Origin of the sequence: Streptomyces sp. NPDC056479, from assembly GCF_042795335.1 — a bacterium.
GTDB lineage: Bacteria > Actinomycetota > Actinomycetes > Streptomycetales > Streptomycetaceae > Streptomyces.
In genome coordinates this window covers 375,630-429,764 of the sequence record NZ_JBHTRZ010000001.1, presented here as the reverse complement: position 1 = coordinate 429,764, position 54,135 = coordinate 375,630, and the positions used below count along the sequence as shown (strand labels likewise).

At 70.7% G+C, this 54,135-nt stretch carries 56 protein-coding genes and 1 tRNA gene (2 of these 57 running past the window's edge); 25 read left to right on the top strand and 32 right to left on the bottom strand.

All coding sequences use genetic code 11. From position 1 onward, the window contains the following. The 3 genes in view from ACFQ6S_RS01910 to ACFQ6S_RS01900 are tightly spaced (at most 48 nt apart) and all read left to right on the top strand, a layout consistent with a single transcriptional unit that may run on beyond the window. A protein-coding gene (locus tag ACFQ6S_RS01910; protein ID WP_383404264.1) for a glutamine synthetase family protein crosses the window boundary here: on the top strand, positions 1-226 show its 3' portion. 1,094 nt of this gene lie to the left of the window's left edge; 226 of the gene's 1,320 nt are visible here — the last part of the coding sequence; its start codon lies beyond the left edge, outside the window; its stop codon occupies positions 224-226. Between the two features lie 16 nt (positions 227-242). Then, complete coding sequence (locus tag ACFQ6S_RS01905) at positions 243-1,511, top strand: cytochrome P450 (protein WP_383401983.1); 1,269 nt, start codon at positions 243-245, stop codon at positions 1,509-1,511. Between the two features lie 48 nt (positions 1,512-1,559). Beyond that, positions 1,560-2,303, top strand: a complete 744-nt coding sequence (locus tag ACFQ6S_RS01900; protein ID WP_383401981.1) for a class I SAM-dependent DNA methyltransferase — start codon at positions 1,560-1,562, stop codon at positions 2,301-2,303. Between the two features lie 51 nt (positions 2,304-2,354). On the opposite strand, the gene ACFQ6S_RS01895 is transcribed toward ACFQ6S_RS01900, so the two are convergent. From ACFQ6S_RS01895 to ACFQ6S_RS01865, 7 genes are all read right to left on the bottom strand, one after another. After that, positions 2,355-2,813: an RrF2 family transcriptional regulator gene (locus ACFQ6S_RS01895; RefSeq protein WP_383401978.1), complete on the bottom strand. Its 459-nt coding sequence runs from the start codon at positions 2,811-2,813 to the stop codon at positions 2,355-2,357. Between the two features lie 50 nt (positions 2,814-2,863). Next, complete coding sequence (locus tag ACFQ6S_RS01890) at positions 2,864-4,147, bottom strand: acyl-CoA dehydrogenase family protein (protein WP_383401976.1); 1,284 nt, start codon at positions 4,145-4,147, stop codon at positions 2,864-2,866. 148 nt (positions 4,148-4,295) lie between these two features. Further along, positions 4,296-5,459 carry an LLM class flavin-dependent oxidoreductase gene (locus ACFQ6S_RS01885; RefSeq protein ID WP_383401973.1) on the bottom strand — a complete coding sequence of 388 codons (1,164 nt, stop codon included), beginning with the start codon at positions 5,457-5,459 and terminating at the stop codon, positions 4,296-4,298. 25 nt (positions 5,460-5,484) lie between these two features. After that, a complete protein-coding gene (locus ACFQ6S_RS01880) occupies positions 5,485-6,681 on the bottom strand; it encodes an SfnB family sulfur acquisition oxidoreductase (RefSeq protein ID WP_383401970.1) in 1,197 nt (398 codons plus the stop codon). After that, positions 6,678-7,235: an NADPH-dependent FMN reductase gene (gene ssuE, locus ACFQ6S_RS01875; protein WP_383401967.1), complete on the bottom strand. Its 558-nt coding sequence runs from the start codon at positions 7,233-7,235 to the stop codon at positions 6,678-6,680. The genes ACFQ6S_RS01880 and ssuE overlap by 4 nt, the downstream gene beginning before the upstream one ends. Positions 7,236-7,282: 47 nt before the next feature. Continuing rightward, complete coding sequence (gene sfnG / locus ACFQ6S_RS01870; protein WP_383401964.1) at positions 7,283-8,410, bottom strand: dimethylsulfone monooxygenase SfnG; 1,128 nt, start codon at positions 8,408-8,410, stop codon at positions 7,283-7,285. 188 nt (positions 8,411-8,598) lie between these two features. Beyond that, positions 8,599-8,679, bottom strand: a complete 81-nt coding sequence (locus tag ACFQ6S_RS01865) for a putative leader peptide (protein ID WP_365765822.1) — start codon at positions 8,677-8,679, stop codon at positions 8,599-8,601. A gap of 137 nt (positions 8,680-8,816) precedes the next feature. Here ACFQ6S_RS01865 and ACFQ6S_RS01860 point away from each other — a divergent pair, with 137 nt between their 5' ends. Then, positions 8,817-9,740: a LysR family transcriptional regulator gene (locus ACFQ6S_RS01860; RefSeq protein WP_383401962.1), complete on the top strand. Its 924-nt coding sequence runs from the start codon at positions 8,817-8,819 to the stop codon at positions 9,738-9,740. On the opposite strand, the gene ACFQ6S_RS01855 is transcribed toward ACFQ6S_RS01860, so the two are convergent. The 5 genes from ACFQ6S_RS01855 to ACFQ6S_RS01835 all read right to left on the bottom strand — a co-directional run bounded on the left by ACFQ6S_RS01855 (position 9,741) and on the right by ACFQ6S_RS01835 (position 14,532). After that, the gene (locus tag ACFQ6S_RS01855) at positions 9,741-11,027 is read right to left on the bottom strand and encodes a sulfite oxidase (protein WP_383401959.1); all 1,287 of its coding nucleotides are present in this window, start codon (positions 11,025-11,027) and stop codon (positions 9,741-9,743) included. Positions 11,028-11,154: 127 nt separating this feature from the next. Then, on the bottom strand, positions 11,155-11,919 hold the full coding sequence (locus ACFQ6S_RS01850) for an amino acid ABC transporter ATP-binding protein (protein WP_383401956.1): 765 nt from the start codon (positions 11,917-11,919) through the stop codon (positions 11,155-11,157). Continuing rightward, entirely contained in the window at positions 11,916-12,866 is a 951-nt protein-coding gene (locus tag ACFQ6S_RS01845) for an ABC transporter substrate-binding protein (protein ID WP_383404261.1), read from the bottom strand. Before ACFQ6S_RS01845 ends, ACFQ6S_RS01850 begins: the two co-directional genes overlap by 4 nt. Positions 12,867-12,868: 2 nt before the next feature. Next, complete coding sequence (locus ACFQ6S_RS01840) at positions 12,869-13,384, bottom strand: GNAT family N-acetyltransferase (RefSeq protein ID WP_383401953.1); 516 nt, start codon at positions 13,382-13,384, stop codon at positions 12,869-12,871. Then, complete coding sequence (locus ACFQ6S_RS01835; RefSeq protein WP_383401951.1) at positions 13,381-14,532, bottom strand: LLM class flavin-dependent oxidoreductase; 1,152 nt, start codon at positions 14,530-14,532, stop codon at positions 13,381-13,383. Before ACFQ6S_RS01835 ends, ACFQ6S_RS01840 begins: the two co-directional genes overlap by 4 nt. Before the next feature lie 538 nt (positions 14,533-15,070). Between ACFQ6S_RS01835 and ACFQ6S_RS01830 the strand changes: the two genes are divergently transcribed. The 6 genes from ACFQ6S_RS01830 to ACFQ6S_RS01805 all read left to right on the top strand — a co-directional run bounded on the left by ACFQ6S_RS01830 (position 15,071) and on the right by ACFQ6S_RS01805 (position 21,218). After that, positions 15,071-16,069, top strand: coding sequence for an amino acid ABC transporter permease (locus ACFQ6S_RS01830; protein ID WP_383401948.1), 999 nt, complete (start codon positions 15,071-15,073; stop codon positions 16,067-16,069). Next, the gene (locus tag ACFQ6S_RS01825) at positions 16,066-18,027 is read left to right on the top strand and encodes an FAD/NAD(P)-binding protein (RefSeq protein WP_383401945.1); all 1,962 of its coding nucleotides are present in this window, start codon (positions 16,066-16,068) and stop codon (positions 18,025-18,027) included. Before ACFQ6S_RS01830 ends, ACFQ6S_RS01825 begins: the two co-directional genes overlap by 4 nt. Positions 18,028-18,112: 85 nt before the next feature. Continuing rightward, on the top strand, positions 18,113-18,214 hold the full coding sequence (locus ACFQ6S_RS01820; RefSeq protein WP_351187250.1) for a putative leader peptide: 102 nt from the start codon (positions 18,113-18,115) through the stop codon (positions 18,212-18,214). 155 nt (positions 18,215-18,369) lie between these two features. Next, positions 18,370-19,476, top strand: coding sequence for an aliphatic sulfonate ABC transporter substrate-binding protein (locus tag ACFQ6S_RS01815; protein ID WP_383401943.1), 1,107 nt, complete (start codon positions 18,370-18,372; stop codon positions 19,474-19,476). 34 nt (positions 19,477-19,510) lie between these two features. Next, positions 19,511-20,308 (top strand): ABC transporter ATP-binding protein, encoded by a 798-nt coding sequence (locus tag ACFQ6S_RS01810; RefSeq protein WP_383401940.1) that lies wholly within the window; start codon positions 19,511-19,513, stop codon positions 20,306-20,308. Beyond that, positions 20,295-21,218, top strand: a complete 924-nt coding sequence (locus tag ACFQ6S_RS01805; RefSeq protein WP_383401937.1) for an ABC transporter permease — start codon at positions 20,295-20,297, stop codon at positions 21,216-21,218. Before ACFQ6S_RS01810 ends, ACFQ6S_RS01805 begins: the two co-directional genes overlap by 14 nt. A gap of 111 nt (positions 21,219-21,329) precedes the next feature. Here the strand turns inward: ACFQ6S_RS01805 and glpK are convergent, their stop codons facing one another. Next, the gene (glpK, locus tag ACFQ6S_RS01800) at positions 21,330-22,844 is read right to left on the bottom strand and encodes a glycerol kinase GlpK (protein ID WP_383401934.1); all 1,515 of its coding nucleotides are present in this window, start codon (positions 22,842-22,844) and stop codon (positions 21,330-21,332) included. 42 nt (positions 22,845-22,886) lie between these two features. Then, positions 22,887-23,654, bottom strand: a complete 768-nt coding sequence (locus ACFQ6S_RS01795) for an IclR family transcriptional regulator (RefSeq protein ID WP_383401931.1) — start codon at positions 23,652-23,654, stop codon at positions 22,887-22,889. A gap of 145 nt (positions 23,655-23,799) precedes the next feature. Between ACFQ6S_RS01795 and ACFQ6S_RS01790 the strand changes: the two genes are divergently transcribed. After that, on the top strand, positions 23,800-24,234 hold the full coding sequence (locus ACFQ6S_RS01790) for an ATP-binding protein (RefSeq protein WP_383401928.1): 435 nt from the start codon (positions 23,800-23,802) through the stop codon (positions 24,232-24,234). Positions 24,235-24,501: 267 nt separating this feature from the next. On the opposite strand, the gene ACFQ6S_RS01785 is transcribed toward ACFQ6S_RS01790, so the two are convergent. Further along, positions 24,502-25,188 carry a DUF2848 domain-containing protein gene (locus ACFQ6S_RS01785; RefSeq protein ID WP_383401925.1) on the bottom strand — a complete coding sequence of 229 codons (687 nt, stop codon included), beginning with the start codon at positions 25,186-25,188 and terminating at the stop codon, positions 24,502-24,504. A 152-nt stretch (positions 25,189-25,340) separates the two neighbouring features. Between ACFQ6S_RS01785 and ACFQ6S_RS01780 the strand changes: the two genes are divergently transcribed. The 3 genes from ACFQ6S_RS01780 to ACFQ6S_RS01770 are packed head-to-tail and all read left to right on the top strand — an operon-like array spanning position 25,341 to position 27,884. Continuing rightward, positions 25,341-26,729: an MFS transporter gene (locus ACFQ6S_RS01780; protein WP_383401922.1), complete on the top strand. Its 1,389-nt coding sequence runs from the start codon at positions 25,341-25,343 to the stop codon at positions 26,727-26,729. A gap of 13 nt (positions 26,730-26,742) precedes the next feature. Then, positions 26,743-27,540 (top strand): carbon-nitrogen hydrolase family protein, encoded by a 798-nt coding sequence (locus tag ACFQ6S_RS01775; protein WP_383401919.1) that lies wholly within the window; start codon positions 26,743-26,745, stop codon positions 27,538-27,540. After that, positions 27,537-27,884 carry a cupin domain-containing protein gene (locus ACFQ6S_RS01770; protein ID WP_383401916.1) on the top strand — a complete coding sequence of 116 codons (348 nt, stop codon included), beginning with the start codon at positions 27,537-27,539 and terminating at the stop codon, positions 27,882-27,884. The genes ACFQ6S_RS01775 and ACFQ6S_RS01770 overlap by 4 nt, the downstream gene beginning before the upstream one ends. A 218-nt stretch (positions 27,885-28,102) precedes the next feature. Here ACFQ6S_RS01770 and ACFQ6S_RS01765 read toward each other — a convergent pair whose 3' ends face one another. After that, complete coding sequence (locus ACFQ6S_RS01765; protein WP_383401914.1) at positions 28,103-28,750, bottom strand: GntR family transcriptional regulator; 648 nt, start codon at positions 28,748-28,750, stop codon at positions 28,103-28,105. A gap of 171 nt (positions 28,751-28,921) precedes the next feature. Further along, positions 28,922-28,995 (bottom strand) — tRNA-Pro (locus ACFQ6S_RS01760). 173 nt (positions 28,996-29,168) lie between these two features. On the opposite strand from ACFQ6S_RS01760, the gene ACFQ6S_RS01755 reads away from it, so the two are divergent. Beyond that, a complete protein-coding gene (locus ACFQ6S_RS01755) occupies positions 29,169-30,110 on the top strand; it encodes an alpha/beta hydrolase fold domain-containing protein (RefSeq protein ID WP_383401910.1) in 942 nt (313 codons plus the stop codon). On the opposite strand, the gene ACFQ6S_RS01750 is transcribed toward ACFQ6S_RS01755, so the two are convergent. From ACFQ6S_RS01750 to ACFQ6S_RS01720, 7 genes are all read right to left on the bottom strand, one after another. After that, positions 30,103-30,417 carry a hypothetical protein gene (locus ACFQ6S_RS01750; protein ID WP_383401908.1) on the bottom strand — a complete coding sequence of 105 codons (315 nt, stop codon included), beginning with the start codon at positions 30,415-30,417 and terminating at the stop codon, positions 30,103-30,105. The two genes, ACFQ6S_RS01755 and ACFQ6S_RS01750, sit on opposite strands and share 8 nt — an antisense overlap. 221 nt (positions 30,418-30,638) lie before the next feature. Continuing rightward, complete coding sequence (locus ACFQ6S_RS01745; RefSeq protein ID WP_383401905.1) at positions 30,639-31,967, bottom strand: MFS transporter; 1,329 nt, start codon at positions 31,965-31,967, stop codon at positions 30,639-30,641. A 129-nt stretch (positions 31,968-32,096) separates the two neighbouring features. After that, on the bottom strand, positions 32,097-33,047 hold the full coding sequence (locus ACFQ6S_RS01740; RefSeq protein ID WP_383401902.1) for a catechol 2,3-dioxygenase: 951 nt from the start codon (positions 33,045-33,047) through the stop codon (positions 32,097-32,099). Then, positions 33,044-34,144: a 4-oxalomesaconate tautomerase gene (locus ACFQ6S_RS01735; RefSeq protein ID WP_383401899.1), complete on the bottom strand. Its 1,101-nt coding sequence runs from the start codon at positions 34,142-34,144 to the stop codon at positions 33,044-33,046. The genes ACFQ6S_RS01740 and ACFQ6S_RS01735 overlap by 4 nt, the downstream gene beginning before the upstream one ends. After that, positions 34,141-34,845 carry a 4-carboxy-4-hydroxy-2-oxoadipate aldolase/oxaloacetate decarboxylase gene (locus ACFQ6S_RS01730; protein ID WP_383401896.1) on the bottom strand — a complete coding sequence of 235 codons (705 nt, stop codon included), beginning with the start codon at positions 34,843-34,845 and terminating at the stop codon, positions 34,141-34,143. Before ACFQ6S_RS01730 ends, ACFQ6S_RS01735 begins: the two co-directional genes overlap by 4 nt. Continuing rightward, positions 34,842-35,591: a PIG-L deacetylase family protein gene (locus ACFQ6S_RS01725; protein WP_383401893.1), complete on the bottom strand. Its 750-nt coding sequence runs from the start codon at positions 35,589-35,591 to the stop codon at positions 34,842-34,844. The genes ACFQ6S_RS01730 and ACFQ6S_RS01725 overlap by 4 nt, the downstream gene beginning before the upstream one ends. A 49-nt stretch (positions 35,592-35,640) precedes the next feature. Then, positions 35,641-36,291 (bottom strand): GntR family transcriptional regulator, encoded by a 651-nt coding sequence (locus ACFQ6S_RS01720; protein WP_383401889.1) that lies wholly within the window; start codon positions 36,289-36,291, stop codon positions 35,641-35,643. A 167-nt stretch (positions 36,292-36,458) separates the two neighbouring features. On the opposite strand from ACFQ6S_RS01720, the gene ACFQ6S_RS01715 reads away from it, so the two are divergent. After that, positions 36,459-36,803, top strand: a complete 345-nt coding sequence (locus tag ACFQ6S_RS01715; RefSeq protein ID WP_383401886.1) for a cupin domain-containing protein — start codon at positions 36,459-36,461, stop codon at positions 36,801-36,803. Between the two features lie 12 nt (positions 36,804-36,815). Here ACFQ6S_RS01715 and ACFQ6S_RS01710 read toward each other — a convergent pair whose 3' ends face one another. Further along, a complete protein-coding gene (locus ACFQ6S_RS01710; RefSeq protein ID WP_383401884.1) occupies positions 36,816-37,820 on the bottom strand; it encodes a LacI family DNA-binding transcriptional regulator in 1,005 nt (334 codons plus the stop codon). 154 nt (positions 37,821-37,974) lie between these two features. Here ACFQ6S_RS01710 and ACFQ6S_RS01705 point away from each other — a divergent pair, with 154 nt between their 5' ends. Next, entirely contained in the window at positions 37,975-39,135 is a 1,161-nt protein-coding gene (locus tag ACFQ6S_RS01705) for a Gfo/Idh/MocA family protein (protein ID WP_383401881.1), read from the top strand. An 8-nt stretch (positions 39,136-39,143) separates the two neighbouring features. Here ACFQ6S_RS01705 and ACFQ6S_RS01700 read toward each other — a convergent pair whose 3' ends face one another. Both ACFQ6S_RS01700 and ACFQ6S_RS01695 read right to left on the bottom strand, forming a co-directional pair. Further along, positions 39,144-39,755: a TMEM175 family protein gene (locus ACFQ6S_RS01700; RefSeq protein WP_383401878.1), complete on the bottom strand. Its 612-nt coding sequence runs from the start codon at positions 39,753-39,755 to the stop codon at positions 39,144-39,146. A gap of 66 nt (positions 39,756-39,821) precedes the next feature. Continuing rightward, positions 39,822-40,850, bottom strand: coding sequence for a LacI family DNA-binding transcriptional regulator (locus tag ACFQ6S_RS01695; protein ID WP_383401875.1), 1,029 nt, complete (start codon positions 40,848-40,850; stop codon positions 39,822-39,824). Between the two features lie 106 nt (positions 40,851-40,956). On the opposite strand from ACFQ6S_RS01695, the gene ACFQ6S_RS01690 reads away from it, so the two are divergent. From ACFQ6S_RS01690 to ACFQ6S_RS01675, 4 genes are read left to right on the top strand one after another with little or no spacing between them, the layout of a single operon-like run. After that, positions 40,957-42,123, top strand: coding sequence for a phytanoyl-CoA dioxygenase family protein (locus ACFQ6S_RS01690; protein ID WP_383401873.1), 1,167 nt, complete (start codon positions 40,957-40,959; stop codon positions 42,121-42,123). Positions 42,124-42,149: 26 nt separating this feature from the next. Then, the gene (locus ACFQ6S_RS01685; RefSeq protein ID WP_383401870.1) at positions 42,150-42,926 is read left to right on the top strand and encodes an SDR family oxidoreductase; all 777 of its coding nucleotides are present in this window, start codon (positions 42,150-42,152) and stop codon (positions 42,924-42,926) included. Between the two features lie 45 nt (positions 42,927-42,971). Then, positions 42,972-43,976: a Gfo/Idh/MocA family oxidoreductase gene (locus ACFQ6S_RS01680; protein WP_383401867.1), complete on the top strand. Its 1,005-nt coding sequence runs from the start codon at positions 42,972-42,974 to the stop codon at positions 43,974-43,976. Continuing rightward, the gene (locus tag ACFQ6S_RS01675; RefSeq protein WP_383401864.1) at positions 43,973-44,995 is read left to right on the top strand and encodes a Gfo/Idh/MocA family protein; all 1,023 of its coding nucleotides are present in this window, start codon (positions 43,973-43,975) and stop codon (positions 44,993-44,995) included. Before ACFQ6S_RS01680 ends, ACFQ6S_RS01675 begins: the two co-directional genes overlap by 4 nt. Before the next feature lie 72 nt (positions 44,996-45,067). On the opposite strand, the gene ACFQ6S_RS01670 is transcribed toward ACFQ6S_RS01675, so the two are convergent. From ACFQ6S_RS01670 to ACFQ6S_RS01650, 5 genes are read right to left on the bottom strand one after another with little or no spacing between them, the layout of a single operon-like run. Continuing rightward, the gene (locus tag ACFQ6S_RS01670; protein ID WP_383401861.1) at positions 45,068-46,090 is read right to left on the bottom strand and encodes a Gfo/Idh/MocA family protein; all 1,023 of its coding nucleotides are present in this window, start codon (positions 46,088-46,090) and stop codon (positions 45,068-45,070) included. 25 nt (positions 46,091-46,115) lie between these two features. Further along, complete coding sequence (locus ACFQ6S_RS01665; RefSeq protein ID WP_383401858.1) at positions 46,116-47,018, bottom strand: sugar phosphate isomerase/epimerase family protein; 903 nt, start codon at positions 47,016-47,018, stop codon at positions 46,116-46,118. Position 47,019: 1 nt separating this feature from the next. Continuing rightward, on the bottom strand, positions 47,020-47,928 hold the full coding sequence (locus tag ACFQ6S_RS01660) for an ATP-binding cassette domain-containing protein (protein WP_383401855.1): 909 nt from the start codon (positions 47,926-47,928) through the stop codon (positions 47,020-47,022). Between the two features lie 5 nt (positions 47,929-47,933). Further along, a complete protein-coding gene (locus tag ACFQ6S_RS01655; protein WP_383401852.1) occupies positions 47,934-49,013 on the bottom strand; it encodes an ABC transporter permease in 1,080 nt (359 codons plus the stop codon). Further along, entirely contained in the window at positions 49,013-50,029 is a 1,017-nt protein-coding gene (locus ACFQ6S_RS01650) for a sugar ABC transporter substrate-binding protein (protein WP_383401849.1), read from the bottom strand. The genes ACFQ6S_RS01655 and ACFQ6S_RS01650 overlap by 1 nt, the downstream gene beginning before the upstream one ends. 304 nt (positions 50,030-50,333) lie before the next feature. Between ACFQ6S_RS01650 and iolC the strand changes: the two genes are divergently transcribed. The 4 genes in view from iolC to iolD are tightly spaced (at most 34 nt apart) and all read left to right on the top strand, a layout consistent with a single transcriptional unit that may run on beyond the window. Beyond that, complete coding sequence (iolC, locus tag ACFQ6S_RS01645; protein ID WP_383401846.1) at positions 50,334-51,293, top strand: 5-dehydro-2-deoxygluconokinase; 960 nt, start codon at positions 50,334-50,336, stop codon at positions 51,291-51,293. A 34-nt stretch (positions 51,294-51,327) separates the two neighbouring features. Then, on the top strand, positions 51,328-52,215 hold the full coding sequence (locus tag ACFQ6S_RS01640) for a deoxyribose-phosphate aldolase (protein ID WP_383401843.1): 888 nt from the start codon (positions 51,328-51,330) through the stop codon (positions 52,213-52,215). A gap of 14 nt (positions 52,216-52,229) precedes the next feature. After that, positions 52,230-53,117 carry a 5-deoxy-glucuronate isomerase gene (gene iolB, locus ACFQ6S_RS01635; protein WP_383401840.1) on the top strand — a complete coding sequence of 296 codons (888 nt, stop codon included), beginning with the start codon at positions 52,230-52,232 and terminating at the stop codon, positions 53,115-53,117. Positions 53,118-53,125: 8 nt separating this feature from the next. Further along, positions 53,126-54,135 carry the 5' portion of a 3D-(3,5/4)-trihydroxycyclohexane-1,2-dione acylhydrolase (decyclizing) gene (gene iolD / locus ACFQ6S_RS01630; RefSeq protein ID WP_383401837.1) on the top strand. The gene runs 868 nt beyond the window's last position, so 1,010 of the gene's 1,878 nt are visible here — the first part of the coding sequence; its start codon is at positions 53,126-53,128; the stop codon falls past the right edge of the window.

Below are 54,135 nucleotides of genomic sequence, written 5' to 3'. Positions count from 1 at the left end.
GCCCCCGCCCCCGCTGGAGGGCTACGGCTACGACACCTCCCGGGCCGCGCTGCTGCCCACCGATCTGTCCGCCGCGCTGAACGCGCTGGAGGCGGACACCGACCTCGCCGAACTGCTCGGCAAGGACTTCACCGATTCCTACCTCTCCTACAAGCGCAACGAGGTCGAACGCTTCCAACGGCATGTCACCGACTGGGAGTTCACCGAGTACGCCTACCACCTGTGATCCCCAGGAGCCCTTGATGACTTCCGCATCCGAGCCGATGCCGCTCGCCGACGTGAACCTCGCCGACCTCGACAACTTCACGGACGGTGTGACGCCCTGGCGCATGTTCCACACCCTGCGCCACGAGGACCCGGTGCACTGGCAGCCGGAGGAGGCGCCCAACTCCGGTTTCTGGGCGGTGACCCGGCACGCGGACATCGCCCGCGTCGACCGCGACCCGGAGACCTTCACCTCGACGAGGTTCGTCAACCTGGAGGAGGTCGACGACGACCAGATCAAGAAGCGCGCCTCGATCCTGGAGATGGACGGCGTACGCCACCGCGCGCTGCGCAGCGTGATCCAGCGGCAGTTCGGCGCGAGCGTGATCAACAGCTACGCCGACTTCCTGCGCGGTCTGACCGCGACGACCCTGGACGCGGCCCTCGCCAAGGGCACGTTCGACTTCGTCGCCGATGTCTCCGCGGACTTCCCGATCAATGTGCTGGCCCGGCTGCTCGACGTGCCGCCGGAGGACAACCAGCAGCTCATCGACTGGGGCAACCGCATCATCGGCAACACCGACCCCGACTACGCGGACGTGCTGCTGCACAGCGCGGAGAGCGAGAAGTACCGCGATCTGCCGTTCCGCTCCCCCGCGTCCGTCGAGGTCTTCGAGTACGGCCGGGAACTGGCCCGGCAGCGGCGCGGCGGCGACGGCACGGACCTGGTCTCACGGCTGGTCAACACGACCCCGCGCGACGGAGTCCCGCTCTCCGCGCAGGACTTCGACAACTACTTCCTGCTCCTGGTGGTGGCCGGCAACGAGACCACCCGGCACACCATCTCCCACTCCATGCTGGCCCTGCTCCAGCACCCCGAGCAGCTCGCCCGCCTCCAGGAGGACCCGTCCCTGATCCCCACGGCGGTCGAGGAGTTCCTGCGCTGGGCCTCCCCCGTCTACCACTTCCGCCGTACCGCGACGCATGACGTCGAACTCGGCGGCAAGCGGGTCAAGGAGGGCGACAAGGTCGTCATGTGGTTCGCCTCCGGCAACCGTGACGAGGAGGTCTTCGGCAATCCGTACGACTTCGACGTCGCCCGCGCCGACAACGACCACGTCACCTTCGGCAAGGGCAGCCCGCATCTGTGCCTGGGCAATCTGCTGGCCCGTACCGAGATCCGCATCATGTTCGAGGAGCTCATCCCGCGTATCGCCGACATCGGGCTGGCCGGCGACGTGCCGCGCGTGCGCTCCAACTTCGTCAACGGCATCAAGAAGCTGCCGGTCGAGGTCAAGCTCGCCTGATCTCGAAATTCACGTGCCTCGGCGCGGCGGCCGCAGTACGGTCCCGGCGTGATCGATGACGACGGCTATTTCGGAGAGAAGATCGCTGCCGGCTACGACGATTCGGCCGCGGACATGTTCAGCCCTGACGTGGTGGACCCGGCGGTCGGCCTGCTGGCCGAACTCGCCGGCGACGGCGCGGCGCTCGAACTCGGCATCGGCACCGGCCGGATCGCGCTGCCGCTGTCCGGCCGCGGGGTCCCGGTGCACGGCATCGACATGTCCCGCGCCATGGTGGACCGGCTGCGCGCGAAGCCCGGCGGTGACGCCGTGGAGGTGACGATCGGAGACTTCGCGACCACGCGGGTGGCGGGCGAATTCTCGCTCGCCTACCTCGTGTTCAACACGATCGGCAATCTCACAGCCCAGGACGCCCAGGTCGACTGCTTCCGCAACGCCGCCGCCCATCTGCGGCCCGGTGGCTGCTTCGTGGTCGAGGTGGGCGTGCCCGATCTGCGCCGGCTGCCTCCCGGGCAGAGCGCCGTACCGTTCCGTATCAGCGACACCCAGTGGGCGTTCGACACCTATGACGTCGCCACCCAGGCCATGAGCTCGAACTACGTCACCATCGTCGACGGCCGCGCCGAGCACTGGTCCATCCCGTTCCGGTACGTCTGGCCGGCCGAGCTGGATCTGATGGCCCGGCTCGCCGGTCTGCGGCTGCGCGAGCGGTGGGAGAGCTGGACGCGCGAGCCGTTCACGAGCGAGAGCGGCAAGCATGTGTCGGTGTGGGAGAAGCCGGCCGGCCGATAGAGGGGCAGCGCGGTCGGAGCGTCCCGCATCGGCGGGCGTGCGCCCACGGCGTCAGGGGTTCGTCCACGCGTCGGGGTCGTCCGCGAGGCTCAGCACGTCGTCGGGCAGCTTCGCCGCGGCGACGTGGGCCAGGGTGACCTCGCCGAGGATCTTGCGGACGTTGGCGCGTACGGCGATCCACAGCGGCAGCAGCGACTCGGCGGGGCCGATGTAGGAGAGGTCGGGTGGGCGTACGCCGCGCACCGAGACTAGGGGGCCGTCCGCCACCCGGATCACCTCGGCGATGGCGATGCTGTCCGCCGGGCGGGCGAGCCGGTAGCCGCCCTTGCCGCCGCGCTGGCTGACGACGAGGCCGCCCCGGCGCAGATCGCCGAGGATGCCCTCCAGGAACTTGTGCGGGATGCCCTGTGCCTCGGCGATGGCCTCAGCCTTCAGCGAGGTGTCTTCGCCTGCCACGGCCAGCTCCAAAGCCGCCCGCACCGCATAGTCCGCTCTGGCCGAGATCCGCATGCCGAGATTATCCCTCACGGCGGTCCCGGTCCTCACGGACGACCCCTCGGTCAGGCGGGGATGCTGAACGGAGGGTGCGCGCCGTTGAGGAAGTAGTCCCCGACCTCGCGCAGCCGGTGGGCGACGGGCTCCCGCAGGGTGTGCGTGCGCGTGTCGCGCCAGAAGCGGTCGAGGCCGTGCCGGGCGAAGGCGGCGGTCGCGCCGACGGCCTCCAGGGCGCGAGTGGTGATCTCCTGCGCGGCCCGCGCGGCGGCGGCCTCGGCCGCGCTCGCGAGGACGGCGATCTCCGCGCCCTCCTCGTCGTCGAGGTCCTCTCCCCGCTCGAGACCACGGGTGAGGGCGTCCCCCGCCTGGTCGGCGAGGGCGGACGCGGCACGGGCGGCGACGGCGAGTTCGCCGTAGGCGGTGAGCACGTACGGATCCTGCGGCGCGCCGCCCTGCCAGGGCTGGGACGAGAAGGGGTGCCAGGGTGATGCCGCCGTCCGTCCGTGCTCGCGGACTTCACCGAGCAGCCCCTCGGCGACGCCGAGACAGAACTGTGCGGAGACCAGCCGAGCGGTCGGCGCGGCGAGGCCGGCGAAGGGGGACAGGGCGCCGTCGTCGGAGGAGAGGGAGCCGAGTACGTCTTCGCGTGCGACCGGCACGGAGTCGAACGACACGCCGCCCGCGGCGGCCAGCCGCTGTCCGAAGGTGTCGCCACCACCACCGCCGCTCACCAGGCCCGGCGCGGTGGTGTCGACGAGGACGGCGACGGGTTCGCCGGTGCCGGGCACGGCGGCGCGGACCAGCAGCCGGTCGGCGACGCCGACTCCGGAGCCGTACCGCTGATGACCGTCCAGCAGATAGCCGTTCGCCGTGGGGGTCAGCAGGAGCGGCGGTTCCTGGGAGGCGATGCCGCCGCCCCAGTACCAGTGCCCCGCCGCGAACGTGCGCTCGATGCGCGCGGCACGGTCGGGGCCGGCGAAGAACCGGGCGCAGTAGGACAGGAAGTAGTGGCTGCCCAGCAGATGGCCGACGGCTCCGTCGGCCGCGGCGACGGTCCGTACGACGGTGTGGGCGGTACGCCAGTCGGCTCCCCCGCCGCCTCGTTCGGCCGGGACGAGCAGGGTCAGCAGCCCCGATTCCCGCAGCCGCGCGACCTCGTCGAGCGGAAGCTTGCCCGCCTGCTCGCGCTCGACCGCGTCCGTGGCGAGGTCGTCCGCGAGCTCACGGGCGATGTGTGGCCAGTCCTCCCGTGGAGTGCCCCATTCGGTCGCCCCGTCCGCCGACGTCACGGGTGCGCCCCGGTCGGAGTCACCGAACGGAGCGGCCGGGGCCGGTGGGGCGATCGTCATGGCGTCATCCTCACTCGCTCCACCGACGGGGGTCAACACTTCCCTAGTAATTCGATAGGAAATCTAGGGAATGCGTGTGCGGTGTGGCCGATTCCCGCTCCCGACCGGCCGGTTCACGAGGGCGGACACGGCCGGGGCGCAGGTGAAGTCAGCTCCGGCTGCCCGCCCCCGCGAAGGGAATCTGGGCCACGGTCGGGTCGCCCGCCGCCCCACGGAACGGATGCGTCCACAGTCCGCGCGCCTCCAGCCGCGGCAGCACGCCCTCGCCGAACCAGTACGCCTCCTCCAGGTGCGGGTATCCGGAGAGCACGAACTCGTCGATCCCCAGACGGTGGTACTCGGCGATCCGCTCGGCGACCTCGTCGTGACTGCCGACCAGCGCCGTGCCCGCGCCGCCCCGCACCAGCCCGATGCCGGCCCACAGGTTCGGGTGGATCTCCAGGTCGTCGGAGCTGCCGCCGTGCAGCGCGAGCATGCGCTGCTGCCCCTCGGACTCGCTGCGGGCGAGCCCTTCCTGTACGGCCCGTACGGTCGCCGTGTCGAAGCCGGCCAGGAGCCGGCGGGCCTCCGCCCAGGCCTGCTCGGCCGTGTCCCGCGTGATGACGTGCAGACGGATGCCGAAGCGGACGCTCCGGCCCTGCTTCTCGGCCAGCGCCCGGATCCAGGCGATCTTCTCGGCGACGGCGGCCGGCGGCTCGCCCCAGGTGAGGTAGACGTCGACATGGCGGGCGGCGATCTCCCCCGCGATGGGCGAGGAGCCGCCGAAGTACACCTCGGGGACCGGGTCGGGCACCCGGGCCAGCTTCGCGTCCTCGACCTGGAGGTGCTCACCGACCAGGTCGACGGTCCTGCCCTCCCACAGTCCCCGCACGATCTGGAGGAATTCACCGGTACGGCGGTAGCGGTCGTCCTTGCCCAGGAAGTCGCCGTAGGCCCGCTGCTCGTGCCCCTCCCCGCCCGTCACCACGTTCAGCAGCAGCCGTCCGCCGGTCTGCCGCTGGAAGGTGGACGCCATCTGCGCGGCGAGCGTCGGCGAGACGAAGCCGGGCCGGAAGGCGACCAGGAACTTCAGCCGCTCGGTGTGCTGGGCGACCATCGCCGTGGTCAGCCACGCGTCCTCGCACCAGGCGCCCGTCGGAGTGAGCGCGCCGACGAAGCCCAGATCCTCGGCCGCACGGGCGATCTGGCCGAGGTAGGCGACCGTCGGCGGCCGGTCGCGGCCCGACACCGTGGCGGGTGTGCCGTGGCCGCCGCCGACGACATGGCGGCTGTCGCCGTTGGTGGGCAGGAACCAGTGGAAGGTGAGGGACATGGGGGTCTCCGTTCGGGGTCGTCGGTCACAGCAGTCCGTGCCGGGGCGGCTTGACGCCGCGCAGCACGTGGCGGCCGATGTGCTGGACCTTCCAGCGCGCCGGGTCGTGCAGGGTGTGGGTGCGGGCGTCCCGCCAGTGGCGGTGCAGGCCCAGGGAGGCGAGGGCAGCCCGGGTGCCAGCGACCTCGAAGAGCGCGCTGCCGACCTCCACGGCCGCCTCCGCCGCCGTCACCTTGGCGGCGGCGACCGCGATCGAGGCCTCGGCCGCCGAGTCGTCGGTCAGGTCGGCACGGGCGGCCGCCACGGACCGGGCCGCGGCGGCGAGCAGCGCGTCGGCGGCCCGCACCCGGATCGCCAGCTCGCCGAACCGCTGGACCAGCAGGGGATCCTCGGCGGCGGTCGCGTGTCCCTCGCCGACGCTCTCGAACCAAGGGCGGCTCTTCGTGCGGACGAACTCCACGGCCTCGGCGAGCGCACCGGCGGCGATCCCGGCATCGATGGCGGCATGCAGCAACTGAGCGACGGCGCCGTGGAGTTGGGGCCCCTGGAAGGTGAGATGGTGCGGCACCACCCGGTCGACGGGCACGGACACCGACTCCAGGCGGACGGTACCGCTGGCGGTGGTGCGCTGCCCCATGCCGTCCCAGTCGTCCACGACCGTGACGCCGGACGCGTCCCTCGGTACATACGCCACGTGCAGGTTGTCGTCGTCGGCGCGCGCGAGGACGGGGATCCAGTCGGCGAACAGGGCCCCGGTCGAGTAGTGCTTGACGCCGTTCAGGACGTACGACCCGTCCGGGCGCCGCGTCAGCCGGGTACGGATGTCCTGGACGTGGCTGGTCCCGGCCTCCGACTGGGCGTTGCCGAACCGCTTGCCGGCGAGTACCTCGCCGAAGAAGAACTCCCGCTGCTCCCGCGTCCCCTGCCGGCGCAGCACGTTCACGTACACGAAGTGGCTCTGCGGAATCTGGGCGAGGCTGGCGTCGGCCGAGGCCAGCAGCCGGAAGATCTCGGCGAGTGTCTCCGTACGGACGTCCGCGCCGCCGAACTCAGCCGGCACCGTCACCCCGAGCAGCCCGGAGGCGGACAGCCGCTGGAGTTCCGCGTGCGGCAGCCGGCGTTGCGCGTCCCGCTCGGCGGCGCCCTTGCGGAAGTCGGCGGCCAGTGAGGCGGCGACGGCGAGGGCCTCGGCGTCGTCGGCGATCACCGTCGCGGCGCTCATCCGGTGGCCGCCAGCAGGGTCGGGCGACCACCGAGGGCGATCGAGAACTGGTCGGTGACATGGGCCAGGGCCTCGGCGGCGGCCGGAGCGACGGTCAGGGTGCCGTCCTCGCCCACGCTGATGTCCTTGTCGAGGGTGAACCAGCCCGGCGTGATGTGGGCGGGGCCCATGGAGTTCAGCACCGGGCGCAGGGCGTAGTCGATGGCCAGGACGTGGGCATTGGTGCCGCCGGTGGCCAGCGGAAGGACGGTCTTGCCCGCGAGCGCGTACTGCGGGAGCAGGTCCAGCAGCGACTTCAGCAGACCGGAGTAGGCGGCCTTGTAGACGGGCGTGCCGATCACGATTCCGTCGGCGCGCTCGACCAGGGCGGTGGCCTCGACGATCGCCGGGTGGCCGAAGTCCGCGTGGAGCAGGGCCTCGGACGGGAGTGTGCGGACGTCGAACGGGATCACGTCGTGGCCCTGGGCGGCGAGCCGGTCGTCCAGGTGGCGCAGCAGCCGGGCGGTGCGGGAGGTGGCGGAGGGACTTCCGGAGACGGAGAGGACGGTGGCCATGGTGAGGACCTTTCGGGGCGTGTCGGATGCGGGTGGCTGGGCCTGGGTCAGGCTCGGGCGGCGATCGGCTCGAACTCGGTTGCCTGGGCCTCCAGTTCGCGGACGAGCGGCAGCACCCGCTTGCCGAAGTACTCGACCTCCTCCAGGTAGTGCAGGAAGCCGAGGAGGAAGAGGTCGACGCCGAGGCGCTTGTAGGCGACGATCCGCTCGGCGATCCGCTCGGGGGTGCCGATCAGCCCGGTGCGGAAGCCGTCGTTGTACTGGACCAGGTCGTCGAAGCCGGAGTCCTGCCACATGCCCTTGCCGTCGCCGGTGGACCGGCCGGCCTGCTGGACGGCGTCGCGGAAGCCGTGGACAGCCTCGGTGTCGGCCTTGGCGACGATCTCGCGGAGCGTCTCACGGGCCTCGGCCTCGGTGTCCCGGGCGATGAGGAAGCCGTTGAGGCCGAACTTCGGTGCGGTGCGGCCCACTTGGGCGGCGGACGCGCGGACGTCGGCGATCTGTTCGGTGACGCCGTCGAAGTCCTTGCCGTTGCTGAAGTACCAGTCGGAGACACGTCCCGCCATCGCGCGGGCGGCGGTGGAGTTGCCGCCCTGGAAGATCTCCGGGTGCGGCCGCTCGGGGCTGTTCAGGGGCTTGGGCTTGAGAGAGAAGTCGCGCAACCGGTAGAAGTCACCGGCGAGTTCGGTGTGGTCCTCGGTCCAGATCTGGCGCAGGGCGCGGATGAACTCCTCGGAGCGCCGGTAGCGTTCGTCGTGCTCCAGCCAGGGCTCGCCGAGGGCCGTGAACTCGCCCTTGAACCAGCCGCTGACGACGTTGACGGCGAAGCGGCCGTTCGACAGGTGGTCGGCGGTGGCGCCGAGTTTGGCGAGGACGCCCGGGTGCCACAGGCCGGGGTGGACGGCGGCGATGACCTTCAGCCGCTGGGTGGCCAGGAGCAGGGCGAGGCTGAAGCTGGTCGACTCGTGCTGGAACTCGGCGCCGTAGCTGGCCATGTAGCGGACCTGGCTGAGGGCGTAGTCGAAGCCGTTGTTCTCGGCGAGGACGGCCAGTTCGCGGTTGTAGTCGTAGCCCCAGTCGGTGCGCTGCTCGATGGTGCTGGTGACGAGGCCGCCGCTGACGTTCGGCACCCAGTAGGCGAAGCGGGCGGGGTCGGTTCCGGGTGGGACGGGCATGGCGGGCTCCTGGCGGGAATGCGCACGCGGAAAGGCGCGTGCGGTGTCAGGGAAAGGTGTTCGGTGATCGGGATTCGGGCGTGCGGGCACACCGTTCCCGGGAAAGCCGAAATCGCCGAGGAAAACGGCCGGCAGTGGAATTCACACAGGGAGATCAGCGCGAGTGCGAGGGTTTCCCTCGGGTGCGCTCAGACCCGACGGCGACAGCAGGAGCTGGAGACACGCGCAAGGTCGACATGGCGTCGCCGCGTGAGGTCCTGTCGCTTCATGCCTTCGATCAAAGCAGCGGGGAGTCCGACCGGTCAAGAATGCCCGGAGGGGATTCCACATGCTGAGAGTCGGTATTCACGAGGTTGTGACAGGGATTCCCTTGAACCCGGCGCCCGGCGGGCAGCAGTCTCCTGTCGTGCGTATGGAACAGCTCGAATACATCGCCGCCGTCACCCGGTTGGGATCGCTGCGGCGGGCCGCCGAGGAACTGCATCTGTCCCAGCCCGCGCTCAGCGAGACCGTGCGCAACCTGGAGCGCGAACTCGGTGTGGACCTGCTGGAGCGTAAGCGGTCCGGAGCGACGATCAGCGACGAGGGCCGGGAGCTGCTGCCGCACATCATGAGCGTGCTGGACGCGGTCGACCGGCTGCGGGGTGCGGCCGGTGACCAGCACCGCATCAGCCGAATGGTCCGGCTCGGCACGGTCAACACGGCCACCGTGCCGCTGGTCATCCCGACCGTGCGGGAGTTCCGGGCCTCGCACCCGGTGACCCAGGTCGAGCTCGTCGGCGCCCAGCAGTCCGAGATCCATCGTGGGCTGCTGGAGGGCGCGTTCGATCTGGGGCTGGTGAACTACCTCGGGGGCGACGACCTGCCGCCCGGCTTCGAGACGACCGAGCTGCTGCGCGGCCGGCCGGTGGTGTGCGTGCGCCCGGACAGTCCGCTTGCGGCGCTGGACACGGTGGACGCGGACAGCCTGCTGGCCGAACCGCTGGTCGTGATGCGGTCCGGCTATGTCATGCACCGTTTCCTGCACCGGCTGCTGGGCGGCCGTACGCCCTCCTTCTCGTACTCCACCGACGGCGCCGAGATGGGCAAGCTGATGGTCGCCGAGGGACTGGGGGCGACGGTGCTGCCCGACTTCAGTGTCCTCGGCGACCCGCTGGAGCGGCGCGGCGCGATCACCGTGCGGCCGCTCGCGGGGGACGCGACCGAGGTGCTGCTGGTCCTTCAGCGGCGCGACTCCGGCTCCGTCCCCCGGGCGGTACGCGATCTGCACGAGCTGTTCGTGCGCAACGCCCGTGCGTACGAAGCTCCTTCGTGCAGCGAGGATGCCTGATCAGACCACGGTCACCGGATGCCGCACCACCGCGCCGAAGAGATAGCCCTGTGTGTTGGGCACGGAGACGTCCGGCTGACGGCGGCCGGCGGTGTCGGTGGCGCGGGCGAGCAGATGGGTCGAGCCGGGTGTCGCGGGCTTCCAGGGGACGGACCAGCGCGTCCAGGTGTCTGCGCGGGGCCGGTCGTGCAGGCGGGCCGGGCGCCAGGTCGTTCCGCCGTCGGTGCTGACGTCGACCCGGGCGATCCCTCCCGTGCCCGACCAGGACCGGCCGTGCAGCACCTGGCCCTCCCCCACCGGGAACGTGGCACCGCTCGCCAGCTCGAAGGCGCTCTTGATCGTCTGCCGGGTCAGCGGGGCGCTGCCCTCCTGCGGGTAGGAGGGGCCGTACAGCCGGTAGAAGGTGGTGTTCCAGGGTGAGAACAGCGGCTGCGCGGACACCTCGATGTCGCCGACCCACTTGATCGACGAGATCCCCACCCACGAGGGCACCAGCACCCGCACCGGATATCCGTGGTCGTACGGCAGCGGCTCGCCGTTCATCTCGTACGCGAGCAGCACGTCGTCCAGCGCCTTGGCCAGCGGCAGCGGACGCCGCACCCGACCGAGGCTCTCCCCGCCGCTGACGTAATCGGCGTCCAGGCCACGCGGCTGCACGTCCACGGCGTAGGGGGACAGCCCCGCCCTGCGCAGGACGTCGGCCAGGCGCACCCCGCGCCAGCGGGCGACGCCGATCGCGCCCAGCGTCCAGGCGGTGCCGGTGACCGTCTCGCCCTGCTGGGTCGTGTAGTGGCTGCGGCCGTTTCCGGCGCACTCGACGAACGCGGTCCGGGTGACGGCGGGCAGGGCGCGCAGATCGTCGTATCCGAACTCGACCGGTTTGTCCTCGCCGGGTGTGCCCCGCAGCCCGCTGCCCCAGAGCCGCAGTCGCCAGTCGGCGGCGTCCAGGACGGGAGTGGTGGTGTGGTTGCGGACGAAGAACAGCTCGTTCGGGGTGTGGTGGCCGGTGCCGCGCAGGGCCTCCCAGCGGGTCTCGGCGTTGGTGCCGCGCTGGATGAACCACTCGGGCGGCAGCGGCTTGACGATCGGGGTGTCCGCGGCACGGGCGGGGCTGGGTGCGAGCGCGGTCGCGGCCCCCGTGGCCGCGAGCAGGGTCAGCAGCCGGCGGCGGCTGACCCCGTCGGCTCTGGCGTCCCCGGCGAGCCACTGACGCAGCCGGCGGCGGTCGTAGGCGGTCTCGTCGAGGCGGCTCGTGGGACGGGGGGAAGGCGCTGCGGATGCGGTCATGACGGGTCCTCGTCGTCGGGGTGGGGCCGGGCCTGGGCAGAGAGGTCAACAGTGTGAGCCGGACTGTGGTCACAACGGCGCGAGGAGGTGCGGCTGTTGACCGAAAATCCACTGCCGGCTCGCTCGGTCAGAGAACCTTCGACAGGAAGGCGCGGGTTCGCTCCTGGCGCGGGTTGTCCAGGACGGCGGCCGGTGGCCCCTGTTCCACGACGACACCGTCGTCCATGAACACCACCGTGTCGGCGACCTCGCGCGCGAAACCGATCTCATGGGTCACGACGATCATGGTGGTGCCGGTGCCGGCCAAGTCCTTGATGACATCGAGGACTTCACCGACCAGTTCCGGGTCCAGCGCCGAGGTGGGCTCGTCGAAGAGCAGCACCTTCGGTGCCAGGGCGAGCGCGCGGGCGATGGCCACGCGCTGCTGCTGGCCGCCGGAGAGCTGGCGTGGGTAGGCGTCGGCCTTGTCGGCGAGGCCGACCCGGTCGAGGAGCCGCCGGGCCGTCTCCTCCGCCTCCCCGCGCGGTCGGCGCAGCGCGGAGACGGGGGCCTCGACGAGGTTGTCCAGCACGGTCAGATGCGGGAAGAGGTTGAAGTTCTGGAAGACGAACCCGATGTGGGTGCGCTGCCGCAGAACCTCCTTCTCCTTCAGCTCGTGCAGCTTGTTCCCCACGCGGCGGTAGCCGATGAGTTCGCCGTCGATGCTGATCCAGCCGCGGTTGACCTTCTCCAGGTGGTTGATGGTGCGCAGCAGCGTGGACTTCCCGGAGCCGGAGGGGCCGAGGATCACGGTGACCTCGCCGGCCCGGACCGACAGGTCGACGCCGCGCAGCACTTCCAGCGGGCCGAAGCTCTTGTGGACGCCGTGGACGTCGACCATGACGTCGCTCATGTGTGCTCGGGCGGGTTGATCCGCGACGCGTCGATCGCGGAGGGGTCGGTGCCCCACTTCTTCAGGATGCGGGCGTAGGTGCCGTCCTTGATCAGCTCGTCGACGGCCGCCTGGAACGCCTTGGTGAGCGGGGAGCCCTTCTTGAAGGCGAAGCCGACGTCGAGGCGGTGGAACTCGCCGAGGAAGGCGGTCTGGGAGGCGGGCTGTGCCGCCTGGTAGCGCAGGCCGTTGATGGTCGACATGATCACGTCGATACGGCCCTGCTGGAGCGCGGTGAGGGTGGCCGCGTTCTCCGAGTAGACCTTCACGTCGTACGGCTTCTTGCCCGCTTTCGCGCACACGCCCTTCTGCGCGCTGAGGGTCGCCTCGAAGGTGGTGCCGGCGCCGGTGCCGATGGTCAGCCCGCACAGCTGGGTGAGGTCGGTGATCTTCGCCTTGAGGGCGGTGTTGCCCTTCTTCACCGCGAAGCCCTGGCCGTCGTTGATGTAGGTGACGAAGTCGATGGTCTTGAGGCGCTCGCTCGTGACCCCGAAGTTGCCGGTGCCGAAGTCGTACTTGCCGCTGCCGAGGGCGGGCAGGATCGTCTCGAAGGAGGCGTCCTGGCGCTCCAGCTTCACGCCGAGCACCCTGGCCACGGCGTCGGCGAGGTCGATGTCCTGACCGGCGGGTGCCTTGTCCGTGCCGCCCGGGTAGTACGCCCCGGGCGGGAACCCGATCGAGCTGCCGACGCGCAGGGTGCCCGCCTTGCGTACGTCGGCAGGGAGCAGGGCGGCGGCGGAGTCGACCTTGCGTACGGAGGCGACCGGGTCGTCGGTCGGCGCGGGAGATGCCTGGGCACCCACCGCGGCCGTGCCGTCGGTGTCGCCGGAGCCGCAGGCGGTCAGGGCCAGCAGCGGGAGCAGCGCGAAGGCGGCGGTGGCGCGCAGACGGGTTCTGATCGTGCGGATGTTCACTGGTCGTGGGCCTTTCCCGTGTGTCCCCGCGCTGCGAGGTGCTTCTCGAAGGGCAGCGGGCCGATGGTCTCCGGGTCGGCGTCCGTGTCGAACAGCGCCGTGTAGCCGGTGGCGAGATACAGGCCGCGGGCCTCGGGCTGGCGCGGCCCGGTGGTCAGGTAGACGCGCCGGTATCCGCGTGTGCCCGCCTCGCGCTCCAACTCGGCGACGACACGGCGGGCGAGGCCACGCCGGCGGTGGGCGGAGTGGGTCCAGATCCGCTTCAGTTCGGCCGTGTCGGCGTCGTAGCGACGGAAGGCTCCGCCCGCGACGGGCTCACCGCGCTCCAGCAGCAACAGGAGCAGGCCGCCGTGCGGTTCGGTGAACTCCTCGTCGGGGTAGCGGGAGATCTCGCCGTGCGCGTCGATGCCGTAGCGCGTGGAGTACTCGTGACCGAGCTCGCGCAGGAGGGGTCTGACGCGCGGGTCGGAGACAGGGACGTGAATGACCGTCAACTCGGGTGCGGAGGTCATCCGTTCACCGCCGCGAGCGTCTGCGTCCCGCGTGCGGCCCGCTCGGCGTCGCGCTTGGCGACCTCCTCGCGGACGATCGGGATCACGTACCGGCCGAAGTCGACGGCGTCGTCCAGCAGGTCGTAGCCGCGCGCGGAGAGGATGTCGACGCCGAGGTCGTAGTAGTCGAGGAGTGCCTGGGCGACCGTCTCGGGGGTGCCGACCAGGGCGTTGGAGTTGCCCGCGCCACCGGTCGCGGCGGCGGTCGGGGTCCACAGGGCGCGGTCGTAGCGCTCGCCGGCCTCGGCGATGGCGATGAGCCGCTGCGAGCCGACGTTTTGAGGTGTTGCAGCCTGGGGCTGCGCCTGACCGTTGTGGCGCTTGGTGATGGCCTCGCCCCGTTCCCTGCGGGCCTTGATCGCGCCGACCGTGCGGTGGGCCTTCTCCCAGGCCAGTTCCTCGGTCGGGGCGATGATCGGGCGGAAGGCGACCTGGATTCGGGGCACGTCGGTGCGGCCCGCGGCCTTCGCGGCGGCCTTCACGTGCTCGATCTGTTCGGCGGTCTTCGCGAGCGGCTCGCCCCACAGGCAGTAGATGTCGGCCTCGGCGCCTCCAGCGACGTACGCCGCGGGCGAGGAACCACCGAACGACACGCCGGGGCGGGGCTGTTGGACGGGGAAGACGTCGCTGACGAAGTCGTGGAAGCGGTAGTGCTCGCCCTCGTGGTCGAAGGGCTCGTGGGTGGTCCAGATCTTCTTGACGATCCGGATGTATTCGAGGGTACGGGCGTAGCGCTCGTCCTTGGTGAGGGTGTCGCCCTCGCGGCCCTGCTCGTGGTCGTTGCCGCCGGTGATGAAGTGCACCGTCAGCCGGCCCTCGCTGATCCGGTCGAGGGTGGCGAAGGTCTTGGCGGCGAAGGTCGGGTAGGAGACGTTGGGCCGGTGGGCGAGCAGGATCTGGAGACGGTCCAGCCTGCTCGCGATGTACGCGGCGGCCGGTGCGGGGTCCGGCGATCCGGAGCCGTAGGCGAACAGCACCCGGTCCCAGCCGTGGTCCTCGTGCGCCCGGGCGAGCCGGAGCGTGTAGTCCTTGTCGAAGGCGGCGCCGGAACGCGGCGTGGTTTCGGAGCCGTCGTTGGTGGCGGCGATGCCGAGGAACTCCACGGGCATGGAGATGACCTTTCGGGCAGTGCGGCGCGTGGGCGGGCATGGCTCAACCGCCCAACACGCAGGCAGAAATGATGGACCATCAGATGCGTGATGACGCCAGGCGTCGGAAGACGGTGCTACGGCAGCGCACGAAGGGAGAACTCGGCCCGCGACGGGGTCACCGAGGGAGGGAAGGGCCGGTCACAGGGCCCGCTGCCGAGTCAGGCGCAACACGCGGCGGAGCACACGCGACAGAAGTCGATGTGATCGCGCGTGACCAAGCGCTGCTGGGCATTCATGGGACCAATTGAGCAGGACTTCACGCGTCCCGTCAAGCAGCGCCCGGATCCCGGACCGGCTCGAACAGGGCCGCGCGGCGCGCTGTTGACACGTGGATGCCATGGGCACATACGATCGACGGCGGATCGGCTCCGCGTTGTGCGGCTGCCTCTCCGGCCGCGTTGAGGGACGCGGCGAGCGTGACGACGCCGAACCCCGGCCGCACCGAGTGCCGCCGGGGTCACCCACGCCTGCGTTCCCTCCCCCGGAGAGCCTCCCCATGGTCACGTCGCCCGATCTCACGTCCGGTCCTGCAACGAAGAGTCCCCCCGTACGCGCCACCGACCCACCGCGGATCGTGCCGCGCCGGCACACCGGACGGTGGCTGACCGCCGCCGTCGCCCTGCTGGTCTTCGCGATGGTGCTCAACTCGGTGATCCGCAACGACGCGTTCCAGTGGGACGTGGTGGGCCGGTACTTCACCACCACCGCCGTGCTCGACGGTCTGCTGCTCTCCCTGTGGCTGACCGCCGTGGTGATGGTGCTCGGCTTTCTGCTCGGCACCCTGCTCGCGGTCATGCGGCTGTCCGCCAACCCGGTGCTGCGCACGCTGAGTTGGGGCTATGTGTGGATCTTCCGGTCCACTCCGCTGCTGGTGCAGCTGCTGTTCTGGTTCAACATCGGCGCCCTGTATCCGACGCTCGGCCTCGGTATCCCCTTCGGCCCGCAGTTCCTCACCGTCAAGACGGTCAACCTGCTCGGGCCGACGCTCACCGCCGTCATCGGCCTGACCCTGCACGAGTCCGCCTACGCCGCCGAGGTGGTGCGCGGCGGCATCCTCTCCGTGGACTCCGGGCAGACCGAGGCCGCCCAGGCACTCGGACTGAGCAGACGCCGCACCCTGCGCCGGATCGTGGTCCCCCAGGCGATGCGCTCCATCGTGCCGACGGCCGGGAACATGCTGATCGGCACCCTCAAGGGCACCAGCATCGTGAGCGTGCTGGCCGTGCACGACCTGCTGTACTCGGTGCAGCTGATCTACAACCAGACCTACCAGATCATCCCGCTGCTGATGGTCGCCACCCTGTGGTACATCGCGGTCACCACGGTACTGAGCTCCGGCCAGTTCTACGTCGAGCGGTACTACGCGCGCGGCAACTCCCGTGCCCTGCCACCCACTCCGCTCCAGCGGCTGCGCGGTCACCTCACCGCCGTACGCCTCCGGCTGAGCGCGGCGACGGCGTCCGACGCCCGCCCGGCGATCGGCGGTGACCGGTGAGCGGCACCCCTGACCCGGCCGTCCTGGTCGTCGTCGGCGCGGGCCCGCGTGCCACGGGCCTGCTGGAGCGCATCGCCGCCAACGCACCCGAACTGTGGGACGGGGACCGGGAGTTGCGCATCCACCTGGTCGACCCGCATCCGCCCGGACCGGGACGGATCTGGCGCCAGGAACAGTCGGCGCTGCTGCGGATGAACTCCATGGCCGAGGACGTCACCATGTTCACCGACGAGTCGTCCACCATCGAGGGCCCGATACGGCCGGGACCCTCGCTCGCCGAGTGGGCCGCGCAGTTCTCCGGCACGGGCCCGCGTCACGCCCCGTACGCCGAACCCGCCGACCCGGACGTGCTCGCCGAGCTGCGCTCGCTGGCGGGGAGCGACTTCCCCACCCGCCGTGCCCAGAGCGCCTATCTGGACTGGGTGTTCCGCCGGGCGCTGGCCGAGCTGCCGCCCACCGTCACGGTCGAGTGGCACCGCACCACCGCGACCGCGGTCACCGGTCCGCCGGACGGCCCGCAAGAGGTGCACCTCGCCGACCGCGCCACCCCGCTCGCCGCGGACCTGGTGGTGCTCGCCCAGGGTCACCTTGGCTCCACCTCCACCGCCGAGCACCGTGAGCACGCCGCCTTCGCCCGCCGGCACGGCCGCTTCCACCTCGCGCCGGAGTTCTCGGCGGACGCGGACCTGTCGGCACTGCGCCCCGGCGAGCCGGTCGTCCTGCGCGGCTTCGGGCTCGCCTTCATCGACCTGATGGCGATGCTCACCGAGGGCCGCGGCGGCGCCTTCCGCACGGAGGCCTACGGCACCCTGACCTACCTGCCGTCCGGCCGCGAGCCCGTCCTGCACGTCGGATCGCGGCGGGGGGTGCCGTACCACTCCAAGACCCGCTACCAACTCCAGGGCCCCCGGCCACCGTTGCCGCGCCACTTCGGCCCCGAGGCGGTCGACGCACTGCTCACCGAGGGCCGCGCGCTGGATCTGCGGCGCGATGTGTGGCCGCTGATGGCGAAGGAGATCGGGTTCGGGCACTACCACGAGCTCTTCCACGCCCATCCCGAGCGCACCGCCCTCCCCTGGCCGGACTTCGTCGCCGCGTACGACCGTCTCGACTGGTACGCCGAGGACATGGCCGCGCTTCTCGCCGCGGCCGTACCGGATCCGGCGGACCGTCTGGACTTCGAGGCCCTGGACCATCCGCTGGACGGCCTCTCCTTCCCGACGCCGGAGGCGTTCCAGGATCACCTGCGTGAGTACATCGCCCAGGATGTCGCCCGCCGTGAGGACCCGGAGTTCAGCGCCGACCTCGGGGCGTTCCTCGCCCTGCTCTCCGTCTACGGGCAGCTGCCCCGGCTGGTCGCGGCGGGGCGGCTGACCGCGCGGTCCGTCGCCGAGCAGCTGGACGGCTGGTGGCACGGGTTCTTCAGCTTCCTGGCCTCCGGCCCGCCCGGCTTCCGGCTCCGCCAGCTGCTGGCGCTGTCCCGGGCCGGGATCGTCCGCTTCCTGGGCGCCGGCGTCCGGATCGGCACCGACGAGGACACCGGCACCTTCACCGCCAGCGGCCCCACGGTGCCCGGGCACACCGTCCACGCCACCGCCCTGATCGAGGCGTATCTGCCCGGCGCCTCCCTCGACCGCACGGAGGATCCGCTCCTGCGTGCTCTGCACCGGGCCGGCGCCCTCAGCGAGGAGGTCATCGCCGACCCCACCCACACGCACCGCTCCGGTCTGCTCGCCGTCTCCCCCGCCGACGGCCACGTCCTCGACCCGTCCCTCGGCGGCACCCATCCCCGCCGTATCGCCCTCGGCGCCCCGACCAACAGCCGGGCCGTCGCGGCTTTCGCGCGCCCGCGGACCAACGCGCCCGCCTTCCGTCAGAACGACGCGGTGGCGCGGGCGCTGCTGCACACCCTGACCTCGCGCGTCCCAAATAATAAGATGACAGTGTCCACTATGTGATCAACCCCTTGGGGTGGACGCATCCTTCTGCCACGATCCCCATCAACCAGGTAGGAAAACTAGGAATCTGCGGGGTGGGGTGGCCATGAGAACGCGCGACCACGCAGATCTGTCGCTGCCTCTTCTGACGTCACGTCGCCACATCGACCTCGGCCGTACGTCCAGCGCCATCTGTCGCCTTGTCTGAGACTCCGCGCGCAAGCCCCCCACGCGTCCCCCCACACCGCTGCGCTCCCTGCCGCCCCTTGCGGACGGCGGGCGAGTGGTGTGCCGGTGCACACCGACGGGCTCCACGCTCCGTTGCCGCATCTCCCTGATCACCTTCCCTGAGAGGACACCTCCGTGTCTGCCGCAAGACCGCTCACCGCCCTGCGTACCTTCGCCGTCGTAGCGGCGCTCCCCCTGCTGCTGACCGCCTGCGGCTACGGCGCCGAGTCCACCGACGACGGCAAGCAGGCCGAGGTCGCGGCGGACGCCAAGAAGCTGTCCGCCGACGAGGTGAAGATCGGCTACTTCCCCAACCTCACGCACGCCACCGCGCTGGTGGGCGTTCAGGAAGGCCTGCTCCAGAAGGAGCTCGGCGGCACCAAGATCAAGCCCTCGACGTTCAACGCGGGCCCGTCGGAGATCGAGGCGCTGAACTCCGGGTCCATCGACATCGGCTGGATCGGCCCCTCCCCCTCCATCAACGGCTACACCAAGGCGGCCGGCAAGAACCTGCGCATCATCTCCGGCTCGGCCTCGGGCGGCGTGAAGCTCGTCGTCAATCCGGAGAAGATCAAGTCCGTCAAGGACGTCAAGGGCAAGAAGATCGCCACGCCGCAGCTCGGCAACACCCAGGACGTGGCGCTGCTCAACTGGATCTCCGAGCAGGGCTGGAAGGTCGACGCCGAGAGCGGCAAGGGTGACGTGTCCGTCGTCCGCACCGACAACAAGGTGACGCCGGACGCCTACAAGTCCGGTTCGATCGACGGCGCCTGGGTGCCCGAGCCGACCGCCTCCAAGCTGGTCGCCGAGGGCGGCAAGGTACTGCTCGACGAGGCCGACCTGTGGCCGGACAAGAAGTTCGTGATCACGAACATCATCGTGTCGCAGAGCTTCCTCAAGGATCACCCGGACATCGTCGAGGCCGTGCTGCGCGGTTCGGTGAAGACCAACGCGTGGATCAACGCCAACCCGGACAAGGCCAAGGCCTCGGCCAACGAGGCGCTGAAGGAAGAGTCCGGCAAGGCCCTGCCCGCCGAGGTCCTCGACCCGGCCTGGAAGTCGATCACCTTCCTGGACGACCCGCTGGCCGCCACCCTCGACACCGAGGCGGAGCACGCGGTGAAGGCCGGGCTGCTGGAGGAGCCCGACCTGAAGGGCATCTACGACCTCGCGCCGCTGAACAAGGTTCTCAAGGCCGAGGGCAAGGACGAGGTCGACGACGCCGGTCTCGGCATCAAGTAAGCACCGTTCCGAGAGTTCCCAGGAGGTGACGACCATGGCCACCACGACGGCCACGACCGCCAAGGTCGCCGAGGACGCCACGGCGGTGCCCTACGCCGCCCGCATCGAGCACGTCTCGAAGTCCTTCGCCGGCCCCGCCGGGCAGCAGCTCGTCCTCGACGACATCACACTCGATGTCGCACCGGGCGAGTTCGTCACCCTCCTGGGGGCCTCGGGCTGCGGCAAGTCCACCCTGCTCAACCTGGTCGCGGGGTTGGACCTGCCGTCCGCCGGCTCGATCGGCACGGACGGCCGGCCCGCCCTGATGTTCCAGGAGCACGCCCTGTTCCCGTGGCTGACCGCGGGCAAGAACATCGAACTCGCCCTGAAACTGCGCGGGGTCGCGAAGGCGGAGCGCCGCCAGGAGGCGGAGCGGCTGCTCGAACTCGTCCGGCTGAAGGGCTCGTACGGCAAGCGGGTGCACGAACTGTCGGGCGGTATGCGCCAGCGGGTGGCGCTGGCGCGGGCACTCGCCCAGGACAGCCGGCTGCTGCTGATGGACGAGCCGTTCGCCGCGCTGGACGCGATCACCCGTGACGTGCTGCACGACGAACTCACCCGTATCTGGCGGGAGACGGGCGTGTCGGTGCTGTTCGTGACGCACAACGTGCGCGAGGCGGTGCGCCTCGCCCAGCGGGTCGTCCTGCTGTCCTCGCGACCGGGCCGTATCGCCCGGGAGTGGACGGTCGGCATTCCGCAGCCTCGTCGTATCGAGGACGCCGCGGTCGCCGAGCTGTCCGCCGAGATCACCGAAGAACTGCGTGGGGAGATCCGCCGCCATGGCCGGCACTGACAACGGCGTCGACGTCGAGAACGACGTCAAGGTCGCCATCAAGAAGAACGGCGCCGAGGACCTGGCCGGACTGGAGGCCGGGCTCGACGCTCTGGACTCGGTACAGGTCCGCCGTACGTCACTGCGCGAGACCCTGGCACGCAAGGTGCTGCCGCCCGTCACGGCCGTCGCGCTGGTGCTGGTGGTGTGGCAGGTGCTGGTGTGGGCCGAGGTGGTCCCGGCGTACAAGCTGCCCTCGCCGTCCGACGTCTGGGGCGAGGTGCGTGAGGCCTGGCTCCAGGGCACGCTGCTCGACTACATCTGGACATCCGTCTCACGGGGCCTGCTCGGCTTCCTGCTGGCGCTGGCGATCGGCACCCCGCTGGGCCTGCTGGTGGCGCGCGTGAAGTTCGTGCGCGCGGCCATCGGACCGATCCTGTCCGGTCTCCAGTCGCTGCCGTCGGTGGCCTGGGTGCCGCCCGCCGTGCTCTGGCTGGGCCTGAACAACTCGATGATGTACGCCGTGATCCTGCTCGGCGCGGTCCCGTCCATCGCCAACGGTCTCGTCGCCGGCATCGACCAGATCCCGCCGCTGTTCCTGCGTGCCGGGCGCACCCTGGGCGCGACCGGTCTTCGCGAGGCGCGGCACGTGGTGATGCCGGCGGCGCTCCCCGGCTATCTGGCGGGACTGAAGCAGGGCTGGGCCTTCTCCTGGCGTTCGCTGATGGCCGCCGAGATCATCGCCTCCTCGCCGGATCTCGGGGTCGGCCTGGGCCAGTTGCTGGAGAACGGGCGCAACAACAGCAGCATGGCCCAGGTGTTCCTGGCGATCTTCCTGATCCTGCTCGTCGGCATCGCCATCGACCTGCTGATCTTCAGCCCGCTGGAGCGCAGGGTGCTGCGGAGCCGAGGGCTGCTGGTCACTCACTGAGGGACGGCACCTCGACCGGTCGGGGGTCGGGCACCCAGCGGGTCTGCGGACGGTGGCAGACCCGCTGGGCAAAACCGTGAAACCGACCGGACGTGAGACCGGACCGGCCCGTCACGAACCCCGCGGCGGTCGGATCCACCCCAGCGACCGCTCGACGGCCCGCTTCCAGGAGTCGTACTCCCACTCCCGTCGCTCGGGGTCCATGTCCGGCAGCCACTGGGCGGCCATGTGCCAGTTGCGGCGCAGGACCTGCAGATCGGGCCAATACCCGGCCGCGAGCCCCGCCGCGTAGGCCGCGCCCAGCGACACCGTCTCGTGGACGAGCGGCCGTACGACGGGAACGTCGAGCACATCGGCCAGGATCTGCATGAGCAGATGGTCGGACGTCATGCCCCCGTCCACCTTGAGCTGCTTCATGGCGAGTGCGGAGTCGGCGTTCATGGCGTCGACGACCTCGCGCGTCTGCCAGCCGGTGGCCTCCAGGACGGCGCGGGCCAGGTGGCCCTTCGTGATGTACGACGTGAGGCCGACGATGACGCCTCGGGCGTCGCTGCGCCAGTGGGGTGCGAACAGACCGGAGAACGCGGGGACGATGTAGCAGCCGCCGTTGTCCTCGACGGTGCGCGCCAGCGTCTCGATCTCGGGGGCGCTGTGGATCAGACCCAGCCGGTCCCGGAACCACTGCACGAGCGAGCCGGTGACGGCGATCGGGCCCTCCAGGGCGTAGACCGTGGGCTGGTCCGCGATCTTGTACGCCACCGTGGTGAGCAGCCCGTGCTGGGACCGTACGAGGTCGGTGCCGGTGTTCATCACCAGGAAGCTGCCGGTGCCGTAGGTGCACTTCGCCTCGCCCGGCGAGAAGCAGGTCTGGCCGAAGAGTGCCGCCTGCTGGTCGCCGAGGGCCGCCGTGATGGGCACACCGGGGAGCAGGGCGCGGGCCTCGCCGTAGCGCTCGGCGGAGGAACGGATCTCCGGCAGCATCGCGCGCGGCACCCCGAAGAAGTCCATGAGGGCTTCGTCCCAGGTCAGCGTGCGGATGTCCATGAGCATGGTGCGGCTGGCGTTGGTGGCGTCCGTGATGTGCAGACCGCCGTCCGGGCCGCCCGTGAGGTTCCAGATGAGCCAGCTCTCGATGGTGCCGAACAGCACCTCTGCGTCGCGGGCGCGCTGCTCCAGCCCTTCGACGTTGTCGAACAGCCAGCGGATACGGGGCGCGGAGAAGTAGGTCGACGGAGGGAGACCGCAGTGTTCGAGGAAGAACTCCTCCCCCGGATCCTGTCGCAGTTCGTCGACGAGCGGGGCGGTGCGTGTGTCCTGCCAGACGATCGCAGGGCGGAGGGGGACGCCCGTGCGCGGGTCCCAGAGCACGGACGTCTCGCGCTGGTTGGCGATGCCGATGGCGGAGATCTGCCCGGCGTCGATACCGGCGTTGGAGAGCGCCTCGGGGACGACGCGCTGGAGGTTGCGCCAGATCTCCACGGCGTCGTGCTCGACCCAGCCGGGCCGCGGGAAGAACTGCTGGTGCTCGCGCTGGGCGACTGCGGCCAGTCGCCCGCCGTGGTCGAACAGGATGCAGCGGGTGGACGTGGTGCCCTGGTCGATGGACATCACATACCGTTCAACCATGATCGGCCCTGCCTTCCGATGTGTCGCGAAGGTGCTGGGGACCTACCAGCGGGTCGCGCCCAGGTCTCTGGAGATCGCGCGTGCCGCCTCCCGCAGCACGGTGATCAGGGCCGGCAGCGGCCGGCCTTTGGTGTCGCAGATCCGCTCGACGGCACCGGACACTCCGATCGCGCCCACCACGAGGCCGCCCTGTCCCCGGATCGGCGCGGCGATTCCCGCTTCGCCCATGCTCATCTCCTGCACCTCGGCGCCCCAGCCCAGCTCCCGTATCTCGCCGAGGGCCCGGTTGAGCTGCTCGGGGTGGACCAGGGTGTGCCGGGTGTACGCCTCCGGTTCGTCCTCCAGCAGAGCGTCGACGGGCGCCGTGCCGTAGGCCAGCAGGACCTTGCCGAGGGAGGAGGCGTGCAGCGGCAGCAGTGCGCCGACGTCCAGGGTCTGGAGGGTGTCGTCCGGCCGGAAGACATGGTGGATGACGAGCACCCTGCCTTCCAGGGGCGTACCCAGACGGACGGCCTCCCCGCTGCGGGCGGCCAGGGCGTCGGACCAGTTGATGGAACGCGAGCGGAGTTCGTTGACGTCGAGGTAGCTGGTGCCGAGGTGCAGCAGAGCCGCCCCGAGCTGGTACTTTCCGGTCGCCGGGTCCTGCTCCACGAAGTCGACGTGCTGCAGGGTGCGCAGGAGTCCATGAGCGGTGCCCTTGGCGAGCCCCAGCGACGATGCCACCTCCCCGAGGCCCAGCCGACGGGAGCCGCTTGCGAGCAGGCGCAGGATCGCCGCCGCCCGCTCTATCGACTGGACTGGGCCGGCCATGAAGCGATGGTAGTCCCGGTTCATCCGATTTGGGGCTGTCGTTCGGTAATGCCGACCGATGTTCGTTGACGGCTCACTTTTCCGTCTTTAGCGTTCTCAAGTCCGGTCGGCAGCCGGCAGGGCTTCCCCCCGAGAAGGAGGACACATGATCACAGCGCAGCTCGACGCCGCGCCTCGCGGGGAAGTCGAACACGTCTTTTCGCTGCCGCACACCCCAGGGGCCGTGTCGAGCATACGTCGACGCATACGTACGGTCCTCGCCGACTGGAACCTGGACGCGGACGCCGCCCAGGACGCGCTGCTGATCGTCTCGGAACTCGTCACCAACGCGATCGTGCACGCACTGCCCCCCGCGACGCTGCGACTTTCCCGCAGGCAAGCAGGCGGCCACCGGGCCGTCCGCGTCGAAGTGACCGACATGGGCCCCGCGACCCCGAGGGAGCCGTCCCTCTGCCCCATCGACCCCGACGAACACGGCCGCGGCCTCGACATCGTGACCACACTGGCGACCCGATGCGGGGTGGACGTGCACGCCGGAGGGACCAGCCGGTGGGCCGAACTGGGGATCACGGCGAGCTGAGGGGACTCGCCGCGCGCTTCGTGGGCCATCCGGACCGGACCTGCCGACAGCTGGGAGTCCGCGGCCGGCGCCTGGCGCCGCTCCCTCGGCTCTCCGAAGGCCACGCCCTGCCCGAGCCGGCGGCCGGCGCGGGGCGCCTCATTCTGCGGCCGACCCCCGCCCTGCACGGCGCCGGCTGAGTACAGCGCGCCCCCGTGACCATCGCGGGCGGGCCGGCCGGCGGGCACTGCGTCCGCGCCCTGCCGGCCTCGCCGCCGCACGGTCGCGTCAGCCGATGGGTGCCGGCATGGGCTGGACGTCGTAGTGGAGGCGGATCGTGTCTCCGGTGGCGGGGTCGGACAGTTCCACGCTCCAGCCGTCGGCGAACTGGTCGACGCCGGGGGTCATGGGGATGGTGCCGGAGATCAGGACGGTGCCGGGCGTCAGCGCGCCGCGTGAGCGCAGGACGTCGATCCAGTAGGCCGGGGCGAGAAGTTCGGCGAGCGTGCCGTGCTGGATCTCCGTCGAGGTGCCGTCGTGGGTGACCCAGGCGCTCAGGGTGAGTTCGTCGAGGCGGGACTCCACGTCGGCCAGGCGCCAGGCGCGGCGGGCGAGGACGTCGGGGCCGGCGTTCTTGCTCCACGCCACGCCATGCACCTCCAGGTCGCGGTCGGTGTGGTCGCAGGCGGCGGTCAGCAGCAGCTCCCCGCCGTCCGCCACGACGAGCGCCCACTCCGCCTCGCCGGAGGTGTGCCCGTGCTGCGCGTGGACCCGGTCGGTCTGCTGGGCGAGGTAGGGGGCGACGGGGTAGAGGGCGGGCGTGACGGACGGGCCGGGCACGCCCAGCTCGGCGAGCTCCGCGACGTGCGCGGCGACGTCCTCCTGGCTGCGTCCGGCATACCCGGCGTTGAGGACCTGGACGACGTCGACCTCGCGCGTCGATCCGTCGGGCAGGTCGAAGGTCAGCACGGCCATGAGGGCACTCCCAGAGATCGGGTCCGCAGATCGGGTCCGCAGATCGGGTCCGCGGTGAAGTTCTCGCGCAGGGGGTTGCGCATACGACCTGTATACAAGAAGTATGCCGGAAGGTCGATGTCCCCCGACGTCCCCGAGCAAGGATGGGAACCATGCCCGACACCCCGAAGGACGACACGAAGGACGACGCCAAGGCGTCCGATCGGCACTCCGGCGTCCGCCGGGCCTTCGTCGCGAGCCTGACCGGCACGGCGCTGGAGTGGTACGACTTCGCCGTCTACTCCGCCGCGGCCGCCCTGGTCTTCGGCGACCTGTTCTTCCCCTCGGAGGACCCGCTCACCGGCACGCTCCTGGCGTTCTCCACCTACGCGGTCGGCTATGTGTCACGCCCGCTGGGCGGGTTCGTCTTCGGCCGCCTCGGTGATGTGATCGGCCGCAAGAAGGTGCTGATCGCCACGCTGGTCCTCATCGGCGCGGCGACGTTCCTGATCGGCGTCCTGCCCGCGTACTCGACGGCCGGCGTGGCCGCCCCGATCGCCCTGGTCGTGCTGCGCTTCGCGCAAGGCGTCGGCGTCGGCGGCGAGTGGGGCGGTGCCGTACTGCTGTCCAGCGAGTTCGGGGACCCGCGCCGCCGCGGCTTCTACGCCTCCGCCGCCCAGGTCGGCCCGCCCGCCGGAAACCTGCTGGCCAACGGCGTCCTGGCGGCCCTCGGCGCGCTGCTGACCGAGGCGCAGTTCGAGTCGTGGGGCTGGCGTGTGGCGTTCCTGTTCTCCGGCGTCCTCGTCGGGTTCGGGCTGTGGATCCGGGCGAAGCTCGAGGAGACCCCGGTCTTCAAGGCGATGGAGGCCGAGCACTCCCGCCCGGAGGCACCGATCCGTGAGGTGTTCACCACCCAGCCCCGCGCCCTGCTCGCCGCGATCCTGTGCCGCGTGGGCCCCGACGTGCTGTACGCCATGTTCACCGTGTTCGTCCTCACGTACGCCACCACGGAACTCGGCATGTCACGGGGCTCCGCCCTCGCGGCCGTGCTCATCGGCTCCTCGATCCAGGTCTTCCTCATGCCGCTGGCCGGCGCCCTCTCCGACCGGATCAACCGCCGTCTGCTGTACGGCGGTGCCGCGGTGGCCGCCGGTGTGTGGCCGTTCGTGTTCTTCCCGATGATCGACGGCGGCACCTGGCTGCCACTCGCCACGGGGGTCGTCGTGGGCCTGGTGATCCACTGTTGCCTGTACGGCCCGCAGGCCGCCTTCATCACCGAGCAGTTCGAGCCCCGGCTGCGCTCCACCGGCTCGTCCCTGGCCTACACCCTGGCCGGGATCATCGGCGGCGCCGTCGCCCCGCTGCTGTTCACCACCCTGCTGAGCGCCTACGGCACCTGGGCGCCGCTGGCCGTGTACATCGCGCTGGCCTCGGCCGTCTCCCTCGTCGGCGTCTGGCTGGGGCGCGACCCCGAAGCCGCCCTCGACGAGGACGCCACCCTCGCCGCGCCGAAGACGCCGAAGACGCCGGACACGGCGGACGCCACCCCCACCCGCTTCTAAGGAGGACCGCACCGTGCGGATCGCCCTGAGCCAGCTCACCACAGGCCCCGACCCCGAGAAGAACCTCCTGCTCATCGAGGAACGGACCCGGCGCGCGGCGGACGCCGGGGCCCGCGTCGTCGTCTTCCCCGAGGCGTCGATGGCCTGCTTCGGCACCCCACTGGCACCGCTCGCCGAGCCCCTGGACGGACCGTGGGCCGACGGCGTGCGGCGGATCGCCCGCGCCACCGGCACGGTCGTCGTGGCCGGCATGTTCACCCCGGCCACGGGGGGCCGGGTGGCCAACACCCTGCTCGCCACCGGGCCCGGGGTCGAGGCGTCGTACGACAAGATCCATCTCTACGACGCCTTCGGCTTCCGTGAGTTCGACACCGTCGCCGCGGGCTCGGCCACGGCGGTCATCGACGTGGACGGCGTACGGCTGGGCCTGGCCACCTGCTACGACGTCCGGTTCCCGGAGCTGTTCCGGGCGCACGCCGACGCCGGAGCCGTCGCCACGCTGCTGGCCGCCTCCTGGGGCGCCGGACCCGGCAAGCGCGAGCAGTGGGAGCTGCTGGTGCGGGCCCGTGCGCTCGACGCCACCGTGTGGCTCGCCGCCGTGGACCAGGCCGACCCCGGCGCTGGCGCCGGCCCGGGTTCCGCCCCGACGGGGATCGGGCACAGTCTCGTCGTCGGACCCGACGGGACCGTACGGCACGCGCTGGGCGCCGAGCCCGAGCTGCTGGTCGCCGACCTGGACCTCGACGAGGTCGCCGCGGTCCGGCAGCGGACCTCCGTGCTGGCCAACAGGCGCCCGGAGATGTGGCGATGAGCAAGCCCGAGCTGGAATTCCATCTCCCCGAGGGACCGTGGCGGACCCCGGCCGGCGCCGGCCCGGACGTCCAGGAGCGCGTGCTGGCCGACGACCCCGGGCGCGGATCCCGTACGGCGCTCGTCCGCTGGGCGCCGGGCACCGACACCTCGGCGGACGGCGTGACCCGTCACGACTTCTGGGAGGAGGTCTACCTCGTCGAGGGAGCCCTGCACGACCTGACGCTCGACCGGACCTTCACCGCCGGCATGTACGCCTGCCGCCCGCCCGGGATGCCGCACGGGCCGTGGACGTCCCCGGACGGAGTCACGATGCTGGTGATCACCTACCCGGACACCCCCTAAGCGGCGCCGGGGAAGTGCGGGTGCGTTCCCGCGCCCGCCGCGGCAGCGGCTGGTGTCGCAGCCGGTGCGTGCTCTCGGTGTGCCGGACGAAGGTCCTCGTAGCGGAGCTACTTGGTCCTTTGGCCGGTGCGGCGAGTGGGGGCAGCTCCCGCGCCCTTGAGGCAGCGGCGGAGCGTGCCGGGCGGCGTGGGGGCGTGCCTGAACTTCTCCGGGGTCGCTTAGCCCGCGAGCAGCACCTTGAGTGTCGACTCCAGGTGGTGGTCGATGGCGGCACACGCGGCCTGGGCGTCACCGGCCTCCAGGGCGTCCAGGATGGCCTCGTGCTCCTCCAGCACCGCCTCCTGGCGGCCCTGCTGGTTGAAGAGGGCGACCACTCCGGTACGGACCTGGCGGCTGCGCAGGCCGTCGTAGTGCCGGTCGAGGAGGGCGTTGCCGACGGCGGACACCAGGGCCGAGTGGAAGCGGTGGTCCACGGCGATGAACTCCCGGGCCTGGTCGGCGCCGGTGAGCTCGCGCTGCCGTTCCAGCAGGGACCGGAGCTCGGCCACCGGCGCTCCGCCACCGGAGACGAGCTGCTGGGCGGCGTACCGCTCGACGATGCCCCGCAACTCCATGAGCTCGCGGATCTCCCGTCCCGTCAGTGGGGACACGCGGGCGCCCCGCTTGGGCACCAGCTCGACCAGGTCCTCGGCCGCGAGTTGCAGCAGCGCTTCCCGGATGGGCGTGCGGGAGACGCCGATACGGTCGGCGAGCTCCTGCTCCGACAGGAAGGCGCCCTGCATTCCGGGATCCGTCAGCACCGTGTCCTTGAGATACGCGTACGCCTTCTCCCGACCGGACGTCACGGCAACCCCCAGCTCTCGCATACACCTTGTATACGGACGCTACCACGCACTCTCCGTGGGGGAGCGTGGACTACGTCGGCACGGCCAAGGGCCAGGCGCCCCAGCCTCTTTGCACATGAGAAAAGAACAGGGACCTCGAATCACTTGCGGTGATTCGAGGTCCCTGACCTGCGACAACCAGTCACATAGCTGTCGGGACGACAGGATTTGAACCTGCGACCCCTTGACCCCCAGTCAAGTGCGCTACCAAGCTGCGCCACGTCCCGATGCGTGCCACGCGGCGGAGCGCGTGATCATGCAGGTCAACCCTACCGCATGCGCGTCCCGCGCCGGCCGGCCGGAAGGCTTGCCTTGACCCATCATTGCCATCACCTATGATTGCTTGACTCAATAGATTCGTGACGGGCAGGTCCACCGGACCGCGACCGAACGGAGCCGCATGTCCCTCCTGGCCCGGCCCGCGGTGGCCGCATTCGTCGCCAAGGCGATGCAACGGGTGACCGTCACGGCGGATCGCCGATCCGGCGGCCGGGGTTCCGCCGCGGCCTCGCATGCCCGGTTCCCCGAATACCCGCGCAGGACGAAAGAGTTGACGATCCCCACATCCGTCGCACCCGCGCGGGCGACGGTGTATCTCCCCGAGAAGGGCGACCTCGCACCGCCCGTGCACGTCAACTTCCACGGCGGCGGCTACGTCATGACGCTGACCGAGCCTGACGACCCGTTGTGCCGGTTCCTCGCCGTCGAGGCGGGGGTGGTCGTGATCAACGTGGACTACGTCGTCGCCCCGCAGCACCCCTTCCCGGCGCCGACCCGGCAGGCGTACGAGATCGTCCGGTGGGTCGCGGAGCACGGCGCCGAGGAGGGGTGGGACGGTGAGCGGCTCACCGTGGGCGGCCAGAGCGCCGGTGGCGGGCTCGCGGCGGCCGTCGCGCGGCAGGCATTCGAAGGCGGCGGACCCTCGATCGCGCTCCAGGTGCTGCACTATCCCCCGCTCGACCTGGCGACGAGCGCCCGCGACAAGCGCGCCGCCATTCCCAGGCCGATGCTGCGCCCCTGGATGGCAGACATCTTCGACACGTCGTACGTCCCCGACATCCGGCAGCGCAGCGACCCGCTCGTGTCGCCCGCGCACCCCTCGGACACCGCGGACCTGAAGGGCATCGCGCCGGCCCTGGTGATCACCGCCGAGTACGACCTGCTCCGGGCCGAGGGCGAGCGGTATGCCGAGCGGCTGGCGGCGGCGGGGGCGCTGGTCGAGCACCATGATGTGCGCGGCGCCGATCACGGGTACGACGGCGGCGACGACGACAAGGCGCGGGCCGTCTACGCGGTCATCGCGCGACGTCTGCGCGAGGCCACGGGGCGGCACTTCACCTGAGAGCGCGGCGCTCGGCCCTTTCAGCCGCCGTCGACGACTCCACGTCCCAGCCGTCCGGGCCCGACGCATCCGTGGCACCCGCGTGCACCGAGATCGGCGAGGACGCCGGGGCGTCGTCGGGCGAGGAGATCGTGAGCTGGTCGGCCGGGGCGGGCGCCGTGGTGCTTCTGGCACCTCGGGCCGGACCCCCGGACACCCCCGCGGCGAACCCCGCCGTCAGCAGCGCCACGGCCGCGACCACCCACCACGGCAAGCCCGCCTTGGCCATGTACCCGACGACCGCCACCACCGCGAGAAGCACTACCACGTCCCCCGTCCCCCTTCACCAGTCAACTCACTTGCCCCCGACGTACCGAGAGCCGCCACGCGTCACAGCGGGCATATGACGCAACAATACGCGAGAGCGTCGAATATCCCAGTTCGGCTCATCAGTACATATGACGGACCATTAGATATGACGGGCGCCGCCCTCCGCGTGTGCTGCGGCGGGCGGCGCATGTCCTCACTCTGGTGTTCGGCGACCGCAGTTCAGTGCGCGCCGATCAGCTCCTTCTCGCCGCCGGTCCGAGCCGGTCCCGTCGAGCCGCGCAGCGCGGCGATCCCGATGAAGACCATGGACGACAGGCCCGCGACGGCGAAGGCCGTGAAACCCCAGTCGCCCTTGTCCGCGGCGAGCAACTGGCCGCCGAGCCACGGTCCGAAGACGGCGCCGAAGCGGCCCATGCCGGAGGTCCAGCCGACGGCGGTGGCGCGGTTCTCGGGGAGGGAGCGGATGGAGACGGTCGCGTAGATCATGGTCTGCGCGCTGTTGAGGAACACACCGGTCAGGAACACCACCGTGAAGGTGAGCGCGAGCGGCATGTGGACGCTGAGCAGGAAGACTCCGACGGCGGTCAGCGCGAACCAGATCGCCGAGATCCGTGGGGCGCCGAACCGGTCGGAGGCGCGTCCGGCGACCAGCATCCCGACGATGCCGCCGAGGTTGAACAGGACCACGAAGGTCAGCGCCGAGCCGAGGTTGTAGCCCTCGCTGCGCATCAGGGTGGGCAGCCAGGTGGCGACGCCGTAGACCAGGAGCAGGCCACCGAAGGACGCGAGCCAGTACAGGAGCGTCTGGACCCACTCGCCGGCCCGGAACAGGTTGACCAGGGCGTTCCAGCGGTCTGCAGCCGCCGGTCGGCCGGCCTGGGCGGCGGGCAGTTCGACCTCGTAGCGGCCGGCCAGCTCGCGCGCCTCCTCGGTACGGCCCTTGGCGACGAGGAAGCTCAGCGACTCGGGCAGGAACCTTGCCAGCACCGGCACGAAGAGCAGCGGCAGCACGCAGAACCAGAACGCGGCCCGCCAGCCGAGGGGTTCGACGACCCACAGGGCGACGTACGCGGAGAGGATGCCGCCCGCGTGGTGAGCCGTCATCAGCATGCCGATGGTGAGGGCGCCGCGGCCGCGCGGGGCGTAGTCGGAGACCATGCTGATGGCGGTCGGCAGCAGACCGCCGAGGCCGACGCCGGCGAGGGTCCGGCCGAGACCGAACACGGCCACCGTGCCCGCCATCGCGCACAGCCCGGAAGCCAGCGAGAACAGAGCCACGCAGGCCACCATCAGCCTCTTGCGGCCGATCCGGTCGGCGACCGTGCCCGCCGTCAGAGCCCCGATCAGCATGCCGAAGGTGGCGTAACTGCCCAGGTCACCGGCCTGGTCCGGGGTGAGACCGAGGGCCTTCTGCTCCAGCATGTGGGGCAGTACCGAGCCGTAGACGAACATGTCCAGGCCGTCGAAGAGGACGGCCAGCCAGCACAGGGCGACGGTGAGTACGGCCAGTCTGCCGATGCGGGCGGTCGGGGAGGCGGAGGAGGACATCCTTGTTTTCCTCTCGTGCGTTGTGCGCCAGACGCTAAGGAGCGGAGAGCGAGAGAGTCAACAGTTTTGTCAACAATCTCAGCGACAATCCAGGGCTCCTGAAGAAAGCGCCTGGCGCGGAGGGCCGTCTCAGGCGACCGGTGGCGTCCCGTGGGTGTGGAAGGACTCGATCGTCTTCAGGCCCCAGGCCTGCCCCTTGGCCCGCTCGGCCTCGGTCCAGGTGATCAGCGGCCAGTCCGGGGCCAGCACCAGGCGCGTGAGCGGGTTGCACAGCTCGATGCGGTTGCCGCCGGGCTCGTAGACGTAGAGGAAGAACGTCTGCTGGATGGCGTGCTTGTGCGGGCCCGTCTCGATGAACACGCCGGTGTCGATGGCGAGGTCGGCGGCGCGCAGGATGTCCTCGCGGTTGTCGGTCGCGAAGGCGATGTGGTGCAGCCGGCCGGTGGAACCGGTCCGGTCCGAGGTGTAGACGACGTCGTACGACTTGTCGGTGAAGGTCAGCCAACGCGCCGCGATCTTCCCGGAGTCGAGCTGGATCTGCTCGGTCGGCCGGGCGCCGAGCACCTGTTCCTGGAACTCGGCGTTGGCGAGCACATCCGCGGCGAGGAAGTTGATGTGGTCCAGGCGCCGTACGCCCACGCCCCGGTTGGGCTTGGCCTGCGGCTGGTTCTTCAGCGCCGGCCGCAGCGCCACGGGCGCCTGGTAGTACTCGCTCTCCCAGTACAGGGCGTGTTCGTGCCCGTCCGGGTCGGTGGTGAGGTACAGCCGGCCGATGCCGGGTTCGTCCTCGACCCATTCTCCGGTGCCGCCTGCCGCCTCGACCGCCTCGATCCGGCGGCGCAGGGCCTCCTCGCTGGAGGTGCGCAGGGCGAGGCGGCCGAGGCCGGGCTGTTCGCGGGCGGTGAGGACCAGGCTGTGGTGCTCGTAGTCGTCGAAGGTCCGCAGGTAGACGGTGTCGCCCTGCCGGCCGTTGACGGTGAGCCCCAGATAGTCCGTGAAGAAGGCGACGCTGGCGTCCAGGTCCGGCGTGAACAACTGCGCGTGGCCGATGTGGGCGATGTCGCCGAGCGGCGGGGTCATCGGGGACCTCCGGGGGTGAGTGCGGTCGGTGGGGCCGTCTCGGCGGACCTGGGGAAGACGGTGCCGTCGAAGATCTTGCGTGCGGTACGGACGACGGCCGTACGGCGGGCGGTGGGCAGGCCGGCGGTGTCGGTGCCGAGGCTGCTCTCGATGTCCAGGAATCCCGTGGGGTGTTCGATGCGGATACGGTCGCCCGCGGGGAGCCGCGCGAGTTCCGCGCCGACGCCGCCCTCGAGCCGCAGGCCGGCGGCGACGCTCGCCGCGCCGAGCACGCCGATCGACGTGTGGCAGCGGACCGGTATGAAGGTGCGGGTGGTGATGGCGCCGCCGTGGCGGGGCGGTGCGAGGAGGCCGATCTTAGGGACGGTGGTGTCCGACACATCACCGAGGCCCATCAACTCGCCTGCCGCCAGCCGGAGTTCGCGGAGCCGGTCGGCGAGCGCGAGGTCCTCCTCCAGGTCCTTCGGCGTCTCGTAGCCGGTGATCTTGAGCGCGGCGGCCTGGACGAGGACGGTCGGCATGCCGTTGTCCACGCAGGTCACGGGGACGCCGTCGATCGTGTCGCGGACGTGGCCGGTGGGCAGCAACTTCCCCGCACCGGGCGGGAATTCGATCAGCACGGGGGCAGCCGTGCCCGGCACGCCGGAGATCTCGGCGTCGCCCGTGTACTCCACCCGGCCGCCAGGGGTCGGGAAGGTCGCCGTCGCGAAGTCACCGGAGTTGACCATGCGGATCCGTACGGAGGTCGCCGCCTCCCCCGCCGCGACCAGCCCGCGCTCAACGGCGAACGGGCCGATCCCGGCGAGGATGTTTCCGCAGTTCTGACGGACACTCACCTCCGGGCGGTCAACGGCGACTTGGAGGAAGAGGTAGTCCACATCGGCCCGTGGGTCGGTCGACGGCGCGACGACGGCCACCTTGCTGGTGAGGGGGTGGGCGCCGCCGAGACCGTCAATCTGGCGCTCGTCCGGGCCGCCCATGACGCGCAGCAGCAGCTCGTCGCGGGCGGCGGGATCGTCGGGCAGGTCCGTGGCCAGGAAGTAGGCGCCCTTCGATGTGCCCCCGCGCATCAGCAGACAGGGCAGCTCCGCGCTCACGGCCGTGCTCCTTCGTGCTCCTCGTACGTGCGGTGCACGACGCCGAGCTCCTGCAGCTTCTCGCGCAACCCGTAGCGGTCCAGGCCGAGTTGGCCGTCGAGGAAGGCGGCACGGGTGGCGGCCTCCTTGGCCTCGCGGGCCTCGGAACGCTCGACGGTCTGGCGGGCACGCTCACGGGGTACGACCACGACGCCGTCGTCGTCGGCCAGGATCACGTCGCCGGGGTGGATCACCTGGCCGTCGACGGCGATCGGCACATTGACCGAACCGCCGGTGGCCTTGACCGTGCCCTGCGAGGACACCGCCCGGGACCAGGCGGCGAAGCCCATGTCCCGCAGCTCCTGGGTGTCACGGATGCCCGTGTTGAGCACGACACCGCGCACGCCGCGCTGCTGGAGGGCGGTCGCGAACAGCTCTCCGAACAGACCGTCCGTGCAGGGCGAGGTGGTGGTGACGACCAGGAGGTCGCCCTCGCCGCACTGTTCGACCGCCGCGTGGATCATGAGGTTGTCGCCGGGCCAGCTGAGCACGGTGACGGCCGTACCGGCGACTCGTACGCCCTGCTGGACGGGACGAATCCCCGGGCCCAGCAGGCCGGTTCGGCCCATCGCCTCGCTCACCGTCGCCACTCCGAAGCCGGCCAGCGCGTCCACGTCCTTCAGCTCCGCCTTCGGCGGGTCGGTGACGATCACGCCGCTCATGCCAGCTCCTTCGCGATCTGCGGGTAGGGGCGCATGTACGCCTCGGCCATGGTCTTGTGGGCCAGGCCCAGGTTGGGTCCGGCGTTGCGCTTGAGCTGGACGCCACGGCGGACGGCGAGGTCGGTGTAGTAGTCCCACAGGTGCCGCTGGGCGCCGAGGCACTCCATGGCCCCCCGCTTGGTGTCCCACACGTCGGTGATGTCGAGCAGGACCTCGGGCCTGAAGCCGCTCATCTCGGGCTGGTGCGGCTCGAAGTAGAAGACCGGCGGGGCGCCGATGATGTCGCCCTCGCCCGGGTAACCGATGGCCTGCGCGAGGATCCGGGCCTCGAGGGCCATGCGGTTGGCGGCCGGGTGGTCGCCGTTGTAGGGATCCTCGGTGGGGTGGGTGAGCACCACGTCGGGCTGGGTGTCGCGGTACACCTCGACGAGCCGGTCGGTCAGCTCGGGGGTGACCGGCAGCGGGTAGTCGCCCGCGTCGAAGAAGCGGACCTCGGCGCCGAGGGTCGCGGCGGCGCGCTCGGCCTCGTCCCGGCGTATCGCCTTGATCTCCTCCAGCTTCCTCCCCTCGCGCCACGCCTTGGCGGACTCACCGCGCTCGCCGAAGGTCAGGCAGGCGATGGTGACCTTCTCGCCGCGCGCGGCGGCCAGGGCGATGGCGCCACCCGCACGCCACACGAAGTCCCCGGCGTGCGCGGTGATGACGAGTGTGGAACGTGGACCGGCGGGCGCGTTGGCCTGAGTCATTCTCTGATCTCCTTGGTGACAGGTGGGCGCCCGCCCCGCGCAGCCGCGATCAGTCGCGCAGCGCCTCGATCACGCTGGTGAGGTGGGCGCGGACGGCCGACTCGGCCGCCTGCGGGTCTCTGGACCGGATCGCCTCGATCATGGCCAGGTGCTCGTTCAGGGAGTGCTGTGGACGACCGGGCCTGAGCGCCAACTGGAAGCGGTGGCGCACCAGTTGTGCGTTGAGCCGCTCCAGCAGTTCCACGGCCGTCCGCTGGCCGGAGAACTCCCGGATTCTGGCGTGCAGTTCCTGGTTCAGCTCGGAGTACGTCATCGGTTCGCCGTCGGCCACGGCCTTGGTCATCGCCTCGCCCAGATCCGCGAGTCGGGTCAGCTGCGCGTCGTCGGCGGCGACGGCCGCCTTGGCCGCGCAGAGCCCTTCCAGGACCATGCGGCACTCGGTGATGGCGACCGCTTCCTCCACGGTCACCACCCGCACCCGTGAGCCACGGTTGCGGATCCGCTCGACCAGTCCCTGAGCCTCCAGATCGATGAGCGCCGCGCGGATGCTGGCCCGTGTCACACCGAATTGCTCGGCGAGTTCGTTCTCCACCAGCCGCTGGGCCGGTGCCATCTCGCCGTGCAGGATCGCCTGCCGCAGCTGCGCGAGCGCATGCTGCTTGGCCTGCTCTCCGGTGCTCGGACGGGCTTCGTTCGGCATGTGCCCTCCCTGAGTGAGTGCCTGTCGAACGTAAATCTAGCCAAACAGAATTGTCAACAATTTTGTGCGCCGTCTGTTCCGGCAGCGACGAAGTGTCCGCCCCCGCCCGCCGGTACCGCACACCCTGTCCACGGCCCTGCCCCGTTCACCGCCGCTAGGGTCGCCGCATGACGCACAGCTTCGTACTGCACATCCCCGACGCCGACCTCGAACCCGACCCCCTCGCCCCGGAGCAGATCGTCTCCGGGACGCCGGAGGTGACCGGGAAGGTGGTGTGGGAGTCGGAGGACGGACGTCAGGTGCGGGGCATCTGGCAGATCACGCCCGGTGTGGTCACCGACACCGAGGCCGACGAACTGTTCGTCGTGATCAGCGGGTCGGCCACCATCGAGGTCGAGGGCGGAGGGACGCTGCGGGTCGGGCCGGGCGACATGGCGGTGCTGCGCGAGGGCGACCGTACGACGTGGACGGTGCACGAGACGCTGCGCAAGGCCTACGTGATCAATCTCTGAGCGACTGAGCGATCAGCCTGCGCCCGGGGCCGCCGTCGTCCCTCTGATCTCCAGCGTCGGCGCCGCGAGTTGGACCTCGCCCGCTCCCCCGCCGCCCTCGAACCGGTCGAGCAGGCAGCGGGCCGCGCGCCGGCCCACCTCGTGGCTGGCGTTGTCGACGCTGGTGAGCCAGACATGGCGCAGGCGGGCGATGCTCGTGTTGTCGTAGCCGACGACGGAGAGGTCGCGCGGGACCCGCAGCCCGGACTCCTCGGCCGCCGACAACGCCCCGATCGCGGCGATGTCGTTCACGGCGAACAGGGCCGTCGGCCGGTCCGCGCGGCTCAGCAGCCGGACCGTCGTGCGGTAGCCGCCCTCCTCGGTCATGTCGCTCGACTCGACGACCGCCCCGTCCGCGAGGCCGTGCGCCCGCATCGTCTCCTCGAAGCTGCGCCGGCGCAGCTCACCGACCGCGCCGTACCCCGCGATGTGCGCGATGCGCCGGTGCCCGAGGCCGATGAGGTGCTCGGTGACCAACCTGGCGCCCCGCTCGTCGTCGTTGGCGACGACCTGCACGCCGGGCAGGCTCGGCTCGCGTGCGCCCGCGACCACGACCGGGAGCCGTTCGGCCACCGCTCCGAGGGCGGCCGGGTCGGGCAGCGTGCCGACCACGACCAGGCCGTCGACCCGCAGATCCAGGAAGGGGCCGGCGGGGTCCTGGCCGGTGCGGCGGTTGAGGCGGGCGTCGGCCAGGAGCATGTGCAGGCCGTTGTCGTGCAGGAGCGAGTTCAGGCCCTCCAGCATGTCGACGAACCAGGGGTTGCGCAGGTCGTTGAGGAGGACGCCGACCGTGCGGGTGCGCTGCTCGCTGAGGCTGCGCGCGGCGGCGTTGGGGCGGTAGCCGAGTTCGCGTACCGCCCGCAGGACGGCTTCCCGCTTCTCCGGACGCACCTGCTCCGAGCCGCGCAGCACGAGCGAGACCAGTGACTTGGACACGCCGGCCCGGTCGGCCACGTCACGGATCGTCGGCGGTCTCATGGAGATGGACCGTTCCATAGGCACCTGCGCTTGTCAAAGGGACTAAGAGGGTGGCAGAGGGGCCGCAGAGAGGCGCCAGGGGGGTTGACACCGGTCACAGGCGGAACCCAAGGTGGGCTGGACAGAAAATGGACCGGTCCAAAGAGGGGCTGCAATGGTGGACACGCTCGGCGTCGCCGTCGTCGGATTCGGCTGGATGGGGCGGGTGCACACCCAGGCGTACGCCCGCGTCCCGCACCACTACCCGCAACTGTCCCTGCGCCCACACCTCGTGACCGTCGCCGAGGAAGTGCCCGGCCGGGCCGAGGAGGCCGCCGCGCAGTTCGGGTTCGCCTCGACGACCCGCGACTGGCGCGAGGTGGCCGCCGACCCGCGGGTGCAGGCCGTCAGCATCACCGCCCCGAACTTCCTGCACCGCGAGATCGGCGTCGCGATGGCCGAGGCCGGCAAGCACATCTGGATCGAGAAGCCGGTGGGCCTCACCGCCGGGGACGCCCGAGCGGTCGCGGACGCGGCGGCCAAGGCCGGCGTGCGGAGCGCGGTCGGCTTCAACTACCGCAACGCGCCCGCCGTCGAGGCCGCCCGTGAGCTGATCGCCGCCGGCGAGCTCGGCACGGTCACCCACGTCCGCGTCCGGTTGTTCAGCGACTACGCGGCCCACCCGCAGGGGGCCCTGACCTGGCGTTACGAGCGTGAGCGCGGCGGCAGCGGAGTGCTCGGCGACCTGGCCTCGCACGGCGCCGACCTGGCCCGGTTCCTGCTCGGCGACATCGACCGGCTGACCGCCGACACCGCGATCTTCGTACCCGAACGGGCCCGCCCCACCGGCGCCACCGCCGGGCACAGCCTCGCCACCGGCGAGCTCGGCCCGGTCGAGAACGAGGACTACGTCAACTGTCTGCTGCGCTTCGCCTCCGGTGCCCGCGGCGTGCTGGAGGCCTGCCGGGTCTCGGTCGGCGAGCAGAACAACTACGGCTTCGAGGTGCACGGCACCAAGGGCGCGGTGTTCTGGGACTTCCGCCGCATGGGCGAGCTAGGCATCAGTCGCGGCACGACCTACCAGGACCAGCCGGTCAGCACGGTGTACGTCGGCCCGGGCGACGGGGACTTCGGCGCCTTCCAGCCGGGCGCGGCCAACGCCATGGGCTACGACGATCTGAAGGTCGTCGAGGCGTACCGCTTCCTGCGCTCGATCGCCGCAGGCACCTCGCACGGGGCCACGCTCGCGGACGCCGTGCACAGTGCCGCCGTACTCGACGCGATGGCGCGGTCGGCGGAGAGCGGCGCGTGGGTGGCAGTGGCCCCGGCAGGGTGAGGGCGGGCTCAGCGCGCCCGTTGCGTCCGTCGTCCGATGGCCACCTTCACCGGGGCCATGACCAGCCAGAGCAACATGGCGGTCTCGCCGTAGGCCAGGGCGAGCGGGACGCTGGCGAGGAACACCACCACGGTCACCGAGAGGTCGAGCACGAAGAGCCCGAAGCCCTCCGGCGGCTGTGTCGCACCGCGCAGCCAGGGACGCCGGACCAGGATCAGGAGCACCGCGAGGTCGGCGGCGCCGAGGGCGGCGACCGCCGCCGCGTAGATCGCGACCGACTCGGGCTCTCCGCCGTACTCGGAAAGGAGTTTGGTGGGGAAGGGCAGCAGGGCTGCGATGCTCAGGCCCGCGATGGACAGCGTGATCACCTGCCCGTCGATCTGCCGGACGTAGCCGAAGATCCGGCGGTGTTCGCGCCAGAAGGCTCCGAGGACCAGCACGCTGAGCGCGTAGGCACCGAGGTTCGGGATCAGTTCCTGCAGAGCGTCGTCGTACTTCTGTGAGCGCAGTCCCCGTGGGATGTAGAAGTCCAGGACCAGCAGCGTGATGGCGATCGCGAACACGCCGTCGGCGAGCGCCACCAACCGCTCGGGCCCACCGTCCGGATTTGATTTCCACATGCGCACGACGGTAGGGAGCCAGGGCCCGTCGAGCCCGTGTACACGCCAGACGCACGCCCTGCGTCGTCACCCGATGGGCGTGGGCATGTTGTACGGCGTCACCACCTGGATCGCCGACGGCCCTGTCGGCGGCGCCGAGGGCAGCGCCCCGTGCGCCCGCATCACGACATGGCAGGCCTCGCGCATGTCCTGGCGCAGGTCGTGGTGGAGGACGGCGGACAGTCGGTGCTCGCGCAGCAGGCGGGTGTTGTCCTGGTCGAGGTCGTGCGCGACGAACACCGCGCACTCGCGGCCGAGGTCCTGGAAGGCGCGCAGGGTGGCGATGTTGCCGCCGCCGATCGAGTAGACGGCGCGGATCTCCGGGTCGCGTTCCAGCGCGGCCCGCACGAGGTCGTACTGCGTCGCGTCCAGGCCCTGCCCCTCCGCGATCTCCACGAGGGTGCGGCCGGGATGCAGGGCCCGCATGGCACCGCGGAAGCCCATCTCGCGCTCCTCCTCGTTGCGGAAGAAGCCGCTGCTGAGGCTGGTGAGCACATTGCCGGGACGGTCGCCGAGCCACTGGCCCATGAGGTACGCGGCGGTCGCGCCGGCGGCCCGGTTGTCTATGCCGACGTAGGCGAGCCGGGCGGTGGCGGGCAGGTCCGTCACCAGGGTCACCACGGGGATGCCGGCCTCCGCCAGCCGGGCCACGGCGGCGGTGACCTCCGGGACGTCCGGGGCCTTGAGGATCACGCCCTGCGAGCCGCGCCGGGCGATGCGGTCCAGCGTCCGCGTCAGCTCCGCCACCGGCCCGGTCTCGCGGAAGTGGAAGCGCGAGCGCACGACGGCCGGGTGCAGGGACGGCAACTCGGCCTCCAGAGCGGCGCGCACGGCCGTGCTGAACCGCTCGGGCGCCTGGACCACCATGTCGATCATGAAGGTGCGGCCCACCAGCCTGACCTGGGTGCGCTGCCGGTCCAGGTCGGCTATCGCCTGCCGGACCTCCCGCGTGGTGCTCTCGCGCACCCCTCCCCGGCCGTTCAGGACCCGGTCGACCGTGGCCTCGCTCAGGCCCGCCTGACGTGCGATCTCCCGGATCGGGAAGGGGTGGCCCATGCGTCGGCTCCTGAGGGGTTTTTGATGGTCGCCTGCTGGTTGTTCGACGGGATTGTCATGACAAGAATGGCACCGCTGAGTCGCCCCTGTCATCGAGAGGACACCGATGTCCTTCACCTCCGTACACCGCCGGGCCTGGCTGTCCGAGCGCGACTGCGACCTCGCGGACTTCCGTGAGCTGGTCGGGCGGACCACCGACCTCGCCGACTACCCGTACGCGTCCAACGTGGAGCGGAACGTCCTGGTCTACGACAGCGACCGGCTGCGCAGGGCCGAGGACCGGCGTGCGGTGCGGACGGAACTGGTCCGTGCCCTCGCCGACGGGCCTGGCATCGTGGTCTTCCGGGGCGCCTTCGCCGATCTCGGGGTCGTCGACCGGCTCGGCGCCGTGTTCGAAGCCCTGATCGCCGAGCAGCGCTCCTCGGGCGCGACCGCCGGGGACCACTTCGCCAAGCCCGGCGCCAACGACCGGGTGTGGAACGCGCTGGAGAAGGCGGCCCTCTACGACCCCGAGGCGTTCGCCGACTACTACGCCAACGACATCCTGGCCCTCGTCTCGGCCGCCTGGCTCGGGCCCGGCTACCAGGTGACCTCGCAGGTCAACGTGGTCAACCCGGGCGGCGCGGCGCAGACCGTGCATCGCGACTACCACCTGGGCTTCCTCTCCAGCGAGGTCGCGGCCGCCTACCCGGCCCATGTCCACGTCCTCTCCCCCGTGCTCACCCTCCAGGGCGCCGTCGCGCACTGTGACATGCCGGTGGAGTCCGGGCCGACGATGTATCTGCCGCACTCGCAGATGTACGAGCCCGGCTACCTTGCCTGGCGGCTGCCCGAATTCCAGGAGTACTTCGAGGCGCACCACGTCCAGCTCCCGCTGGCCAAGGGTGACGCGGTCTTCTTCAACCCGGCGCTGTTCCACGCGGCAGGCACCAACCGGTCGGCGGACATCCGACGGATGGCGAACCTGCTCCAGGTGTCCTCGGCGTTCGGGCGGGCGATGGAGACGGTGGACCGGGAGGCGGTCGCGAACGCCGTCTACCCCGTACTCCTCAAGCGCCTCCGCGAGGGCGTGGACGAGGCGTGGACGGCGAACGTGATCGCCGCGAGCGCGGAGGGCTACCCCTTCCCCACGAACCTCGACAGCGATCCCCCGGTCGACGGACTGGCCCCGCCCGCCCAGGCGGACGTCGTACGGCGCGCCCTGCGCCAGGCATGGACGCCCGAGGCGCTGCGGGACGAGCTGCGAGCCGGCGCCGAGCGGCGTCAGAGCTGATCAGAGCCGAAAGGACCGGGAAAGACATGGGACTTCTCGACGACAAGGTCGTCCTCGTCAACGGCGGCAGCCAGGGCGTCGGCGCCGCCGTCGCGCGGGCGGCGGTCCGTGAGGGGGCGGTCGTGGCCTTCACCGGGCGCCGCCCGGAACCCGGTGAGGCCCTGGTGGCCGAACTGGCCGCCGGCGGGGGCAAGGCCATGTTCGTACAGGCCGACCTGTCGGACGCCGAGCAGGCCAAGACGTCCGTCGCCGAGGTCGTGGACGCCTACGGGCGGATCGACTGCCTGGTCAACTCGGCGGGGCTGACGTCCCGGGGCACGCTGCTCGACACCACGCCCGAGCTGTTCGACCAGCACATCGCGATCAACCTCAAGGCGCCGTTCTTCGCCATGCAGGCCGCCGTGTCGGACATGGTCGCCCGCAAGGCACCCGGCACGATCGTCAACATCATCACGACCTCGGCGCACGGCGGGCAGCCGTTCCTCGCGCCGTACGTCTCCGCCAAGGCGGGCCTGATCGGGCTGACCCGCAACGCCGCGCACGCCCACCGCTGGGACCGGGTCCGGATCAACGGCCTGAACATCGGCTGGACGGCGACCGAGGGCGAGGACGCCACGCAGAAGGCCTTCCACGGGGCCGACGACGGCTGGCGGGAGTCGGCTGCCGCCGGGCTGCCGATGGGGAAACTCGGGCAACCTGACGAGATCGCCGACTTCGTGGTGTTCCTGCTGTCGGAGCGGTCCGGGGTGGTGACGGGATCGGTGATCGACTGGGACCAGAACGTCTTGGGCGGCCTGGACTGATTCAGCCAACGAACAGCAACTCACACCAAGAAAGCAGCGGAGCTCATGCGTATCGGAATCCTCGGCCTCGGCCGCATCGGCGCCTTCCACGCCGAGACCCTCTCCGGACTCGACGCGGTCGACTCCCTCGTCGTCACCGACCCGTTCGCGGACGCCGCCAAGGCCGCCGCCGAGCGGTTCGGCGCCGAGGTCGTGGACTCGCCGGAGGCCCTGCTGTCCGCCGGCGTGGACGGCATCGTCGTCGCCGCCGCGACCGACGCCCACCCCGCGCTCATCCTGGCCGGCGTCGAGGCCGGCATCCCCGTCTTCTGCGAGAAGCCCGTCGCCAGGACGATGAGCGAGGGCGTCGAGGTACTGAAGGCCGTGCAGGGCACGGACGTGCCGATCCAGATCGGTTACAACCGCCGCTTCGACACCGGTTTCGTCAACGCCCGCGCCGCCGTGCGGAGCGGCGAGCTCGGCAAACTGCACACGGTCCGTTCGACCACGCTGGACCCGGCGCCGCCGCCCGCCGCGTACATCGCCGCCTCCGGTGGCATCTTCCGGGACTGCTCGGTGCACGACTTCGACATCATCCGCTGGGTGACCGGCCGCGAGGTGAGGGAGGTGTACGCCGTCGGCGGCAACAAGGGCGCCGACTACATCAAGGAGGCGGGCGACGCCGACACCACGGGCGCGATCCTCACGCTGGACGACGGCACGATCGCGGTGGTCTCCAACTCCCGTCACAACGCCCGGGGTCACGACGTCCGCATGGAGATCCACGGCTTCACGGACTCCATCGCGGTCGGCCTGGAGGACAAGCTGCCGCTGCGCTCGGTCGAGCCCGGCGTGACCTTCCCTGCGGGCACCCCGCACGACTTCTTCATGGACCGCTTCACCGCGGCCTACCGCGCCGAACTCACCGCGTTCACCGAGGTCGTGGCCGGCACCCGGCCCTCGCCGTGCACGATCGAGGACGCCCTGGAGGCGGGCTGGATCGCCGACGCGTGCACACTGTCGCTGCACGAGCACCGTCCGGTGACGATCGAGGAGGTTCGGCGGGGATGAACGATTCGGGCCGGGAACCGCTGCGCATCGGCGTGCTGGGCGCGGCACGCATCACCGGGCTCTCCCTCGTCGCTCCGGCCCGGACGACCGGCCACCGCCTCGTGGCGGTGGCCGCGCGCGACCGTGCCCGCGCGGCGGCGTTCGCCGACGAGCACGACGTGGAGCGGGTGGTGGACTCCTACGCCGACCTGCTCGCCGACCCCGAGGTCGAGGTCGTCTACAACCCGCTCGCCAACGGTCTGCACGGGCCGTGGAACCTCGCCGCGCTCGCGGCCGGCAAGCACGTCCTGACGGAGAAGCCGTCGGCGAGCAACGCCGAGGAGGCGGACGAGGTGCTGCAGACGACGGCGAAGGCCGGGACGGTCTTCATGGAGGCCTTCCACTACCTCTTCCACCCGGTCACCCGGCGCCTGCACGAGATCCTCGAAAGCGGTGAACTGGGCGAACTCCAGCGGGTGGAGACCCTGGTGGCGATCCCCGCACCCGGTGCATCCGACCCCCGCTGGTCGCTGCCCCTGGCGGGCGGCGCCATGATGGACCTCGGCTGCTACGGCCTGCACGCGGTGCGCATCCTGGCGCCCTGGGCGGGCGGTGCGCCGCGGCTCGTCTCGGCGCGCGGGAAGGAGCGCTCGGGTGCGCCCGGTGTCGACGAGTGGCTGGACGCCGAGCTGGAGTTCCCGGGCGGGGCCACCGCGTCGGCGCGCTGCCACATGGCGTACGACGAGGTGGAGATGAGCTGCCGGATCGTCGGCTCGCGGGGCGAGGCGCTGGCGCCGAACTTCGTGCTGCCGCACCTGGACGACCGGGTCGTGGTGCGCACGGCGGACGGCGAGCGGACGGAGCGGCTGGGCACGCGCTCGTCGTACACCTACCAACTGGAGGCGTTCGCCGCGCACATACGCCGCGATGGCCCGCTCCCGCTGGACGCGGAGGACGCGCTGGCGACGATGTCGCTGATCGACGCGTCCTATCGGGCGGCGGGGTTCGAGCCACGGCCGCGCACGGCGCTCGCGGGCTGAACGCTTCTCGCGCCGAGGCGGAGCACGAAGAGGGGCCGGGGGAAGCTCTCCCGGCCCCTGTTCGGTTCGCGGTCAGACGTACAGCGCGGGCCGCTCCACCAGATCCACCTCGATCCGGCCGCCCTCCTCCAGCGCCCGCACTCCGGCCTCGCACACCGCGGCCACCGCGTAGCCGTCCCACGCGCTCGGGCCGGTGACCTCGCCGCGCCGGGTGGCGTCCACCCAGGCCTGGACCTCGCGGTCGTAGGCGTCGGCGAAGCGTTCGATGTAGTCCTGGGCGATGATGCCGCCCCAGCGGCCGGCGGCGTTGGTGACCATGGCGTGGCCGTCGCCGACGCGGGCGGTGCCGCGTTCGCAGACCACCTCGGCCTGGACCTGGTAGCCGAAGCCGCAGTTGACGAAGATCTCGACGTCGACGATGGCGCCGCCGTCCGTCTCGAAGACGATGAACTGCGGGTCGCGGATGCCGTCCGGCGCGTTCCCGGACGGCGTCGGGGCGAGCACGGTGACGGCCGTGATCTCGTGGCCGAGCAGCCAGCGGGTCACGTCCATCTCGTGGGTCACCGAGTCGTTGATGAGCATCCCGGACGTCCAGCCGGGCGGGCTGGCGACATTGCGGTGCCGGTTGTGCAGCATCAGAGGACGGCCCAGCTGGCCTGTCTCCAGAAGGGACTTGAGCTTCATGTACTCGGCGTCGTATCGCCGCATGAAGCCCACCTGGACCCGGCGCCTGCCGTGCTTCTGCTCGGCCTGGAGCACCCGCAGCGCCGAGGCCGCGTCGGGGGTGAGCGGCTTCTCGCACAGCACCGGCAGATCGTGCTCGAATGCCGCGAGGAGCGCCGCCTCGTGAGCGGGGCCCGGCGATGCGATGATCACCGCGTCCACGTCGGCCGACGCCATCGCGGCGGCCGGGTCGGTGTGGGCGGTGCAGCCGTCGACCCGGCCCGCGACCGATTTGGCGCGTTCCGCGTCGACGTCCACGACGGCGGTCACCCGTGCCCCGCTGGTGACCTCCTGGATGCGGCGCACATGGTCCGCACCCATCTTTCCGGTACCGATGACTGCGACTCCGAGCGTGTGCGGACGCTGAGTCATGGTGATCGGCCGTCCTTTCGGGTCGTCAGGCGCCGCAGGACCTCAGGAACTTGCGGGTACGGACCGCGATGGGCATGGGCTTGTCCGGCTCGCAGGGGTACATGTCCTGCTCGACGATGGCGAACAGGTCCACGTTCAGCTTCTGCGCGGCCTCCAGGACCGGACCCAACTCCGGTACGCCGGCCGGGGGTTCGCACATCACGCCGCGCTGGACGGCGGGGCCGAACGGGATCTCGTTCTTCACCACGTCCGCGAGGATCTCCGGGTCCACCTGCTTGAGGTGCAGATAGCCGATGCGCTCGCCGTAGGTCTCGATCAGCTTGACGCTGTCGCCGCCGCAGTAGGCGTAGTGCCCGGTGTCCAGGCAGAGGTTGACCAGGTCGGAGTCGGTCGAGTCGAGGAAGCGCTCGACATGGGCCTCAGTGTCGATGTGGGTGTCGGCGTGCGGGTGCACGACGATGTCGAGACCGAAGTTCTCCCTCACCTCGTGCCCGAGCCGCTCCATGCCCTTGGTGAGGTGGGCCCACTGCTCGGCGGTGAGCTCCGGCGGCTCCAGGATCTCGGCGGTCTTGTCGTCCCGCCAGAAGGACGGGATGACGACCAGGTGCTTCGCCCCCATGGCCTGGGTGAGCGCGGCGACCTCGCTGACGTGCTGCCAGGTCGACTCCCACACGGAGGGGCCGCGGTGCAGGCCGGTGAAGATCGTGCCCGCGGAGACCTTGAGGTCGCGCTTGGCGATCTCCTCGGTCAGACGCGCCGGGTCGGTCGGCAGGTAGCCGTACGGGCCCAGTTCGATCCAGTCGTAGCCGGCATCGGCGACCTCGTCGAGGAAGCGTTCCCAGGGCACCTGGACGGGGTCGTCGGGGAACCAGACGCCCCAGGAGTCGGGGGCCGAGCCGACCCGGATGCGGTCCAGCGCGGGGGCCATGTCAGGACTTCCCTTCCGAGGAGGCCACGGGTGCGGTGAGGTCTGCCTCTTCGGGGAGTTCCTCGACGTCGACGCCGCGTACCTGGGACAGTTCGTGTTTGAGTGCGGCGAGTTCGGTGCCGCCGGCCATGTGGTTGGTGAGTTCTTCGAGGCTGACGTCGTCGCGGGAGGCGTTGAGTTCCATGGTGCCCAGGCGCAGGACGCTGAAGTGGTCGCCGACCATGTAGGCGTGGTGGGGGTTGTGGGTGATGAAGATGACGCCGAGGCCGCGGTCGCGGGCGGCGGCGATGTACTTCAGGACCACGCCGGACTGTTTGACGCCGAGGGCGGCGGTGGGCTCGTCCAGGATGAGGACGCGGGCGCCGAAGTAGACGGCGCGGGCGATGGCCACGCACTGGCGCTGGCCGCCGGAGAGGGTGCCGATGGGCTGTTCGAGGTCGTCCAGGACGATGCCCATGTTGCGCAGTTCCGCGTCGGCGGTCTTCTTCATCTTCTCGATGTCGAGGCGGCGCACGGGCCAGGGGCCCTTGGTCATCTCGGAGCCGAGGAAGAAGTTGCGCCAGACCGGCATCAGGGGGACGACGGCGAGGTCCTGGTAGACCGTGGCGATGCCCTTGTCGAGGGCTTCGCGGGGGGTGGTGAAGCGTACGGGTGCGTTGTCGACGAGGAATTCGCCCTCGGTGTGCTGGTGCAGCCCCGAGATGATTTTGATGAGGGTCGACTTGCCGGCGCCGTTGTCACCGAGGACACAGGTGACCTGGCTGGGGAAGACCTTCAGGTCGACGCCGTGCAGGGCGCGGATGTTGCCGTACGCCTTGCCCGCGCCCCGCAGTTCGACGATCGGGGCGTCCTTGTCGGGGGCCCTGTCCTGGAGGATGGCGCCGTGGGTGCCGGTTTCTTTGCTGGTCATTCGGGTCACCTCCGGGTCGCCGTGCGCTGGACCCACAGATTGATGAGGACGGCGCCGAGGAGCATCACGCCGAGGAAGGCCTTGAACCAGTCGGGGTTCCAGCCGGCGTAGACGATGCCCTGCTGGACCATGCCGAACATGAAGGCACCGAACACCGGGCCGATCGCCGAGCCGGCACCGCCGGTGAGCAGACAGCCGCCGATGACGGCCGCGGCGATGTAGATGAGCTCCTGGCCCACACCCTCGCCCGACTGCACGGTGTTGAACGAGAACAGCTGGTGCATGCCGACGAACCAGGCGCCGAAGCCGACCAGCATGAACAGCGAGATCTTCGTGAACGTCACCGGCACACCGACGGCGCGGGCGCTGCCCTTGTTGCCGCCGACCGCGAAGATCCAGTTGCCGTACTTGGTACGCAACAGCACCCACGTGGCCAGCGCCGCGAAGACAAGCCACCACACCACGGTGATCTTGACCTGGACGCCGCCGACGTCGAAGGAGGAGGCGAAGACCGACTTGGCCTGCTCGAAGCCGTCCATGTCACTGATGTCGTCGGTGGCGACGTTACCCGTGATCAGCTTGGTCACCGCGAGGTTGACGCCCTGGAGGATCAGGAACGTACCGAGGGTGACCAGGAAGCTCGGCAGCCCGGTCTTGACCAGCAGCCAGCCGTTGAACAGACCCACCGCGAGGGACACGATCAGGGCGACGATCACACCGACCCAGACGTTCATCGTCAGCTGGTAGCTGACCATGCTCGCGGTCAGGGCCGAGGTGATCACCGCGACACCGGCGGAGAGGTCGAACTCGCCGCCGATCATCAGCAGCGCGACCGGCAGAGCCATGATCCCGATGGTCGACGACTGGTACAGGATGTTCGCCATCGAGCTGCCGTCGCGCACGGCCGGGGCCGTGATGAGGAAGAAGACCAGCACTGCGACGGCGCCGAGGAAGACACCGACCTCAGGACGGGCCAGAAGCCGCAGCGCCAGTGGCCGCTGCCGGGTCCGCCCGTCGGATTCCTTGCCGGGGCCGGAGGCCGGCGGTGTGGTCACCGCCGGCTCAGCCTGTCGGGTCATGCTCATCACCGAGTGCCCTTCGCGGCGAACGCGTCGATCTTCTCGACGTTCGTCTTGTCGACGAAGGCCGGACCGGTCAGCACCGGTGCCTCCCCGCCGCCCATGTAGTTGCCGTTGTTCTTGTAGAGCCACAGGGAGTCGATCGCCAGGTAGCCCTGGAGGTAGGGCTGCTGGTCGACGGCGAACTCGATGTCGCCCTTGCTGATCGCTCCGGTCAGTTGCTTGTTCAGGTCGAAGGTGGCGACCTTCGCCTTGCTGCCCGCCTCGTCCACGGACTGAGCGGCCGTCAGCGCGAACGGGGCGCCGAGGGCGACGACGTAGTCGATGTCGCTGTCCGTCTTGAGCTTGGCGGTGATCGTGGACTTCACGGACGGCATGTCCGTGCCGTTGACGTTCAGGGTCTCGGTCGTGCCCTCGAACGTCTTCTTCACTCCGTCACAGCGCTGGGTGAGGCCGATGTTGCCCTGTTCCTGGATGACACACACGGCCTTCTTGGCGCCGGCCTCGTTCAGGCGCTTGCCGAGCGCCTCGCCGGCCACCGTCTCGTCCTGGCCGAAGAACTCCATCAGGCCGAGCTTCTGCCACTCGCTCACACCGGAGTTGAGGCCGACGACCGGGATGTTCGCCTTCGTCGCCTTGCCGACGACGTCCTTCATCGCGTCCGGCTTGGCGAGGGTGATCGCGATGCCGTCGACCTTCTGGTCGATCGCGTTCTGCACCAGGTTGGCCTGGTTGCCCGCGTTGGGGTCGGCGGAGTAGATCAGCTTGATGTTGTCCTTGGCGGCGGCCGCCTCGGCGCCCTTGCGGACGATGTCCCAGAAGGTGTCACCGGGCGACTGGTGGGTCACCAGGGCGACCGTCATGCGGGGAGTGTTCGCCTTGCCCGCGGAGGCGCCCTCTGCGCTCTCGTCGGCCGACTTGCCGCCGGAGCTGCTGGAGCAGCCCGCGAGCGTCAAAGCGGCGGCTGCGGCGACGGCGACCACGGGGGTCAGCCTGCGGGAACGGGAGTAAGAGCGGTCCATCTTTCCTTGCACCTCACTGTGCGACGGGGTGTGCGACGGGGGAAAGGGTCGGGATCACTGGGATCCATGGGCCCGGACCGGTGGGAGAAGTCCGGGTCATGTGCCGTGGAACACGGCGGGTTCGCTGGGACGGGATCCAATCCCTAGATGCGCCCGCTGTCAATACTTTGTTAAGACATCATTTCACACTCAGGTCCGAATGTAAGTACAAACTATTGACAGCGTCGGCCTCCACGACCTACACCTGGGAGGCGGCAGGCCCCTGGGGACCCGCAACCCCTGTTCAGTTCTAGGAGCGTCACGCATGGCCGAGTCAGCCAAGTCCTTCGACTTGATCACGATGGGAAGAATAGGAGTCGACCTCTATCCCTTGCAGTCCGGCCTCCCTTTGACGCGTGTGGAGACGTTCGGCAAGTTCCTCGGCGGCTCGGCCGCGAACGTCGCGGTGGCCGCCGCCCGGCTCGGCCGCACCACCGCGGTGATCACACGCACCGGCGACGACCCCTTCGGCGCCTACCTGCACCAGGCCCTCAGGGACTTCGGTGTCGACGACCGCTGGGTCACGCCCGTCACGGCCTACCCGACGCCGGTGACGTTCTGCGAGATCTTCCCGCCCGACGACTTCCCGCTGTATTTCTACCGGCAGCCTAAGGCGCCTGACCTGGAGATACATTCCGACGAACTGGATCAAGACGCGATCCGCTCGGCCCGCGTCTTCTGGATCACCGGCACCGGACTGAGCGAGGAACCGAGCCGCTCCGCCACCCTCACCGCCCTGAAGTCGCGCGACAAGGCGGGCACCACGGTCTTCGACCTCGACTGGCGCCCGATGTTCTGGTCCGACCCCGACCAGGCCCGCCCGTACTACGCCGAGGCGCTGCGGCACGCGACGGTCGCGGTCGGCAACCTCGACGAGTGCGAGGTCGCCACCGGCGTCCGGGAGCCGCGGGCGTGCGCCGAGGCGCTCCTGGCGGCCGGCGTGGAGCTGGCCGTCGTCAAGCAGGGCCCCAAGGGCGTGCTGGCGGTGCATCGCGACGGCTCCGAGGCCGAGGTGCCGCCGGTGCCGGTCGAGGTGGCCAACGGGCTCGGTGCGGGCGACGCCTTCGGCGGCTCGCTGGTGCACGGGCTGCTGTCCGGCTGGGATCTGACCGAAACCATGCGGTACGCCAACGCCGCCGGCGCCCTCGTCGCCTCCCGCCTCGCCTGTTCCTCCGCGATGCCCACCGAGTCCGAGGTCGAGGGTCTCCTCGCACAGGCGTCATGACGGCCGGCCAAGCCACCCCTGAACGGAGCTTTCCTTGAGCATCAGCATCCCCGACCTCACCGCGGTCAGAGCCCGGCACCCCGAGGCGATCGCGGAGGCCGCCGCACGCCGGGTGCGCCGCCCGCTGCTCGGCGACAGCGGCCGCCTGATGATCGTGGCCGCCGACCACCCGGCCCGGGGCGCACTCGGTGTCGGCGGCCGGCGCCTGGCCATGGCCGACCGGGCCGATCTGCTGGAACGTCTCTGCATAGCGCTGTCCCGGCCCGGCGTCGACGGGGTGCTGGCCACCGCCGACATCCTGGAGGACCTGCTGCTGCTCGGCGTCCTCGGCGACAAGGTTGTCATGGGCTCCATGAACCGAGGTGGGCTGGCCGGAGCGTCCTTCGAGATGGACGACCGCTTCACCGGCCACCGCGCCGAGGACATCGCCCGCCTGCGCTTCGACGCGGGCAAGCTGCTCGTCCGTATCGACTACGACGACCCGGGATCGCTGACCACCCTGGAGTCCACGGCCCGCGCCATCGACGCCATGGCGGCGCTGCGGCTGCCGCTGTTCGTCGAGCCCTTCCTCTCCCGGCGGATCGACGGCAAGGTACGCAACGACCTGTCCGCCGAGGCCGTCACCAAGTCGATCGCCATCGCCTCGGGCCTCGGCGGCACCTCGGCCTACACCTGGCTGAAACTGCCCGTCACCGACGACCCCGACGACATGGCCGAGGTTCTGGAGACGTCCACGCTGCCGGTCGTCCTGCTGGGCGGCGAGGTCGGGGGCTCCGCTGAAGAACAAGCGGCCGCGTACGAGCGCTGGGGCAAGGCGCTCCGGCTCCCCACCGTTCAGGGCATGGTCGTCGGCCGCTCGCTGCTCTACCCGGCCGAGGGCAGTGTGGAGACGGCGGTGGACACGGCCGTCGGCCTGTTGTGACCCGGAGGATCACGATGACGAATCACCTTCCCGCGGGAAAGGCGCTCGGCGGCCCGTACGTCGTGGACGTCACTCCCGAGAAGGCCGGCTGGGGCTACTCCAGCCTTAAGGTCCTGGAGCTGCCGCCCGGCGGCTCGCACACCTTCGACACCGGCGAGAGCGAGTGGATCGTGCTCCCGCTGAACGGCGGCTGCACCGTCGAGGCGACCGACGACTTCGGCCACGACACCTTCCGGCTCACCGGACGTGACAGCGTGTTCGGCGCGGTGAGCGACTTCGCCTATGTGCCGCGGGACGCCCGAGCGATCGTCTCGTCCTCCGAGGGCGGACGGTTCGCGCTGACCGGCGCGCGCTGCTCGCGGCGCCTGCCCGCCCGCTACGGACCGGCGTCGTCGGTGCCGGTGGAGCTGCGCGGCACGGGCAACAGCAGTCGTCAGGTGAACAACTTCGGCGCGGCGGGCGTCTTCGAGTGCGACAAGCTCATCGCCGTCGAGGTGATCACGCCGGGCGGCAACTGGTCGTCCTTCCCGCCGCACAAGCACGACGAGCACCGGCCCGGCGAGGAGTCGGTGCTGGAAGAGATCTACTACTTCGAGTTCGCCGACCACGAGGGCACCCCCGGCCTCGGCTACCAGCGCGTCTCCCCGTCCGGACACGGCCGGAACACCGACGTCCTGGCCGAGGTGCGCGGCGGCGACGTCGTACTGATCCCGGACGGCTGGCACGGGCCCTCGATGGCCGTGCCCGGCCACCACATGTACTACCTCAACGTCATGGCGGGCCCGGAGGCCGAGCGTGCCTGGCTGATCTGCGACCACCCCGACCACGCCTGGATCCGCGGCACCTGGCCGGACCAGCCCGTCGACCCCCGTCTGCCCCTCTACACCGCTCCGTCCCAGTGAGGTCCCCGATGAGCCCATCCACCGTCCGTCTGACCGCCGCCCAGGCGCTGGTGCGGTTCCTGTCCGCCCAGTACACCGAGCGCGACGGCGTACGGCACCGGCTGGTCGCCGGCACCTGGGGCATCTTCGGCCATGGCAATGTGGCCGGCCTCGGCCAGGCCCTCCTCCAGGCGGGCGAGGACGTCATGCCCTACCACCAGGGCCGCAACGAGCAGTCGATGGTGCACGCGGCCGTCGGCTACGCCCGCCAGCTCAACCGGCTCTCCGCGCAGGCGGTGACGACGTCGATCGGCCCCGGCGCGACGAACCTCGTCACCGGTGCCGCCCTGGCCACCATCAACCGCCTGCCCGTCCTCCTCCTCCCGGGCGACTACTTCGCCTCGCACGCCCCCGACCCGCTGCTCCAGCAGCTGGAGCACCCGACCGAGGCGGACGTGTCGGTCAACGACACCCTGCGGCCGGTCTCCCGCTACTTCGACCGGATCACCCGCCCCGAGGCCCTGATCCCGTCCGCCCTCAACGCGATGCGCGTACTCGCCGACCCGGCCGAGACCGGCGCGGTCACGCTGGCCCTCCCCCAGGACGTCCAGGCGGAGGCCTACGACTGGCCGCAGGAGTTCTTCGCCGACCGCGTCTGGTACGTACGGCGTCCCGCGCCCGACCCGGTCGAGCTGGCGGCGGCCGTGGAGGCGATCCGGGCCGCCGAGCGTCCGCTGATCGTCGCGGGCGGCGGTGTCCACCACAGTGAGGCCGAGGCGGCGCTGAAGGCCTTCGTGGAGGCCACCGGCATCCCGGTCTCCTCCACCCAGGCCGGCAAGGGCTCGCTGCGCCACGACCACCCCGCCGACCTCGGCGGCATCGGCCACACCGGCACCTCGGTCAGCGACGACATCGCCCGCGCCGCCGACCTGGTGATCGGCGTGGGCACGAGATACACCGACTTCACCACCGCCTCCGGCACGCTCTTCCAGAAATCGGACGTGCGCTTCCTGAACCTCAACATCACCGGGTTCGACGC

Excerpts from the sequence above, each read along its gene's own strand:
- glpK (WP_383401934.1), bottom strand. The coding sequence starts at position 22,844 with ATGGTTGAACGGTATGTGATGTCCATCGACCAGGGCACCACGTCCACC.
- iolB (WP_383401840.1), top strand. The coding sequence starts at position 52,230 with ATGACGAATCACCTTCCCGCGGGAAAGGCGCTCGGCGGCCCGTACGTC.
- ACFQ6S_RS01675 (WP_383401864.1), top strand. The coding sequence starts at position 43,973 with ATGAACGATTCGGGCCGGGAACCGCTGCGCATCGGCGTGCTGGGCGCG.
- sfnG (WP_383401964.1), bottom strand. The coding sequence starts at position 8,410 with ATGCCCGTCCCACCCGGAACCGACCCCGCCCGCTTCGCCTACTGGGTG.
- ACFQ6S_RS01880 (WP_383401970.1), bottom strand. The coding sequence starts at position 6,681 with ATGAGCGCCGCGACGGTGATCGCCGACGACGCCGAGGCCCTCGCCGTC.
- ACFQ6S_RS01770 (WP_383401916.1), top strand. The coding sequence starts at position 27,537 with ATGAGCAAGCCCGAGCTGGAATTCCATCTCCCCGAGGGACCGTGGCGG.
- ACFQ6S_RS01740 (WP_383401902.1), bottom strand. The coding sequence starts at position 33,047 with ATGACCCCGCCGCTCGGCGACATCGCCCACATCGGCCACGCGCAGTTG.
- ACFQ6S_RS01820 (WP_351187250.1), top strand. The coding sequence starts at position 18,113 with ATGAGAACGCGCGACCACGCAGATCTGTCGCTGCCTCTTCTGACGTCA.
- iolC (WP_383401846.1), top strand. The coding sequence starts at position 50,334 with ATGGCCGAGTCAGCCAAGTCCTTCGACTTGATCACGATGGGAAGAATA.
- ACFQ6S_RS01885 (WP_383401973.1), bottom strand. The coding sequence starts at position 5,459 with ATGTCCCTCACCTTCCACTGGTTCCTGCCCACCAACGGCGACAGCCGC.
- ACFQ6S_RS01780 (WP_383401922.1), top strand. The coding sequence starts at position 25,341 with ATGCCCGACACCCCGAAGGACGACACGAAGGACGACGCCAAGGCGTCC.
- ACFQ6S_RS01700 (WP_383401878.1), bottom strand. The coding sequence starts at position 39,755 with ATGTGGAAATCAAATCCGGACGGTGGGCCCGAGCGGTTGGTGGCGCTC.
- ACFQ6S_RS01725 (WP_383401893.1), bottom strand. The coding sequence starts at position 35,591 with ATGACTCAGGCCAACGCGCCCGCCGGTCCACGTTCCACACTCGTCATC.
- ACFQ6S_RS01805 (WP_383401937.1), top strand. The coding sequence starts at position 20,295 with ATGGCCGGCACTGACAACGGCGTCGACGTCGAGAACGACGTCAAGGTC.
- ACFQ6S_RS01850 (WP_383401956.1), bottom strand. The coding sequence starts at position 11,919 with ATGAGCGACGTCATGGTCGACGTCCACGGCGTCCACAAGAGCTTCGGC.
- ACFQ6S_RS01715 (WP_383401886.1), top strand. The coding sequence starts at position 36,459 with ATGACGCACAGCTTCGTACTGCACATCCCCGACGCCGACCTCGAACCC.
- ACFQ6S_RS01705 (WP_383401881.1), top strand. The coding sequence starts at position 37,975 with ATGGTGGACACGCTCGGCGTCGCCGTCGTCGGATTCGGCTGGATGGGG.
- ACFQ6S_RS01855 (WP_383401959.1), bottom strand. The coding sequence starts at position 11,027 with ATGACCGCATCCGCAGCGCCTTCCCCCCGTCCCACGAGCCGCCTCGAC.
- ACFQ6S_RS01685 (WP_383401870.1), top strand. The coding sequence starts at position 42,150 with ATGGGACTTCTCGACGACAAGGTCGTCCTCGTCAACGGCGGCAGCCAG.
- ssuE (WP_383401967.1), bottom strand. The coding sequence starts at position 7,235 with ATGGCCACCGTCCTCTCCGTCTCCGGAAGTCCCTCCGCCACCTCCCGC.
- ACFQ6S_RS01865 (WP_365765822.1), bottom strand. The coding sequence starts at position 8,679 with ATGAAGCGACAGGACCTCACGCGGCGACGCCATGTCGACCTTGCGCGT.
- ACFQ6S_RS01660 (WP_383401855.1), bottom strand. The coding sequence starts at position 47,928 with ATGACCAGCAAAGAAACCGGCACCCACGGCGCCATCCTCCAGGACAGG.
- ACFQ6S_RS01785 (WP_383401925.1), bottom strand. The coding sequence starts at position 25,188 with ATGGCCGTGCTGACCTTCGACCTGCCCGACGGATCGACGCGCGAGGTC.
- ACFQ6S_RS01810 (WP_383401940.1), top strand. The coding sequence starts at position 19,511 with ATGGCCACCACGACGGCCACGACCGCCAAGGTCGCCGAGGACGCCACG.
- ACFQ6S_RS01730 (WP_383401896.1), bottom strand. The coding sequence starts at position 34,845 with ATGAGCGGCGTGATCGTCACCGACCCGCCGAAGGCGGAGCTGAAGGAC.
- ACFQ6S_RS01765 (WP_383401914.1), bottom strand. The coding sequence starts at position 28,750 with ATGCGAGAGCTGGGGGTTGCCGTGACGTCCGGTCGGGAGAAGGCGTAC.
- ACFQ6S_RS01895 (WP_383401978.1), bottom strand. The coding sequence starts at position 2,813 with ATGCGGATCTCGGCCAGAGCGGACTATGCGGTGCGGGCGGCTTTGGAG.
- ACFQ6S_RS01655 (WP_383401852.1), bottom strand. The coding sequence starts at position 49,013 with ATGAGCATGACCCGACAGGCTGAGCCGGCGGTGACCACACCGCCGGCC.
- ACFQ6S_RS01835 (WP_383401951.1), bottom strand. The coding sequence starts at position 14,532 with ATGCCCGTGGAGTTCCTCGGCATCGCCGCCACCAACGACGGCTCCGAA.
- ACFQ6S_RS01695 (WP_383401875.1), bottom strand. The coding sequence starts at position 40,850 with ATGGGCCACCCCTTCCCGATCCGGGAGATCGCACGTCAGGCGGGCCTG.
- ACFQ6S_RS01710 (WP_383401884.1), bottom strand. The coding sequence starts at position 37,820 with ATGAGACCGCCGACGATCCGTGACGTGGCCGACCGGGCCGGCGTGTCC.
- ACFQ6S_RS01755 (WP_383401910.1), top strand. The coding sequence starts at position 29,169 with ATGTCCCTCCTGGCCCGGCCCGCGGTGGCCGCATTCGTCGCCAAGGCG.
- ACFQ6S_RS01745 (WP_383401905.1), bottom strand. The coding sequence starts at position 31,967 with ATGTCCTCCTCCGCCTCCCCGACCGCCCGCATCGGCAGACTGGCCGTA.
- ACFQ6S_RS01720 (WP_383401889.1), bottom strand. The coding sequence starts at position 36,291 with ATGCCGAACGAAGCCCGTCCGAGCACCGGAGAGCAGGCCAAGCAGCAT.
- ACFQ6S_RS01890 (WP_383401976.1), bottom strand. The coding sequence starts at position 4,147 with ATGACGATCGCCCCACCGGCCCCGGCCGCTCCGTTCGGTGACTCCGAC.
- ACFQ6S_RS01690 (WP_383401873.1), top strand. The coding sequence starts at position 40,957 with ATGTCCTTCACCTCCGTACACCGCCGGGCCTGGCTGTCCGAGCGCGAC.
- ACFQ6S_RS01840 (WP_383401953.1), bottom strand. The coding sequence starts at position 13,384 with ATGACCTCCGCACCCGAGTTGACGGTCATTCACGTCCCTGTCTCCGAC.
- ACFQ6S_RS01790 (WP_383401928.1), top strand. The coding sequence starts at position 23,800 with ATGATCACAGCGCAGCTCGACGCCGCGCCTCGCGGGGAAGTCGAACAC.
- ACFQ6S_RS01650 (WP_383401849.1), bottom strand. The coding sequence starts at position 50,029 with ATGGACCGCTCTTACTCCCGTTCCCGCAGGCTGACCCCCGTGGTCGCC.
- ACFQ6S_RS01670 (WP_383401861.1), bottom strand. The coding sequence starts at position 46,090 with ATGACTCAGCGTCCGCACACGCTCGGAGTCGCAGTCATCGGTACCGGA.
- ACFQ6S_RS01830 (WP_383401948.1), top strand. The coding sequence starts at position 15,071 with ATGGTCACGTCGCCCGATCTCACGTCCGGTCCTGCAACGAAGAGTCCC.
- ACFQ6S_RS01905 (WP_383401983.1), top strand. The coding sequence starts at position 243 with ATGACTTCCGCATCCGAGCCGATGCCGCTCGCCGACGTGAACCTCGCC.
- ACFQ6S_RS01680 (WP_383401867.1), top strand. The coding sequence starts at position 42,972 with ATGCGTATCGGAATCCTCGGCCTCGGCCGCATCGGCGCCTTCCACGCC.
- ACFQ6S_RS01795 (WP_383401931.1), bottom strand. The coding sequence starts at position 23,654 with ATGGCCGGCCCAGTCCAGTCGATAGAGCGGGCGGCGGCGATCCTGCGC.
- ACFQ6S_RS01665 (WP_383401858.1), bottom strand. The coding sequence starts at position 47,018 with ATGGCCCCCGCGCTGGACCGCATCCGGGTCGGCTCGGCCCCCGACTCC.